Origin of the sequence: Helcococcus sueciensis DSM 17243 (assembly GCF_000423145.1) — a bacterium.
GTDB classification, from domain to species: Bacteria; Bacillota; Clostridia; order Tissierellales; family Peptoniphilaceae; genus Helcococcus; species Helcococcus sueciensis.
The window spans coordinates 1-57,671 of the sequence record NZ_AUHK01000004.1; the positions used below are offsets into that span (position 1 = coordinate 1).

The window sequence follows — 57,671 nt, forward strand, 5'->3', positions numbered from 1 at the left end:
TTGCTGCGCACTCATTTCGCTGGACCTTTTTTGCATAAGCTCGACCTACATTTCGTCTTCGTCTTTCGACTCGACTCAATGGGTCATGCGCTTACCTTAACCATTGCAGCTCTTATAACTTTACCGTTTAACATATATCCTTTTTGGAAAGTTTCAATTATGTGACCAGATTCTATCTCGTCTGACTCTTCCATAAATACTGCATGATGTTTATTTGCATCAAACAATTCTCCGTCTGATTTTATTTCTTCCAATCCTTCTTGTTTTAATATATTTAAAAACTCTTCTCTAACTAATTCGATACCTTCTGTAAAAGCATTTTTCTCTTCAACTTCATTTAGAGCTCTGTCTAAATTATCTATCACCGATAATAGTTTAGTGACTAATTTTTCAGAAGCATATTTATAAATATCTTCTTTCTCTTTTTCTTGTCTATTTCTATAATTTGTAAAATCTGCTTGAAGTCTTAAATACGAGTCCTTTACCTTTTCTATTTCTTTATTTTCTTCTGATACTTCTTCCGTTTCTTCTTGAATTTCTTCTTCTAAAACATCTTTAGTATCTTCTAAATCTTTTTCTTTTTCATCCATTTCTACCTTCTTTCTATATGTCCATTAATATATTCGTTTATTAATACAATGTCTGCAATAACCTTGTCATAACGCATATTGTTTGGACCAAGTACACCTATCTTACCTTTTATACCTTCGTGATTTCTAAAAGTCATTGTAATAATGCTAAAGTTATCAAATTCTTCTATTCCGATTTCATCTCCTATGTATACCTGTAAATCAGAATCCATATTGTCCGCTAATAAATCCATTAAAGAATCTTCAGTTTTAAGATAATTTATTAAGTTCTGGTTGTTTTCTATAGTATCATCGTTGTATAAAAACATATTTGAAAGACCTTCAAATACTATTTTCGCTTTAGAATTTTCTTTAGTTGTATTAGCAATTACAGATACTATTTCATTTAACGCATGATGCTTTTGTCTTAATATATCATATACATTTGAATTTAAAGCTTCTAAAATACCACCATAATTTTTATCTAATAATGTTGAATTAAGTAAGCTATTAATTAAATCAACAGTTCCATTATCAACTGGATTTCTTAATCTTATACTATCATTTATAACTTCTTTAGAATTATAAATATATATAATAACTAAATCTCTTGGAGTCAAAGCTACTATATTTATATATTTTAGATAAATTTTATTCATTTCAGGTATCATTGCTAATCCAGTATAACCTGTATTGTAAGCAAGCATCTTAGTAGCATTTCTTATAACATTATCCAATTCACTGGTATCCTTGAAATTATCCATATTGAATAATCTCTTAGGGCCAATTTCAAACGGTATTTCATTTGATAATAGAGCATCAACATATAATCTGTACCCTCTATTAGAAGGTATTCGACCTGATGAACTATGTAATTTTTCTAAATAACCTAATTCTTCTAAGTCACTCATTTCATTTCTTATAGTTGCGGCACTTACGCCTATATCACTATCTTTCGAAAGAGACCTTGAACCAACAGGCTCTTTAGATTCTATATATGATTTAATTATTGAATTTAATATTTTAACCTTACGTTGATCCATAATCATCCTTTCTCTTATCTTTTTATTGTTGTCACTCAATCTCTTCGAGTGCTAATAATAGTATATCATTATTTTGATAAATGTCAACAAGTTTAAATAAAAAAATAAATAATTCTAATTTAGTAGTTTCTATTACAGTTTAAATTAAAAAAAAGATGATATATTTTATACCATCTTTTACTTATTATATTATCTCCATATAAAATCTATTCGAGTAATATACTCCTTTTCTAGTAAATTTTACTCTATCACCTTTTATTTCAATAACATTTTCTTTTATAAATTTATCAAGTTCAGATTTATATTTTGTTAAAAAATCTATTCCAAACTTTTTATTGAATTCTTGAATACTTACCCCTTCTATCATTCCCATTTTTGATATTATATAGTTTTTTTCATAATCTTCTTTTGTCCATTTTTCAATTATTCGATAAGGCAATTCCCCCTCTTTTATTGAATAAAAATATTTATCGAATTCAATTTCATTTTTATAAAATACACCATCTATAAAACTACCAGAGCCTAAACCAACTCCTATAAAATTATTTAAATTCCAATATTTTATATTATGATAAGATCTATAACCCGTTTTTGCAAAATGATTTATTTCATAATGAAGATATCCTATATTAGTTAATTCCTCTGAAACTGTTTCTAAAATTTCAAACTCTAGCTTATCTTCTTTATCTTGTTGTTCAATTTTAGGAATTAATTCTTCATCTGTTCTTAATGTATATAACGAAACATGAGGGATGTTTAACTTTTCAATATATTTCAAATCCGACTTTACCAAATCTACAGTTTGTCCAGTATAAGGGAAATACATATCAAAATTGATATTGTTAATATTGTTTCTTCTTAAAATTTTTACAATTTGTATTATATCGAATTTATCATGTTCTATATCTAAATTTTCAAGTCCTACTTTATCAAAAGTAATTGCTTTTATTGAAAATCTATTTATACCAGCGCGAATATATGCTTTTATCATATATTCAGGTGTAGTCGGAATTATTTCAATAGTCTTTTCACAATTATCAAGGACGTTAAAATTATCATAAATATAATTCAAAACATCCACAATATATGTTTCATCCGCATATGAAGGGTCTCCTCCCCCAATATAGATAGAGTCTATAATATAGTTTTTGTGTTTATATAGTTTTAATTCATTTATTAGAGCTCTAAAATATGGCCTTATTTTAAAATCCATATTAAAGTGAGAAAGTGTCCCGCTATAATTATGTTTATATATCCTGAATGGAACATGAATATATAAACCAAAACTATCTATCATAAATTTATTTTGTCTCACTTTCATCATATTTTAACACTGATAAGAATGCTTCTTGTGGAACTTGTACCTTTCCTACTGAACGCATACGTTTTTTACCTTCTTTTTGTTTTTCTAATAATTTTCTCTTACGTGAAATATCACCACCATAACATTTAGCAATTACGTCTTTTCTATATGCACTTACAGTTTCTCGAGCAATAATTTTAGCTCCAATAGCTGCTTGTATAGGAATAGTAAATTGATGTTTTGGTATTTCTTCTTTTAATTTAGAAGCTATTTTTCTTCCTCTTTCATACGCTTTATCTTTATGAACTATAATAGCTAAAGCGTCTACAGACTCTCCATTTAACAATATATCAAGCTTTACTAACTCTGATCTGGAGTATTCATAAAAATCATAGTCAAATGAAGCATAACCTCTAGTTCTAGATTTTAACGCATCAAAGAAGTCATATATAACCTCATTAAGCGGTAAAATATACTTTATAGTTACTCTATGCTTATCTAAATAGCTCATATCAGTAAATATACCTCTTCTATCTTGACATAGTTCCATAATTGTTCCTATATATTCCTCAGGAGTCATGATAGATGCCATTACAAGTGGTTCTTCAACATAATCTATTTCTGTTTGATCTGGAAAATCTGTTGGATTTTGAATATCTACAACTTCTCCACTATTCAAATGAACTTTATAAATAACTGACGGCGCTGTAGCTATGATATCTAAATTAAATTCTCTATCAAGCCTTTCTTCTATAATTTCCATGTGAAGCAGACCTAAGAATCCCGTTCTAAAACCATAACCTAAAGCCGCTGATGTTTCTGCTTCAAAATCTAAAGCAGCATCATTTACTTTAAGCTTTTCAAGCGCTTCTCTTATATTTGCGTAAGACTCACCTTCCGCTGGATATAAACCAGAATAAACCATTGGTAAAGCCTTCTTATAACCTGGAAGCGGTTCTTTAGCAGGATTATCCGCTGATGTAACTGTATCCCCTACTTGTGCTTGTTTAATGTCTTTAATTGAAGCTACTACATAACCTACATCACCTGCAACAATTTCTTTTGTAGGATATTCACCTTTCATAGAATAACCTACTTGTGTTACTTCAAACTCTGCTCCTGTCGACATCATTTTGATATCCATTCCAGGAGTTATCTTACCTTCTTTAACTCTTACATACATCACAACACCTCTGTACGAATCATAATATGAGTCAAAAATCAAAGCTTGTAGAGGAGCATCATCATCTCCTGTTGGAGCAGGTATTTTATTTACTATAGCTTCTAATACATCTCTAATATTAATTCCTTCTTTAGCTGATACTTCAGGTACTCCATCAGTATCCATAGCTAAAATTTCTTCAATCTCTTCCTTTACTTCGTCTATTCTAGCTGAAGGAAGATCTATTTTATTTATTACCGGAATTATTTCTAAATCTTGATCTATTGCTAAATAAGTATTTGCAAGAGTTTGAGCTTCAACACCTTGAGTCGCATCAACTATCAATAAAGCTCCTTCACAAGCTGCTAAAGATCTTGAAACTTCATAATTAAAGTCGACATGACCTGGAGTATCGATTAGATTAAGAATATATCTCTCTCCATCTAAAGCATCGTAAAATATTTTTACAGCTTTAAGTTTTATAGTAATTCCTCTCTCTTTCTCTAAATCCATACTGTCTAATAGTCTATCACTCATTTCTCTTTGAGTTATAGACCCCGTTTCCTCTATTAACCTATCTGCAAGTGTAGATTTACCATGATCTATATGCGCTATTATAGAAAAATTTCTTATATTATCTTTTTTAATGTCCATAATTACCTTTCACTAATATTCGTTATATATATACCTTTTATTTGATTAATATTTATTGTCCCAAATAATCTTGAATCTTTTGATAAATCTCTATATCTATTATCTCCTAGTACAAAAAACTCATCTTCTCCAACAAACCATTTATTTTGATCATAAACTTGAGTTTCATCTCCTCTAGTGTAATCTTCTATTTTTTGTTTTCCGTTTATAAATATTTTATCATTTATAACTTCAACAATATCTCCAGGAAGACCAATAACTCGCTTTACATAAAATCTATTGTCATCCCCTTCAAAATAAATGATATCATCTTGTTTAACATCCTTAGTATCTATATTAAATTTCTTAACCAATACTTTATCACCTTCATAAAATGTTCTTTGCATAGAATTTCCTTCAATTGTAACTATCGAAATAAAATATCTATCCACTGTTAAGGCTGTCAAAATTATTATTATCATTATAAGAATTATATAAGTAAATACTCTTTTTATCTTTTTTACTTTATTAGATTGTCTCTTTCTTCTTTTTTTTAAAATTCTCTCATCCACTACTTTATCAATCCTATGCTATCTAATGGCCAAAATCTAAACTTAGCCACACCTTGAATCTTATCTAAATTAATAGGCCCAAAAACTCTTGAATCAGTACTTCCGCCTGGTTGCCTATTATCTCCCATTACAAAATATTCATCTTCTTCTAAATACCACTCAAAACCATTTATTGTCTCAGTATATTCTCCATAAGCATAAGGCTCATCAAATATTTCTCCATTTATATATACATTACCATCAATTATTTGTATAGTTTCACCTGGAAGTCCAACTATTCTTTTAATATAATCATGATCTGTATCATATTCCATCACAATTATATCACCTCTTTTAATTTCTCTGAATTTCATTCCTATTTTGTCAACAATAACTCTATCTTCTGTTTGTAATGTCATATTCATAGAACTTCCTTCTATTCTGGTAGGCTCAAAAATATATGTTTTGATTAAAAGCGCAATCACTACAGCTATTACAATAGAGATTAACCAATCTAAAGTTGCACTCATTTGTTTTTTATTTCCATCTTGCTTATCATAATTGTTTTCATATAATTCTTCACTATCTTTTTTTTCTAAACTATCGTCTTTCATAACAACTCCATTCCTTTTAACAATAATAGTATTATATCATTTATATAGCATTTATTAAACAAGATATTAAAAAAAATCCTTGCTTTTTTCATCTCACTTTGATATACTTATCGTTGTTATTTATACGATTAATTACAGGAGGTGAGTTCATGGCAAATATAAAATCTGCAATCAAAAGAATTGATGTTACAAAAAGACAAACTTTAAAAAATAAATCAAAGAAAAGTGAATTAAAAACACTTACTAAGAAATTTGACTTAGCTATTGAAGAAAATAGATTAGATGATGCAAGCGAATTATTAAAATTATTAGATAAAAAATTAAAAAAAGCTGCTACACAAAGTGTTATTCATGATAATGCAGCTTCAAGAAAGTTAAGTAAATTAACTGTTAAACTAAACGAAGCTAGAGCATAATAAAGATTATAAAATAGAAGGTGTATCGTACGATACACCTTCTATTAATTTAAACTAAACTTCAAACAAAACTCATATATTATTCTTTCGATTAATTCTTCTATTGTTCGTTTTGACGTTTTAAGCATTATTTCACTTTCATAACATAGTCTATGAATTTGAAGAAGCTCTTCAATAGTAAATTTTCTTACTAAATTTTCAAGTTTTCCATATTCAAAATTAGATATACCAACATATTCTCTTGATGTTTGTAGATTCAATCTTCTATTTAAACAATCTTTAACGCTTATCATATTTCTAATTTGTCTTATAATCATATAATAAATCATAAATTGATCTTCGTTTTTCATAGTATTGTATGCGAGAATTGATTTTTTTACATCTTTTGCAGACATAAAATCTAATAACCCAAATATTTTCTCTTCAAATGTGTCGATAATACTTTCTTCAATTTCATCGAAAGATGGAACCTTACTTTTTATATTATTTCTTAGTTTTGAAAGTTCATTTTCTACTTCAAAAAGATTTTTAGTTGCATCTTTATCTAAATATCTAAGTCTATCAGATATAAACTTCGCAGATTTTGTATCTAATCTTATATTATGGGATTGAAAATATTTCTTTATGAAATTAATAAATCTATCTCTATTTAATCTATCAAATGTATAAATATCTCCATTTTTTTCAATAGATTTTACAAATTTCCCTTTGAATAAACTTTCTCCTCTGTATATCAAAAATAGATAAGTTCTGTCATTGAAGTCTTCAAAAGACTTTTGTATTTCTTCAAGTATATTTTCATGTTTCTTTAATGAATCTTTTTCAATTTCAATATAATCAATTACTATAATCCTTTTATCTGACATAAACGGTAAAGTTTCGATATTATTTTGATATATTTCTATATCAAGTTTTTTAAAATCTATTTTTTCATAATTTAAATCTAAAAAGTCATTCCCTAAAAAATCATTCATTAAGGATTTTACAGCTAAATCAACAAAGTATTCTTCTTTAACGTGAATTAGGTTTATATTATTTATTCTATTGTTATCAATATTATTTATTAAATCTATATAGTCCATATACATATTTTATCATAATATACTAATTATATTCATTATTTCTCTTTGGTATTTTTTTATTGCGTCAATTATTTAAAATACAAATTTCCACAATTTCTTTATGAAATGTGGAAATTTCTTTTAATCTAAAATTTTTAATCTATTGATAGCACGTTTTAAATCCAACTCTGCTCTATCCATCTCAAATTCATTTTTAGCCTTTTTAATTCTAGCTTCCGCTCTTTTTTGAGCTTCTAAAGCACGATTCTTGTCGATTTCTTCTCTCCATTCAACCGCGTCGGATATTATGGTTATCTGATTATCTTTAAATGTCAAATACCCACCTGCTATTGCTGCATATCTAAATTCACCGTTTTTTTTAATACGTAAATATCTTATATCGAGTGCAGCAATCATAGGAATATGATTTTTCATAATTGCAAAATCACCTTCATTAGATTTAGCTATCAACATATCTATCTCATCATCAAAAAACAAACGATCAGGAGTAACTATTTTTAACATTAACTTATCCATTACTCCTCCTAGTTCATTTTTTCAGCTTTTTCTACCGCTTCCTCAATAGTTCCTACAAATAGGAATGCTGATTCTGGTAAATCATCATGTTTACCATCAAGGATTTCTTCAAACCCTCTTATCGTATCATCAAGTTGAACGTATTTACCTTCAAATCCTGTAAATTGTTCAGCTACTGTAAATGGTTGAGATAAGAATCTTTGAATTTTTCTTGCTCTTGCAACAATTATTTTATCTTCTTCAGATAGCTCATCCATACCTAAAATAGATATAATATCTTGAAGATCTTTATATTTTTGAAGAGTTTCTTGAACTCTTCTCGCTACTTCATAATGTCTTTTTCCTACTATATCTTCTGATAAAATTCTTGAAGAAGATTCTAGAGGATCTACGGCTGGATAAATTCCAAGCTCTGAAATAGATCTTGATAATACAGTAGTTGCATCTAAATGCGAAAATGTAGTTGCTGGAGCTGGGTCTGTCAAGTCATCCGCTGGTACATATACCGCTTGAACTGAAGTTATAGAACCGTTCTTAGTCGAAGTTATTCTTTCTTGCAAAGCTCCCATTTCTGTAGCTAGTGTAGGTTGATACCCTACAGCTGAAGGCATACGTCCTAAAAGCGCAGAAACTTCAGAACCCGCTTGAGTAAATCTAAATATATTGTCTATAAATAAAAGAACGTCTTGTTTTTGAACATCTCTAAAGTATTCAGCCATTGTGAGCCCTGTTAAACCTACACGCATACGTGCTCCTGGAGGCTCATTCATTTGACCGAAAACTAGTGCTGTTTTATCTATAACACCTGACTCTTTCATTTCATAATACAAGTCATTACCTTCTCTTGTACGTTCTCCAACACCCGCAAACACAGATAGTCCACCATGTTCTGTAGCAATATTATTAATTAACTCTTGTATTAACACCGTCTTTCCTACACCTGCACCACCAAATAAACCAATTTTACCACCTTTTGAATAAGGTGCCATTAAGTCTATTACTTTGATTCCAGTTTCAAAAATTTCGGTTGCTGGTATTAAATCTTCAAGTACAGGAGCTTTTCTATGTATAGGTGACATCTCTTTAGCCTCTATTTTTTCATCTAAATCGATAGTTTCTCCCAAAACATTGAAAAGTCTACCTAATGTTTGTTCGCCAACAGGCACTTTAATTGGTGATCCTGTATCTACAGCTTCATCTCCTCTCATGAGACCTTCTGTAGCTGTCATAGATATACATCTTACAATATCATCTCCAATATGAGAAGATACTTCAGCTATAACTTTAAAATCTTCTTTTTCTATGACAATAGCGTTTAATAAATTAGGCAAATTACCTTTTGAAAATTTAATATCAAGTACTGGTCCAATTACCTGAACCACTTTCCCAATATTTTTATTTGCCATTTTCATTTCCTTTCTAAAAAACCACTCGTTAAATATATTAACTAAGGACCTCGGCACCGCCGACTATCTCTGAAATTTCTTGAGTGATTGCCGCTTGTCTTGCTCTATTATATTCAAGTCTTAATTCATCTACTAATTCTTCACCATTTGAAGTAGCATTTTCCATAGCTTGACTACGTGATGCTTGTTCAGAAACTGAAGATTCTAATAAAGAACTAAACACAGTTACATTAACATATTGTTTAATCATTTGAGTTAATACTGTGTGTACAGATGGCTCATAATCATAATCAATATGCTTTACATTTTCCTTTTTATCATTTGTAAACCCTGAAGCTGGTAGTAATTTTATAGTTTCAGGTTTAAATGAAATCATAGAATTAAACTTCGTATATATTATATATACTTCATCAAATTTACCTTCCAAGAATTTTCTAGAAAAATATGATCCCATCGCTACTGCATCTTCTAATAAAGGATCATTTGAAATATGTGTAAAATCTGTATTTACATCAAAGCCTCTTCTTCTTATCAAATCAATCGAACGGATACCTGTAGTGTAAATTATATTATTAGCTTCTTTATTTAAATTCACAACTTCAATCGCCTTATTTACAGCATTGTTATTGTATCCTCCTGCAAGTCCTTTATCTGAAGCTACAATGATTATCGCTCTATTTTTAACTTCTCTAATTTTCATAAGAGGAGTTACTTCAGTAGTCGTTGCAAGGACTTCATTGATATTTTCATATACAGTATCAAAATAAGGTCTAGTTTTTTCTAACCTTTGTCGAAGTTTTCTAAGTTTAGCGGCAGAAACCAATTGCATCGCGTTGGTAATTTGCATAATGCTGTCGATACCTTGAATACGTCTCTTAATATCCTTTGTATTTGCCATTATTACCTCTTTCTACGCAAAAGTCTTCTTAAATTCTTCAATAGCTTTCTTTATTTCATCTTGTAATTCTTCAGTGTAATCTTCATTTACAATTTTATCCCTTAATTCACTATAATTGTTTTGAATATACTCAATCAATCCAGATTCAAACTCTTTAATCTTATCAAGCTCAACATCTTCAAGCATTCCATTTGTAGTTGCATACAAAATTATAACCTGATCTCTAACGTCTACTGGAGAGTTTTGTGGTTGTTTCATAATTTCCATTACTCTCTTACCATGATCAAGTTTTGCTTGAGTTTGTTTATCAAGTTCTGAACCAAATTGTGAAAATGCTGCTAACTCTCTATATTGTGCTAATTCAAGCTTGATACCACCTGAAACTTTTTTCATAGCTTTGATTTGAGCAGATCCCCCAACTCTTGAAACAGAAAGTCCTGAGTTTACAGCAGGCCTTTGACCTGCGAAAAATAGTTCAGATTCTAAAAATATTTGTCCATCTGTAATCGAAATTACATTTGTAGGAATATATGCTGAAATATCTCCCGCTTGTGTTTCAATAATAGGTAATGCAGTAATTGATCCACCACCTAATTCATCACTAAGTTTTGCAGCTCTTTCAAGAAGTCTTGAATGTAGATAAAATACATCCCCTGGATACGCTTCACGTCCTGGCGGTCTTCTTAAAAGTAAAGACATAGATCTATAAGCTACAGCGTGTTTTGATAAATCATCATACACTATAAGCACATCTTTACCTTGATGCATAAATTCTTCACCCATTGCAACCCCTGCATATGGTGCTAAATATTGTAACGGTGCAAGTCTTGATGCTGATTCTGATACTACAATTGTGTAGTCCATAGCACCTTTCTTCTCAAATAAATCTACAATTCCTGCAACTGTAGACTCTTTTTGACCAATAGCAACATATATACATATAACATCCTTACCTTTTTGATTAAGGATTGTATCTGTGGCAATAGTAGTTTTTCCTGTTTGTCTATCCCCTATTATAAGCTCTCTTTGACCTCTACCTATAGGTATAAGTGAGTCAATAGCTTTAATACCTGTTTGTAACGGTTCATCAACTGATTTTCTTTCAATTACCCCTGGAGCAGGAGACTCTACCGGTCTAGACTTTGTTGTTTTTATAGGTCCTTTTCCATCAATCGGTTGCCCTATAGCATTCACAACCCTACCAATTAAAGCATCTCCTACTGGAACTTCTACTATTTTTCCTGTTCTTTTTACAGTACTTCCTTCTTTTAGATTTATATCATCTCCAAGTAATACAGCTCCAACATTATGTTCTTCAAGGTTTAGAGCCATTCCATAAACTCCACCTTCAAACTCTAACAATTCTCCAGCCATTGCATTTTCTAGTCCATGAACGCGTGAAATTCCATCCCCAACTTCAATAATTGTACCTTCGTCAACTATCTCAGTTTTTTGATCATACTTATCAATCATTGATTTAATGACTGAACTGATCTCTTCTGGTTTTAGTCTCATTTATTCACCTTCCTTTAATAAGTGAGCTTTTAAGCTATCTAGTCTATTTTTAATGCTATTATCTATTCTCTTGCCTTCTACATAAATAGATAGGCCACCTATTAAAGATTCATCGATAATATTTGTTAGCTCAACTTTTTTATCAAACTTTTTATTTAATGCATTTTCTAAATTCTTGAAATCTTCAGAGTCCAACTTTCTAGTTGAATAAACTATTCCTTCAAGAATATTATTTACATAATTATATTTCCTATTAAAATCCCTTACTAAATCTCCAAACACCATAAATCTTTTATTGTCTATTAAAACATTTAATAAATTCTTAGAATCTGAATCTATATCTACAAAGATTTCGGATATAAGATATTTTTTATCTTCTATTGATACATTTGGATTGTCCATTAAACTATTAAGTTCTTTATTTTTATCAAAAACATCTAAAATATATTTCAAATCCTCTTTATGCATCTCTAATTTATTTTTATCAGAAGATAAATCGAAAAACGCTTCGGAATATACTTTAATCACTGCATCATTCATAAGATTTCTCCAAGTCATTTATCATGTCCTGAACCATCTTTTTATCTTTTTCTGAATCAGTTTTTTCTCTTAAAACTTTTTCTGCAGCTTCTAAAGCTATATAAACTATTTCATCATTTAATGATTTCATAGCTTTTTGTCTTTCATTTTCTAATTGTTTAATACCTTTATCATACTCTTGTTTAGCAAGTAGTTTTGATTCTTCTACGGCTTTAGATTTTATTTCTTCACCATAGTTTCTAGCTCCAGAAATGATTGCTGTTGATTCTTTCTTTGCTTCAAGCATTTTTTCATCATACTCTTTATCAATCATCATAATTTTTTCTTCAGCTTCTTCAGTTTTTCTTACTCCTTCTTCGATATAAGCTTTTCTTTTAGCTAAATATTCCGTAACTGGTTTAAAAAGAAAATGTCTTAAAAAGAAATAAAGTATAGTACTTGCCACAAGTTGCGCAATTAGTTCTGGAAGATTCGGGATTACATGAATATCTAAGCCCATATTAACCTTCTCTTTCTTATTATGTTAATGGTTGAATAATAACTAATATAATTGCTATAACTAATGCGTAAATACCTGTTGTTTCAGCTACAGCACAACCTGTAAGCATAACTTGAATAATATCACTTTTTGCTTCTGGTTGTCTTCCTACTGCTTCTACAGCCTTACCAGCTGCAAAACCTTGTCCAATACCAGGTCCTATACCTGCTACCATAGCAATACCTGCTCCTAACGCTGACATACCTAAAATGAATGCTTCACTTGAAATATTTCCCATTTTTTCCTCCTAAAATTATTCTCTATCCCCAATTGCTTGAGATATATTAATCATGGTTAACATCATGAATACAAATGTTTGAATCAGTCCTGCAAACACATCAAAATATGCGTGAAATATTGGCGTCAAGAATGGCGCCACATAGACTGAAATACTATTAACAGCTGAATATAGTAAAGTTGTAATAATTACACCACTTATTATATTTCCGAATAAACGGAATGATAATGAAATTGGAGTTGCTAGTTCTCCTAATAAATTAATTGGAGATAAAAATGCAACTGGTTCAAAATAACCTTTAACATAATTTTTAACACCATTAAATCTAATATTATTAACATGTGTCAAAGTTACAGTTATTAATGCTAGCCCCAAAGTAACATTGTAGTTTGAAGTTGGTGGTAATAAACCAACAAGTCCTAGTAGATTCGAGAACGCTAGAAACAATGCAAGACTCCCAATATATGGTACAAACCCTTGATTTCCCTTTCCCATAGTTTGGCTAACTAGACCTTGTATAAACTCCACAAATATTTCGCCCCATAACAGGATTCCCTTTGGATTTTTCTTAAAATCAGCTTTTTTCGCTTTTCTTCCAATAATAAATCCTATAATACATAGAACAAAAACTACAATGAAGGAATTCACTATTTCCGGTGTAAATGTATACGTTTTACCCCCTAATGCCATATCAATACTAATTTTCATGATACTTTTTCCTTCCTTTTATTAAACTGATGAAATTATTAATATACAAAACTAGCTTAATAGTAATCAATCCTATAGCCGTCGTAAATATATTATAAAATCCAGTTTTGTGCCCGAGATACAATACGCCTCCATAAATAAGATATCTTAATCCATAGCTTAAAACCATGAATCTTTTCGCTTTAGATTCATCTTTTCCAATTGCCATTAAAATTGATAAATAAATCATTCTAAATGATACAATTGCAAGTCCACCACCAATTATAAGGCCTAGAACAAGTGGTAATCTTTCTTTGAAAAATAGCGAAACAATTATTGATTCAAAAATAATAAGTACTATAGACTTTTTAATGATGTCTTGTACATATTTATCATTATCTTCCATTTGCATTACCTTTCTTATCTTCTTCATCAAAATTAATCTCATATAGATGTCTTTTATTTTTTTTAATATTTTCGTCCATATTAGATTTTGATTTTTTATCTTTTGTTGCCTTAATTATAAGTTTATAGGCTTGTAGAAAACCTGCTGCTATACCTAAGATAAGCATTATTATAGAGAAAATATATTTTGTACCAAGCCAATCATTGAGTTTTGAACCAATCCATAATCCCAATAATATTGGTGAAATGATTGATATCCCGACTTGTGTTATCAAAACAATATTTTTCATAATTACACCTCTAATGTATAATTCTATATGAATTTATCTACAATTACAACAAATCAATTTAAGTAATTGTGGATTTTCTATGTAAAAATTTTCTATTTATAAAAAGAAATAAAATCCTAAAAAATGAATTACAGCCGCCATTAGCACAAATACATGCCATATCACATGATTATATTTATATCTATTTGATTTATAAAAAATGGTTCCTATAGTATAAATTACTCCACCTAATATGATAAACAATAATAATTGCCATCCTGTATTTTGTATTATTGGTCTTATTAAAAATACACCCATCCAACCCATTGCAATATACAAAAGAGTTGACAAGGATTTAAATCTATCTAAATTCTTGTGGGTCGCAATCTTAAATACTGTACCTATCACAGCAAATGTCCACATAAGTACGAAAAATACTATTCTCCATGCCCCACTCATAAGCATTAAAATTATAGGTGTAAAACTACCCGCTATAAAATAATAAATGGATATATGGTCAAATATTCTAAGTACTTTTTTTGCCTTTTCGTTTACAATTGCATGATATATAGTGCTCATTAAAAATAGTAGAATAAATGTCGCACCATAAATAGAATACGAAACTATTCCTACAACATTGCCACTACTTGCTCTTGTAACAATTAACATAACTAAAAAGACTATACCTATCAAAACCCCAATTCCATGAGTAATTGAATTAAGTAATTCATAGATAAAATAGTCTCTTTTACTCATATTTGTTGACATAATATACCTTCTTTCTATAAATATATTATAACAAGTTTAAGTTAAAAATATAATAATTTTAATTTAACTAAATATAATATATTTCTGGTATAATTTTATTAAATAAATGAGGAGGAATTATGAATAATAAATATGTATGGCAAGATAGAAAACACATACTAGGATTCTTACCATGGTCATTTACAAAATACAGATTAACAAAAGATAGACTCTTAGTCGAAACAGGACTTTTTAGTAGCAAATACGAAGAAACTTATTTATATAGATTATTTGACGTTAAATTAAACAGATCATTTTGGCAAAAAATCTGCGGTACAGGAACAATAACTTTATATGGAAGTGATGTATCATCTCCTAGCATTCAACTAATAAGCGTTAAAAATCCAATTGATGTGAAAGAAATGTTTTCACAGATGATTTTACAACAAAGGAGAGAACATCGTGTACTTGAAACTTCTGGATCATATATAGATTTAGAAGATAGAGATGGTGACGGATTCCCTGATTTCTTAAATAGATAATTATTTTATTTAATATTTAGTAAAATAAGATTGAAAAATATTTTGAACTGACCAAAGTAACTAGGATAAAACCAAGTTTAATAAGGTCAGTTTTTTTCTATAAATAGTGCAAAAATTGAAACTAGATGATTAAATCTTATTTAAATAACTAACATAAAAATTAAATGTAAAGTAATCATTATTTCTTCCGAGGTATTTATTAGAAATAAAAAAATCGGAGCGAACTCCGATTTTTTTATTTCTATTTTACAAAATCTTTGTAAACATATGCTCTTTGGCCTTTGTATTGGATTTCTATCCAGTTTGGATTTCCAGCATATACTTTACCTGTTAACTTAACACCTTTTCTGTATGATCCTAATACTTTGCCATTTGGTGTTTGTCTTACATTTAATGTAGCTGTTACTGTTCCACTTACTGAAACTGCATCTACTATTAAACTTCTATATACATATCCATCTCTGTTTTGGTATCTTATTCTTACCCAGTTTGGATTTGTTATATTTAATGTTCCTTCTACATATTCAGCTTTTCCAAGTGTTCCAATTAAAGTTCCATTTGGTGTCATTCTTACATTTGTTGTACCTGACATTAGACCTCTTACTTTTATAGTGTCTACTACTAATGGTCTATAGATATATCCTTTATCTGTCTTAATCCAGTTTGGATTGTCTATTGATACAACACCTTCTACTATTTCTTCACGTTTTGCTACAGCTGTTACTTCACCATTTGGAGTTTTTCTTATATTTGAATTTCCACTTGTGAATCCCTTTACTTCAATTGTATCTGAAAGAAGTGGTTTGTATACATACGCTTCTTGTCCATTATAATTGAATTTAACCCAATTTGAACCTTCTTCATATTCGCCTTCTACTATAGCTTCACGTTCAAGTGTTCCTATTACTGGACCATTTGGACTTATTCTAACATTTGTTGTTCCAGTTATAAATCCTTTTGCTTCATGAAGTTTTGGTTCTTCTGGTTGTTCTGGTTGTTCTGGTTCTTCTGGTAATTTACATAACAAAGCAACTTTTTCTAAATCTTCTGATTCAGTATTTCTTAAATCTTTTTTAATATTTTGAATTTTATCAGAATTTAAGAATTCAAGTAAAACTTCGTTATTAACAGATCTTTTTTCTAAAACTTTTATTAATGATCTTATTACATTTCTCTTAGAAGGAGCTGCTCCATTATAGTCGCCCTCTATTTCTGCATTAATAATATTCATAAGAACTTCATCTACTGATGTACCATCAGCTAATCCTAATCCTCTGTAAATTAATTCAGATACTAATCCATAAGATGAAACATTACTATTTTTAGTATAGAAACTATCTGCATTTCCCATCATAGGTGTATTTCTAGCATTTGTATTTAATGATAAAGTTATTTTATTTTCTTTATCAATCATTGTATTAGTTCCTGTCCATCCTGTATGACCTATTGTACCAGCTGGCGCAAATTTTGAATACCAAACTGCTGCTCCACCTTCTTCAGATTTTCTTCTCCAACCACCTTTAGCTTGAGTAGCTAAATTATCGGACTTTTCAGTAAACTGATCTATAGTTTCTTTGTTAAACAATTCAACTCCATTTAGATTTCCATCATATAGCATAGCTTGAGCTAGATAAGCTATTTGTTGAGCTGAACCGAATAATCCTGCGTGTCCAGATGAACCACCCATTGAGTAGTATGCTTTTTCATCATGAACTTCACCAGATACTATTTCTGTTCTTACATTATTAAACTTAATTCTTCCACCTCTAGTATTACCATTTAATTCAGATGAGGATAATTCATCTTTATTAAATCCATTTTGTAATGGATTATAAGTTATTCTATTTAATCCTAAAGGTTCATATATATTTTCTTTAACGTATTGATCAAGTGGAACTCCAGTTAATTTTTCAACTATAAATCCTGCTAACATAAAATCTGCATCTGAATATGCCCAATCTGTATCAGGTTCTGTTTGAAGAGGAGTTCTCATTATCATATCAAATGTTGTAGATTTTTCTTGAGAATACAAATCATTTTTTCCATTTGGAATTTGGTCTACTCTGTCGAAGTTTTCATTATGATATTGTGGGTCAGGAGCAAATCCAGCCACATGACTTAGAACCATTCTTAAATCAATATTATCTTTCCAATTATTATCATTTGTATATTCTAAAAATTCTGGGAATATTTCAGAAATTTTTGTATCAAGAGAAACTTTACCTTCTGATACTAATTTTTGTAAAGCAAACACTGTTGAATACATCTTTGTATTACTTGCTAAATCAAATAATGTATCAGTAGTAACAGGTGTTCTTTCGTCTTTAGGTAAAACTTCATATTTATCAAATATCACATTCCCATTTTCATCATAAAGATTTTTATAGTTATTTGTATATCCATAACCATCATTTTTAATTAAATTACCATCTTTATAAACTGCTAATTGAGCACCACTTAAACCAAAATTATTTTCAGATTTTATTATATCATCAAGTAAATCTATATATTCTGGATGTGGGAATTTACTATTGTCTCTTACAGAATCATCTATAACTTGATGTTCACATTCATCTTCTGTATCAGTTTCATTTTCTGTTTCGTCTACAATAGGTCCTTCATCTTCAGTTTCTTCTACCTTATCTTCAACTATTCTTAAAGCTATATATTGTCTTGAAGATTCTTCACCAGTTATTTCGAATGTAAATTCATTGTCATTTTCACCAGCTACTCCGATTTGAGTGCTTACAGTATCATTTAATATAACTTTAGTATCATCTGGTAATTCAGATATCACAACTTTATATTTACCACCAGATAATCTATTCGCTTTCCATTGACCACTTTCATTGAAAGCACCTTCTATTTCTTTGTCATTAGAGTCAAATAACTTAACTGTAACATCAGTAGTTCTTTTATTATCTAAATCTCTAATTTCAACTCCAATATTCGCTCTTTTTTGAGCTTCTTCTCCATATAAAAGATATTTTTTACGTAATTCCTTAAATTCATTTAATTCATTTTCCCATTTAGCAATTATATCTTTTACTTCAACACCATTTTTAATATCTTCTTCAATGTATGTTTTACCAGTTAATTTTGCTAACCAGCCATCTTTTCTCCATACAATCTTATCACCATATAAATCATGTAAAGTTTTGATCATACTTAAACCTGTATATATAGGATCATATGAATCAGCATCTGTAATATATACTTCTACACCTTGTACTAATTTTCCAGCAAGTTTTTGATTAGGAGCTGGAGTAAATGCAGCAGCTCTAAATCTTACACCAGGTAAGTTTAATTCATTTAAAACTCTAGCATATTCTGTACTATTTACAAATTCAGCACCAACTAATTGGAAAGGTTTTGTAGTACCTCTACCTTCAGAAATATTAGAAAATGTTTCAAAAAATCCTGTAATTGGATATACATTTACTGAATCTGTAGTTGGTAGGTTTGGTGATGGTAATACAAATGGAATATTAAGTTCATCATATCTTTTAGAACGATCATAATTTCTCATTTTTACAACTTTAACATCAGCGCCTACATTAAATTCTTCATTTAAGTAATGAGCTAACTCACCAAATGTCATACCATGTCTCAAGGCTAAATCTTTCAATCCAACAAATGTTGATTGACCTTCTTCAATAGTTACAGGACCTTCTACACGATCTCCACCTAGAGGATTTGGTCTATCTAAAATAATTACTTCTTTATCATTCTCTGCTGCAGCTTGTAATACATAAAACATACTCCAAATGTATGTATAGTAAGTCACACCCGCATCTTGAATGTCAAATAGAATAGCATCTACATCTTTTAGCATTTCCGCACTTGGTTTTCTTGTCTTTCCGTAAAGACTGTATACTGGAAGACCAGTTTCTGGATCAGTATATGATTCAACATAACCACCAGCTTGTTCATTCCCTCTTACACCATGTTCTGGTCCATACAACGCTGTTAAGTTAATGTCAGGATCATTATATAAAATATCTACGATACTTCTTAAATTTTGATCTACACCAGTAGGATTTGTCACAAGACCTACTCTTTTACCTTTAATAATATTTTTTTCTTCGCTTATTAAAGCTTCTGCTCCAAACTTAAACTCTTCTTGAGCATAAACTTTAGAAGTGCTAAGTGACGTTATCATCGTAGGTAAAACCATAATCATAGCTATTAAAATAGAAATGGTCTTTATATAAGTTCTTTTTTTCATTCATTTCCCCTTTCTTTAATTGACTTATATTTCCTAAATATTATTTTAGAAAGATTTATTACCTCTCTTATAAATATAATAAATGTAAACGCAATCATATTCAATACATTTCACTTACAATTAAACAAATTTTCACATTTTGTAATTTTATAACAATTATGGACTTAAGTTATCGTTTGTTACGAAAACGTATTCAATAAGGAGAATGTATACTTAGCATTTCTTATTTCATTTTTTTAACTTTTAAACAAATTCTAAATATTCAAGTAATTTAACTATCTTAAAATATAATTTAATATATATTAAATATTAAAACGAGGATAGGAGAAGTAAAATCTGAGTATTTAAGTATAATTTAGTATAAAAAATGTAACTTAATGCTATCCAATTTAGAGAAATATTAATAATATAAAAACCAGAGACAAATATTACTAAATGTCTCTGGTATAAAAGCTAACTTTTTGTGTTCCCTTATATTTCCATTCTTTATTTTATAAAATTATCTTCATAATAATCAGAGTTCTTTTTCAATTCTTCATTTAATTCATCTAATCCATATTTAACCACAATCGAGTCTTTATCTGAGAATAAATTTGTTCCAAGACCAAGTCTATCGCCTTCTATCTTCACCCCTAATGAGCCTAATGTTGAAGGAAACATATCAAGTATAATTGATTCTTTAGAAGTGTTAACTGGTTTAACCGCAGAATTTATAAACACATTATATATAGACTCTAACTCTTCTTGATTTTCTAAAAATTCCGCATTCATAGTTTTGTGATCTCCTACCACAACTATAGTTGTGTTTTCATAGAAGTCTTGTTTTTTTATCCATTCAATAAACTCATGTATTTCTTTATCTGAATAATAGTATGCATCACGATAACCGCCATATTTTTTAGGATTAGTTTTGTCAACATGTCCTTCCATAAAATGGGTGTTTACGGTAAGCATTGTATAATTAAATGGTTCGTCTTTTTTCGCAATTTCCGTTAATTCTTCTTTGGCAAATTCAAATAATTTTGAATCTTCATATCCCCAAAACACCATATAATCTTTAGGTAATTTCCCCATTTTTTTCTGATATTTAAGATCATGAATTTCATAATTACCATGGTCTTCAAAAAAAACATCTCTTGAACCAAAAGACGCATCTGATCCCATTATAAAATAATTTTTATAACCTTGATCCGCTAGTATTTCACCCAAACTAGTAATACCAGGTAAAAAGTTTCCTTTTTGCATAACTTGATTTGCTTCATATATATCTGATAATGGTACTCCTGTTACTTGACCAACTAATGAAGATGCTGTCCATGTAGTATTTGTAACAGAATTCATCCCATTGGCTTTATTTTCATTGTAGAAATACACATTATTTTTTTCTAAATCAGTTAATTTTGGTATTAAATTTATACTTTCACCATTTTCTAAATTATATTTATTTAAATTTCTATCCATAGATTCTAAGACTATATATATTAAATTTCTTTTCTTCTCTGGAAATGTAATTTCAACTTTCTTTGGATCTTTATATTCTTCATCGTAAATTGTTGTACTTTTAAATGAAGAGAATATATAGTCAAAGAAGCCTATTCCATATAGTCCATATATAAAGGAAGCTATAAATATAACTCCCACGGTGAATGCTCTTGCCCATTTAATTTTTTTCAAATATTTTTCTACAATATATATAATCAGTGTAATAATTACACCTAACAATATATAAAATATAAAAGTTTCTCTAACATACTGCCAAAGTATATCCAAATTTCCTTTTGTAGCATTTGTAAATATATTAAATATTAGCTGCTCAAAAGTAGTTCTACCAATCGCGTTTATCTCCCATGTTGGATATATGATAAATGTTATCGCTAAAAACATTAATATAAATTCTATAATTTTAGATATTTTTATCTTTGATTTTTTCATTTACTTTCCTGTCTAATTAAGTATTTTAAAAATAAGTAATTAAGTATTGTAATATTTGTTTTAATAACTAAAATACATTCTACTACTTTTTTATTCTTCAAGCAAACCTCTACAATGTAAACTTATGTGCTTTATTGGATCATTTTCGCAATCAGGATTTCTAGCTTTAGAAATTCTTCTACCATATAAAATTAATACATGATGCGCTTTAAACCAATCTTCCTTTGGTATAAGTTCCATCAGTTGTTGTTCTGTTTCCCATACATTTTTACTTTTAACTAGCCCTATGCGATTTGCAGTACGATGTACGTGAGTATCTACTGCAATTGCTGGTATTCCAAAAGCAACAGATAATACAACATTGGCTGTTTTCCTTCCAACTCCAGGCAATGATTCTAATTCTTCTCTTGTATTTGGGACTTTTCCATCAAACTTTTCCACCAAAATTTCGGCTGTTTTCTTTAAATTTTTCGCTTTATTTTTGTAGAGACCAATAGATTTTATCAGATCTTCAATCTCTTTAATATCTGCATCTAAATAATCATATGGTGTTTTAAATTTCTTAAATAATTCTTCTGTAACTATATTGACTCTAACATCAGTGGTTTGTGCAGATAGCATAACTGCACCCAATAATTCAAATTCATTATTGTAATTTAACTCTGGCCCCGCATCTGGAAAATATTCATAAAGTATTCTTAGAGCCTCTAATTTCTCTTCTTTTGTCAGAGAGTATATCTTTTTCATAAATATCTCCTACTTTTAAAATCTTTTTAAATGTTCTATAATAAATTATAACACAATAAAACTTAGAGATAATCTCGAAGGAGATAGAATGTTTAATTTATCAAAAAAAATATTTAAAAAGATGGATTTTGTTCTTCTTTTTACAGTAATGACATTAGTTATATTTGGACTTTTTGTGCTAAATTCTGCTATTAATCCACTAGGTGAGGGCATTAAAACTCAAGTATTTGCAACTATTATTGGATTTATAATAATTTTATTTATTTGGCTTTTAGATCTAGACTTTTTAAGAAAAATGAAGTGGTTTATTTATATATTATCAGTTGGACTACTAATTTCTGTAATGATTTTTGGACAAGGTGGCGAAAGATGGGGTGCGAATCTTTGGATTAGAATAGGTTCTTTTTCTTTACAACCATCTGAGATTTCTAAATTTCTACATATACTCTTTTTATCATTTTATATTGGAGACAATAAAAATGTAACAGATACATGGGGATTTGTTATAAAATTTATAATTTTAGGATATTTCCCTGCTTTCTTAGTTATATACCAACAAGACTTAGGAACAGCAATGGTATATATTTTCTTTACAACTGTAATGTTCTTCGTATCAGGAATTAGTTGGAAAAAAATAAGCGTGCTTTTGATTATTATCCTAGTACTTGCAATAATACTTCTTCCTTTTGTTTGGAAAAATTTAGAAGGTTATGTACTAGATAGATTTAAAGATTTTGGTGATAAAGGAAGAAATTTAGAAACAACAACCCATCAAACGGATAGAGGTCTGATAGCATTGGGCTCAGGACAACTCACGGGACGAGGATATATGAATGGTCCTTTCTCACAAAATAGCTATATACCAGAACAGCATACCGATTTTATATTCCCTGTATTAGTCGAAGACTTTGGATTTATAGGTGGTGCTATAACTTTGATACTATATGCATTAATGTTTGTTAGATTTATAAAAATAGCGCTTGAAGCTGAAGATATAGCTTACACAGCTTTTTCAATGGGAACATTCGCAATGTTCTTCGCTCATATATTTGAGAATATAGGGATGACAATGAAACTATTACCCGTTACAGGGATACCATTACCTTTCTTTTCAAATGGTGGAACTTTCCAATTAATGAACCTAATTTTAATTGGATTTATACTATCAATAAGTATGCAGAGAAAGAGTTTAGATTTTTAACATTTAAACACAAAAATAGTGATGAATCAGTTTATATTCATCACTATTTTTCATTTTATTAAATTTGTTTTATAAATCTTTAACTATCTCTTTGAGATATGATTTGAATCCATCTTTTAACTCTTCATTTCTTAAAGCATACTCTACTGTTGCTTCTAAAAAACCTAATTTATCCCCTACATCATATCTTTTACCCTCATATATATATCCATATACTCCTTCTTTTGATGCAAGCATATCTATGGAATCGGTAATTTGTATTTCATCACCTACTCCAGGTTTTGTTTTTTCAATATGTTCAAAAATTTCCTTCGTAAATACATATCTTCCAAGCATAGCAATATCTGATGGAGCTTCCTCTATATTCGGCTTTTCTACACATTTTAATATTTTAAAAGTTTTATCATCTACTTTTTCATATTCTATAGATCCATATTTATTAATTTCTGTAATAGGAACTCTTTTACATCCAATGATATCGTGTTTAAGTTCATAGAATTTTTTTATAAGTTGACCAATTGCTGGATTACCTGGATTATAAACAATATCGTCTCCTAAAACTACAACAAATGGATCATCACCTACAAATTCTTTTCCTTGTAAAATAGCGTGACCTAAACCTTTAGTTTCTTTTTGTCTCTTAAAATAGAAGTTTGCTTTATCAGCAATTTTTCTAACTTTTTCATATTCTTCAAATTTGTTTTTTTCAAGAAGTGTTTTTTCAAGCTCAATTGAGTAATCGAAATAATCTTCGATTTCATGTTTATTTCTATTTGTGATAAATAAAATATCTGTGATACCTGATTCTACTAATTCTTCTACTATCAGTTGTATTGTAGGAACATCAACTATTGGCAACATTTCTTTCGGAACAGCTTTAGTAAATGGTAGAAATCTTGTTCCATGTCCAGCCACAGGTACTATAGCTTTTCTAATTTTGTTCATCTCCACTATCCTCATCTTCTTGATTTTGTTTTGTTTCATCAACTATGTTTACTATAGCATATAAAATACGTTTATCTTTAACTTCCGTTACTTGTATTTCTAAATCTTCTAGTTTTATAAAAGGCTTTTCTCCATCTTCTGGAATATATCCTAATTGATATATAATAAATCCACCCATAGTGTCATATTCATCAACTTCTTCATCAATTTTAGTGCCTGTTTCAGAATTAAAGTCCTTTATTGAAATAGAAGCTTTTACTAAATACTTATTATGATCTAACTTTTGTAGTTCTGGATCATCAATATCATATTCATCATCTATATCACCCACTATTTCTTCCAATAAATCTTCCATAGTTACAATACCAGTAAATCCACCATATTCATCTATAAGTAATGCCATATGACGATTTTGTGTTTGAAGTTCTGTAAGTAATTCATTAACATTTTTTCTTTCAGGTATAAAATACGCAGGTTTGATAATAGATCTTATGTCTACATTTTCAAACCCTTTATTATACGCTTCTAATAAATAGTCCTTAATATATAACAATCCTAATATATTATCTACTTCTTCATCATAAACAGGAATTCTCGAATACTGAAGTTTTAACATCTCATCTTTATATTCGCTAAAATCATCATTAATATCAATCATGAAAACTTCAGTTCTAGGAGTCATAATTTCTTCAGCATAAGTTTCATCAAAGCTTATTACCGAATTAATCATCTCACTTTCTACCGTATCTATTACTCCCTGAGAATGACCAAGCTGAACCAAAGATTTAATATCATTAATAGTAATTCTTCCCTCCATACCATCGGAGTGAATTCTTAATAATTTAAGAACTAAATTTGTATTTTTTGTTAATAGCCATACAAAAGGTTTAAACATCTTGTTAAAGAAAGTGATTGACCCAATAGAAAATCTTGCAAACTCTTCACTCTTAATAATAGCTATTCTTTTAGGCACTAGTTCACCAAAAACTATAGTTAAAAATGATAGTAAAAATGTAATCAAAACTTGAGACACAGTTATATAATATGGTATATTCCATCCTTTTAATAAATATGCCAATTTGTATGATATTCCTGTTGCAGCAAATGCTGAGTTTAAGAAACCAGCCAATGTGATAACTACTTGTATAACAGATAATAAATTAGATTGATCATCCAATAAATCAAGTATTTTACCTGCTTTTTTATCACCATCTTCATAATCACGTTTAAGTTTGTTTTGATCGACTGAAACCATTGCCATTTCTGCAGCTGAGAAAAAAGCATTAATTAATGTCAATACAATTATAATTATTATTTGTCCTACTATATTTCCGTTTCCGAGATCAACCTCTTGCGCGGCCTGCGGTATTTCCATATATCCTCCATAATTTTCATCTAGCCGTATATTACCATATTTCCGCAGTTTTTACAATAAATCAAGTATTATTATATATTGTTTTACACTAATTTTACTGGGTATAAATCTATACAAGATGGAGGTAAATATGGAATTAAACAAAGATTATCTAGATAACCAAGAATTCGCAGAAAGTAAAACTGAAGCTCAACAAAAAATAAGTGATGAAACTGCTAAGACAAAACGTGAATTAGAAGACAAAATTAAAGAAGATAAAAAAGAGAAATCTAAGAATAATTAATTTTTTAAAATAACTAAATTTTGATTTATTAAATATTAAAACTTTATAAAAAAGCGATAAACTTATTATATAATGTTTATTGCTTTTTTTGTGAATAATGTTAATCTTATGTATTAACTTTACTTATATTTTTTGCTATAATCTTATAGATATAAACGTTTAGGAGGAATAATTTGTACAATATTGAAGAATTAATTAAAGAAAATCCCATATTAGATAAGGTTAAAAACTTAGAACCTACTGTTTGGATTAATCCAGATAGAAAAACCGGAGATGAAGCGTGGGATAATGTTGAATTTACAATCGATGATATAAAGGAAGCTGACCAAAGATTTAGAAAATTCGCTCCTCTCATGATAAAACTTTTTGGTGAAGAATTTCCTGAATTATATGAAAGTAAAGGAATATTGGAATCACCACTTGTTAGACTTGAAAATCTAGAAAAAAAATATCGTCAAGAAAAAGATTTTAAAGGTAAATTATATTTAAAAATGGATTCACATTTACCTGTAGTTGGATCAATTAAAGCTAGAGGTGGACTATATGAAGTGCTTGTATTCGCTGAAATACTAGCAAAAGAAAATAATCTTTTAGATGAAAATAGAGATTACTCACAATTCGCAGATGAAGATTTTCGTAATCTATTTTCAAAATATACTATTCAAGTAGCTTCAACAGGTAATCTTGGAATTTCAGTTGGAGTTATGGCTTCTGCTCTAGGGTTTAATGCAATTGTCCATATGTCAAACGATGCTAAAGATTGGAAGAAAAAACATTTACGTGATAGAGGCGCGACTGTTATAGAATATGATGGTGACTTTTCTACAGCTATAACAAAAGCAAGAGAATTATCTCTACAAGATGAATTCTCATATTTTGTTGATGATGAAGACTCTACAACTTTATTTAAGGGATATTCGGTAGCAGCTCTACGTACAAAAGAACAAATTGAAAAAATGGGAATTAAAGTTGATAAAGATCATCCTATATTTCTTTATGCACCTTGTGGTGTAGGTGGCTCTTCAGGTGGGGTATCATTTGGTTTTAGGAGAGTTTTAGGTGATAATGTACATGCTTTCTTTGTAGAAACTACTCATATACCAAGTTTTTTAATCGGTGCATCCACAAAATTACATTCAAATATTTCTGTATATGATTTAGGAATTGATGGTAAAACTGAAGCTGATGGACTATCTGTTGCTAGACCTTCTAAATTCTCTGGACATACTATGGAATCGCTATTAAGCGGTGTAATAACAATTGAAGATTATACTTTATTTGAAACACTTAGAGAACTTAACGATTTAGAAGATATTAGAATCGAACCTTCTTCTACATCATCTATCGTGGCTAGTGAATCTTTATTTAATTATGAACAAGTTAAAGAATATCTAGAAAAATATGATTTATTAGATAAATTAGATAATGTTACTCATATTTGTTGGGCAACTGGTGGAAATCTAGTACCTAAAGAAATTATGGATAATTATCTTAAAAAATAAAAAATTTATATATAATGTATAAACTTATTGATTAGCACTAAATTTTGTTGAAACTATTGGAGTTTTAAATATTAAATTAATGTAATAATGTTGGCGTTTTTTTTCATTCAATATTTGTTATTATATAAATATGGAAATGGACATTTTTTAGTATTTGATATCCTCTCTTCAAATGCTAATTACCTATATGTAATCGCCGACAATATTAGGTACCATGCTATTTAGAGCTGTCAATAGCATTAATAAATTTTAGAAATTATCTCTATGGTTCTCTCACCCATATTCTAAAATTTATAGGTGAAATCGATCGAAAAAAAAGACACGTTTGAGTATGAATCTATTCATATTCAAACGTGTTTTATTATTTTCTTTCAAGATACCATTTATTTTCTTGTTCATTATACATCTTGGTAAATTCATGTAAATTATATTCTATTGAATTAAATGTATGAACTAACTTTCCCAATTCAAAATTATATCTTCTATCAAAATTATTCTCAATTTCTCCTATTATATAAGAAGTATTTAAATCTCCTTTAAAATATACTAATAATTCCTCATAAATTTTCTTAGTAATTATAGGATTTTCGTCTAAATCATTTAATTCTATTATTAAACTTAGTGCCGATCTAAATAGATTATTTAGCTTAGATACGGTTACAGTATTAATATTCTCATTCATTCTTAATCTAATATCTTTTCTAAGTCTCTTAGAGATGTAATTTATCTGTGATAATTCATCTATAAGTTTTACTTCATCAACAGAGATATCATTTTCCAAAAGATTTTTAAGTGCAGATCTTAAACTCAAATATGAAGTTCTATACGCATTTAATAATACTTTTTCTTGTCTTGGTCGCAATACATATGTATTTATTAGTAACCCAATAACTGAACCTATTAATGTATCTATAATTCTATTTAGTGCATATATTTCAAGATTTTTGTTCGCATAAGGAACATCAAGTACAAATACAAAAAATATAAAAGCAGATCCTAATGTATATTGCCAATTGAAAAAGTAACAAATTATTATAATAACTGCCATACCTAATGTTACACCATATTGATTAACTTGATTTATCGATTGCAACATAAAAGCAACTAATATCGCTACTATATTTGACATCACTCTATCAAAAGATGATTTAAGCGAATCAAATATACTAGAGCTAATAGCTGTAATGGCTGCCGCTGCCATCATTGCTGGATTTAACTCTGGAAAAATTTCGGCAATAATATATATTAAAAATACCGCTAAAATTGTCTTTAATGATCTTAATCCTATAACTTTTTTCATTTATCCCCTCGTAATAACTATATAACATAATAGCATATTACTTATATTTTTTTAATTAATATAATACGTTTTTCAATACTGAATAACCTTCAGTAGTTTTTTCAATAATTATTTGCTTATCTATTTGCTCTTTTAATGTTTCAACATGAGATATTATTCCTATTAATTTATTTGAATTACTTATTTTATATAAAGTTGACATAACTTTTGATAAAGTTTCTTTGTCAAGAGTTCCAAAACCTTCGTCAACAAACATTGAGTCTAATTGTATACCACCAGCATTTTTTTGTATTAAATCGGAAAGCCCAAGGGCCAAAGATAAAGCCGCTTGAAAAGATTCACCACCAGAAAGTGTATTTATATTTCTAACTGTTTTATTATGATGATCAAAAACTTCAAAATCAAGTCCCATTTGTTCATTCATATTGTCCGCGTCTTCTTTTCTCTTCAAAGAGTATTTCCCTTCAGTCATCTCAATAAATCTACTATTTGCAGCTATTAATATATTATTGAAATATCTAAATTGAATAAATGTTTCAAACTTTAAGTTTTGTAAACCTCTTATCTTCCCTCTTATTATATCGCTTAACTCTTTTAAATCTTTATATCTTTTTTCTGAAAGAACTAATTCTTTTTGGAGACTTTCTAATTTCTTTACTTGATTATTATTAATCTTCATATTTGATTCTAAAACACTTGATTTAGACCTTAGATTCTTCAGCTTTATATCTATTTCTTTTATTTCTTTTTCTAATAGCTCAATATCTAAATTGTGTTTTTCATCAATTTGCTCACTAAGAGTATTAATAGCCGAGTTTAGCTTATTAAATTCACTTGAGTAGTTTTGATAATTATCTCTTACATAAGTAATTTCAGAATTAATTTCATCAATAGATTTTTCTACATCTGCCTTTTTTATTAAAGTAGACTCTTTATCTTTGTTTTCTAAATTTTCTAATTCTTCAGATTCTCTTTTTTCTAAATTTTTTATATTTTCCTTAGCAATATTAAAAAGATTATTTTCATTTTCTCTTTTTATATCTTTTTCTTTTAACGATAATTCTAAATCCTCTAAAGCTTTATTATAAATATCAATATTTGAAATAATCGTATTTATTTCATTTAATTTAGTTTCTATTTCTAATATTTCTGAATTCAAATCATCTTCAAAACTTTCAATATTGTTTATTGATATATTTAGAAATTCTATATTTTCATTTCTATTTTTTTCATTTTGTTTTATATAAATTTCTATTTCAGAAATCTCTTTTTGTAATTTTTCTTTTTTACTTCTAAGATACTCTAACTCTTCCTTTTCTTTATCCAATTCTTCTTTTGATAAAATTTCATAATTTATTTTCGCTGGATTTGGATGATGAGTAGACCCACATACTGGACATGGGCTATCGTCTTCGAGAGATTCAGCTAATATCCCCGCTTGAGATTCAAAATATAAATCACTATTATTATTATATTTATTAAGATTTATACTATATTTTTCCTTTGTTTCCATATATAAAAGCTTTTTCAACTCTTTTTCTTGAGTTAGTTTATCAATATTTTTTATATATTCTTTTGTATCTTTAACTTTTTCTTTGTTTAATTTTAATAAACTTTCTTTATTTAAAATATCAACTTTTATATCTTTGGCATCTTTATTTTCTTTAATATATTTCTTTTTATTTTCTATATCCAAAGATATCTCTTTTATTTCAGATGTTAGTTTGTTTTTATTATCTTCATTTAATTTCGCTTTATTAATTAATTCAAATTTTTCATTTTGAATATTTTCAAGAGTTTCAAATAATTTTATTTCATTTTCTAATTTATTTAATTGATTATTCAATGAATCCTTATTTTTTTCTTTAAATGGAATTTCCTTAAATTTATTTTCTAAATCTTCATATATTGGTGAAACTCTTTCTAATTCATTTTTATATTCTTCAATTTTTTTACTTATATTAATATAATCTAAATATTTTTCTTTTAATAATTTCTTTTCATCATATATTTTAGAATATTTTCTTATTTCTTTACTTATATCTTTATTCTCATTTTTAAATTTATTATTTATTTCTTTTACAAAAATAATTACATTATCTATACCTATCGCCTTTGATTTTACAAAATCATCTTCATCAGAGTCATCTATACTAATATTGTTATAAATTTCATTATTTTGTATTTCAAGAGATTTTAATACAGATTCTGCTTCTTTTAAATTTGAGAATATTTCACGGTCCAACAAATCGTATTTTTTAGTATTAAATATATCTCTAAACAATTCTTTTTTCTTTTCAGTAGAAGCTTTAAGCAATTTCATGAAATTACCTTGAGCAAGCATTGCTATTTGACTATATTGATCTTTGTTTATACCTAATAGTGAGACTACTTTATTAGTCGTATCTGTGATTCCCTCTATCATTTCACCATCGGGCATTTTTATCCACGCATATTTATTTACTCTGGTTTTCTTTGTCTTTTCACTATATCTTAATGTAAATTCACGATATATAATATATGTCTTCCTTTTATATTCAAAGGTCAGTTCTACAAATGTAGTAGTTTTATCTTCTGATGCTGTAAATTGCATCATTCTTTCATCTTTTTCTCCACCACTAGAACTACCATAAAGAGCATAAGTAATCGCATCAAAAATACTAGTTTTCCCTGCTCCAGTTTGGCCAGAAATTAAAAATAGTCCTTCTTTTCCAAACTTATCAAATTCTATATTTATTTCATCCTTAAAAGGTCCAAAGGCTTTTAATCTCAAATTAATCGCTCTCATTTTCTCTCCATATTTTATCTATAGCTTCTTTTATGATATCCTCTTTAGAAGATGAAATTTCTTCACCTATTCTTAAATAATAAAAATCTTTAAAAAGTTCTAAAGGACTTTTTTCATTATTTTCAAAATCAATTTCTTCTAAGTCATTATCTCCTATTTTTAAATTTACATATCTCATAGTCATGATATTAGGATAAAATTCTCTTAATCTCTGTAGCCCTTCAGATATCTCATTATCATCTAAAAGTTCTATATGTATATAATCATTAAAATTGGAGTCTTCACTAGCTGAGTTTATAATCTCACTAAAATATCCACGAATTTTTCTCATTTCATGAAGATATTCTATTTTTCTTTCAGATATTACAAGATTATTTTTTTCTTTTATCTCAACTATTGTAATTGATTTTTCATAATTTGATTCACTTGAGGCATATTTTAATAAAGCTCCAGGATATCTTATTTTCCCATTCATAAATGATTGCTTTTTATGAATATGACCAAGCGCTACATAATCAAAATCTTTATATAGATTCATTGATACAGCCTCTGCTTCTCCTGCATATATTTCTTCTGATTCAGAAAGTTCAGCATTTAAGATAAATTGATGAGATATCATTATATTTCTTTCATCAGTATCTAAATCTATCGATTCTATTACAGCTTTTACCGCATCTTGATAAGTATATATTTCTAAATCTTCAAAATATCTCTTTACATTTGAAGGCTTAATATATGGGAATAAGTAAAAATTAATCTTCCCATAATTATCCTCAAATGATATTTTTTCAATTTTTCCACTATATGAATTTGATATATATATTTTTGACTCTCTGAAAAATTCATTTGCATATGAAAGTCTATCACTCGAATCATGATTTCCAGAAATAATAAGTGTAGTAATATTCAAATTATTTAATTTAATTAAAAATCTCTCAAAAACTCTAATAGCTTCAACTGAAGGAACCGAATTTTGATATATATCTCCAGCAATCAAAAGCATTTCTATATTTTCTTCTTCTAGCAATTTTACTATTTGATCTAAAGCGTAAACTTGATCATCAATCATCGAGTATCCATTTACACTCTTTCCAATATGTAAATCTGCTAAATGCATAAATTTCATACTTTCCTCTTCTTATTCATTATCTTCTTTATATGCTAAACTCTTTTTAACTCTATCATAGGCTATATAATCAACCTCTGTTTTAAGCTTTTCAAATAAATGATTAATTTCATTTTTAGACTTATCAAAATAATTACAAGGAAGCATAGCTCTAATGCATACCATTGCGTGATATAATCCGTCTAATTTATTATTTTTTTTAATTCCATATTTTAAATGAATAGGTTCAAAATATTCTATATCTTCATATCTATAATCTAATATCAAATTATCATGTGCTGCTATATTTCTTATATCTTTGGCACTTGATAAAAATGATTTCAATATAGAAGGTGTCAGAAATTCATTTAATTTTTCACCTAAGTTTTCTTCAATTATTTTTTGAAATTCATCTGCAATACTTTCTTGCAAATCAAGATCCAATGTTTCATATATATTTATAAGTTTTCCAAATGTAACAAAATTAATCACAAACCAAAATGGAACTGAATCATATTTATTAAAGTAATAATTTATAGACCTTTTATAATTTTCTTCATTTCTGTATCTATCGATTGTTTCTGTAATACTATCAATATTTACTAAAACTAAATCTTTTTCACTTTTATTAAAATTGTTAGGATTTAAATACGAGTTCTTTTCAGGATATTTTTCAACAAATTTATATGAAATTATAGATCTTGCAATTCTTTCTAATTCCAAAGTCTCACTCAATAAATACTTCTTCAAGTCTTTATCAAAGTTATGAATATCTATTAAATCGCTAAACTCTGTTCCTTCACGATATCTATTGTTTTTTTCATCTATTATAAATATATCTCTAGTTCCATTAATTATTTTATAATAGTTGTATCTGAGCAATGTATCCTTAGCGAATTTTTTATCCGGAATATATAACCCTCTTTTTTCTAATATATTTATTTGTTCTTCAATGCTTGTAAAATATCTTTTCATAGTTTCTCCTACACTTATATTAACATATTATACTTTATCTAAATAAAAGTTTTATTATTATCCCTGATAAAGGAAATCTTTTTCCGAATTAATTTTTTTGAATATATTTATAAAAGCATGTATAATTAGTTTAGAATAATTAAGGAGGTCTTTATGTATAACGTAAGACAAATTGCAGATGATACTTGGTATATCGGTGTAAACGATAACAAAACAGCTCAATTCGAAAATTTACATCCTCTACCAGAAGGAGTTACCTATAATTCATATTTAATATTAGATGAAAAAACTTGTCTATTAGATACAGTAGACTGGGGATTTGCAGAACAATTTATAGAAAACTTAGAACATCTATTAGAAGATCGTGATTTAGATGTTGTAATTGTAAATCATATGGAACCAGACCATGCAGGTGCGCTAGGTGAAATTATGTACAGATATCCAAATGCACATTACTATATGACTCCAAAAGCAGTAGAATTTTGTAGAAGTTTCGGTTTCCCAATTGATGATGTTCCTCATACAGAAGTTCGTGAAGGTGATACATTAGATCTTGGAAAACATGTATTAACTTTCGTTGAAGCACCAATGGTTCATTGGCCAGAAGTTATGTTCACTTATGACACAACTACAAAAGTACTATTCTCTGCGGATGCATTTGGTACATTTGGACTTTTAGATGGTAGATTATTTGATGACGAATTAGATTTTGAAAGAGAATTTATGGACCATGCTAGAAGATACTTTACAAATATAGTTGGTAAATATGGTAAACCAACAATGAATGCTTTAGAAAAAGCTTCTAAGATTGAAATTAAAATGATTGCTCCACTACATGGACCAATTTGGAGAAAAAATCTTGGAACTTTAATAGAAAAATATCAAAAATGGGCAACATATACTCCTGAAGAAAAAGGTGTATTAATAGTATATGGTTCAATGTATGGTCATACTGAAGAAGTTGCATATTTAATGGCTTCAATGCTTGTACAAAGAGGAATAACAAATGTTAAAGTTTATGATGCTTCAAAGACACATCTTTCATATATAATTGCTGATGGTTTCAGATTATCTCACTGGGTATTCACATCAGTAACATACAATATGACTCTTTATCCAACAGTAAATGCAGTACTTGAAGATATGAAGATGTTAAATCTACAAAATAGAACTGTTGCAATAGTTGAAAATGGCTCATGGGCATCAAGAGCTGGAAAATTAATGCTTGATCACTTCAATTCAATGAGAAATATGAATGTACTAAATCCTGAAGCACTTTCATTCCAATCATCATTAGACGAAGAAAAAAGACCAGAACTTATTGAATTAGTTGATAAGATTGTAGAAGATTATAATAATACAGAACTTTAATCATTTTATCTATTAAAATTCTTAATTATATAATCATTAATAGCGTAAAATTAATAAAAATAATTTTAAACTCTGTAGGAATAAATTTCTTACAGAGTTTTTTATAATTTAAGATTATTACTTAAAATATAAAAGATGTTATAAATAATAAAAATTTTATAACATCTTTTCATATTTAAAAGTTTAATTTATTATATTTCTTCCATTTCTTTTGAGATTTCTTCAATTTCGTCGATTAATGATCCTATATATGCAATAGTTTCTTTAAGCGGATTATCAGTTGAAACATCTACACCTGCAGCCTTGGCAAGCTCTTCTGGAGATTTTGTTCCACCCATTTTAAGAACTTCTATCCATTTAGAAGCTGCTTCTTCTCCATTTTGTTTAATCATTCTTGAAACTTGTGTACCTATAGTAAGGCCTGCTGAATAAGTATATGGATATAAACCCATATAATAATGTGGTTGTCTCATCCAGGTTAGTTCTGCACCTTTAGTAAGTTCAACTGAATCACCCCAAAACTTTTCAAGTGTTTCTTTGAAAAGTTTTGATAAAATTTTTGCGTTTACTTGACCACCTTTATCTATAATTTTATAAACTTCTCTTTGATAATGAGCTTCTAATAAATGAGTTACAAAATTATGATAATATGTTTTTGAAATCATTTGTGAAAGAACCCATCTTTTCATTCTTTTATCATTTTTCTTTTCAGCAACTTCTAAAAGATAATTTTCAACTAAAAGTTCATTTGTTGTAGAAGGAGCTTCAACAAAATACATAGAAGGTTCAGAATTTAATACAGATTGATTTTCGTGAGTTAATTGGAAATGTCCAGCATGTCCTAATTCGTGAGCTAAAGTCATAACATCTGACATGATCCCATTAAAAGTCATACATATATATGATGGTGTTCCATAAGGTGATGCACAAAAAGCTCCTGTAGATTTACCTTCATTATTTGCATAGTCAATCCATCTATTATTAAATGCTTCTTTCATTATTTCAAGATAATCCTCTCCTAATATATTCAGACCATCGAGAACATATTTTTGTGCTTCATCAAATGAAATCTTATTTGAATATGACGGATCTATCTCTACTTTTAAATCTGCATAAGTCATTTTATCTAATTTATATATTGATTTAATAATATTTGCATATTTTCTCAAATGTGGGGCTAGCTCTTCCATTATAAGATCAATTTGTCTATTATATAAATCTCTTGAAACTTTTTGTCCACTTAATAAGTAGTCAATCACTGACTCAAATCCTCTTAGAGTAGAAATAGTTTTTTCTTTCTGAACTTGCGCATTATATGCTGAAGCTGTTGTATTTTGATATTTTGCAATTTCGTCTGAAAATGCTCTAAATCCTTTTCTTCTAATTTCAGTGTTTTTTTCGTATTCTATCTCACCTTCAAAAATATTATATGAAAGCTTATTATCTTTTCCATCAGCTTTAAAATCAGGAAAGTCTATATCTTTTGCTTTTGTTTCATTATAAAGTGTATATGGAAATCTTAATGTTGCAGAAAGACTTGCAAAAGCTTTTTCAACTTCAGGATGTAATGCATGAGCTTTTTGTTCTAAAACTTCATCTATAAATACTTCCGCATTTTTATTGCTTTTAGCTTCTTTCAATAAGTTTTCATCCAATAGAATTAATTCGCTTGTATAAAAACTAAGTTTTGATAAATATTCTGATACTAATGAATAAAATTGAAACTCCCTTTCACTATATTCCTCATCAAATGCATCTACATTTGTAGGTAATGTTGCATATGAATTAATTTTGGAAAGTATTTCATATATAGATATAAAATCTTCTAAAGATTTATCTAATAAATTTTTATCATCTAATTTACCTTGATAATCATTAACAAAATTATCAACCAATTCCTTAAATTTTTCTAATGCATTATTATAATCTTCTTCTGTCTTATATATATGAGCTATATCCCATGTTTGATTTAATGCTACTTCATTTCTTTTCATAATACCTCCTATTATATTTAATAAAATTTATTGAAAATATTATAACATATAAAAAAATAAAAAATGTATAAACTCAAGTTTTATATAGCTTGAGTTTATACATTTTGATTTTAATTATCTATCATTATTGTCAAGATTTGTATTATATCCTCTATTTGTACTAGGTCTATATTCATTTGGAAATTGTTGATCTGTTACTACATCCAACATATTCTTTTTCAATAATTTATATACTTCATATGGTCTATCTATACCTATTAGTCTATGCCCATATTCTACATATCTAGAATCTCCTGAATTATAACTTCTATCAGGTGTTAGTTGTATAGTTCCTTTATTTCTCATTTTTTCTAATAAGCCAACATTTACATTTAATTTATCTATTTCTCTATATTCTATACTTTGGACATCTGTACCTATTATACCTGAAATTATATAAACTCTTTTATCCGTAATTATATATCTAATCCTACTTGATTGGAATAGTCTTACAATTGGACTTATTATGAAAAATCCAATTGGGAACAATAACATCAGTCTTGGTATGAGACTGAAAAAATTAAATGGTTGAAATGGAACATCACCAAAGCTATTAAAACCTCTTGATATTGTAACTACAATCCCCGTCCACACCAAAACAAATAAAACGACGAAAATGTTTCTCAAATGCCAAAGTGTGTATACAACAGTATCTGGTTTTAATTCCTCTAAAATTTTTTCATTATCTTCTACAAATTCTCTATACATATATATCTCCTTATTATATATTGTCTATATTTGTCCTTTTTTGTTTCGATATTTTTCTATAAAATCCATATTTACATTTGAATTTATTTCTTCTAATAATTCAATTACAGCGCTATCATCATTTGAACCAATTTGATATTTAGCTATTTTTAATAATTCATCAGATGAATCCTTCATTGCAATTGAATATTTTGCTTCTTGCATCATAGAAATGTCATTGTTGCTATCCCCAAATGTAACAGTTTCGTCTTCATCTACATTATATTTTTCTTGAAGATATTTTAATCCAATATGCTTTCCACCATCTTTAGAAAATATATCCATCCACTGTACTCCACTTTTACAAACCTGTAAATTTGGATATTTATCTTGTAATTCTACAGATATATTATAAACATCATCAATTCTTTTTAAAGTTGAAAGTCCCACAAGTAATATTTTTTCATCTTTTGGAATATCTTCAAAACTTTCCATTTCAATTAAATTTTTAAATAATTTTGAAAATTCTTCAAAAATATAATCTTCACTTTTCAGTAAATACATTCCTTTATCAGTGTTTACTTGCACATAAAAATCATCTAATTTAGATACATAATCAAATACTTCTTTAGCTTCTTCTCTATCTATTGAATTTATATGAAAAATTTCACGACCTTTTGAAATTGTATTTCCATTGTCCGTAGCAAAATATAGATATGGTATAGTTTCATCATCAATGTAATGTAAGGATTGTGAAAAACTATTCCCCGTTGCTATAGCTACAATTATTCCTTTTTCATATAAATTTTTAACTACATTTCTAAATCTTACTTTATCATATTGTTGATCGTTTCTTAGAAGAGTTCCATCTAAGTCTATTGCGATTAACTTTACCATAAAAGATCCTTTCTAAAAATAATTATTTCATTGTTTCGAATTAATTATTATTAATTATACCCTCTATTTATATAATTCTATCATTTTTATTTTATTAAAATCAAAATTGCAATATATAATTTAACTTATTTTTTACAAAAGATTTTTACTTTATATATAAAAAAGGCTAGAAATTAATATTTCTAGCCTTTTAATCAAAACTTCTTACTAAACTCTCTTTAAAACAAATTTTACTTTTCTATCATTCAATTCTTGTTCATCAACATCTAATTTTTCTCTAATAAGTTTTGTAGCAAGTGTTTCTTCCATAATTTCATCTTTGAAGTTCTCAAATGATTTGAATGTTTCATCATCAGTATCTACTGAGATTTCTATTTCATCTGTTACTTCATACCCATTTTGTTTTCTTTGTTGTTGAACTTTTGATACTAATTCTCTCATATATCCTTCGTCACGAAGCTCTGGTGTTAATTCCGTATCAAGAATTACAAAGATATTTTTATCCATGGTTATATCAAAACCTTCTTTACTTGATATACGAACTTCGATGTATTCTTTCTTGATTTCTACATCTTCACCATTTAATTTCATAACTACTGGACTTTCTTCTAATCTATCCAATAAATCTTTAGAATCTAATGATTTTAGCTCTTTTGCTAAAGCTCCAACATTTTTCCCTAAAATTGACCCAGCTACTTTGAAATTTGGTTTTAATTCAAAGTTCATATATTTTGATAAATCATCACTAAATACAACTTCTTTAACGTTTAACTCATCTTTTATTAATGATAATACATCTTGTAATAAAGTTTCATGTGATTTATCTAGAAGTATTTCTGATAATGGTTGTCTTACTTTTATACCTGCATCTTCTCTTGATGATCTCCCAAGAGTAACAATCTTTCTAACTAAGTCCATTTTTTCTTCTAATTTTTCGTCTATTAAAGACTCATCAAGTTCTGGAAGTATTTCTAAATGAACAGATTCTCCATCTGTTAGATTGTGATACATTTCTTCTGTTGTAAATGGTATAATTGGCGCTAAAAGTTTTGTAACCCCCAGTAATACTTCATAAGTTGTATTATATACTGATTTTTTATCTTCATTTATTTCGGATTGCCAAAATCTTCTTCTATTTCTTCTTATATACCAGTTTGAAAAATCTTCTACTAGGAATTCAGAAATTGCTCTTGCAACATTTGTATATTCAAACATTGCCATTTCTTTGTTGTAGTAGTCAATCAATGAATTGTATTTTGAAATTAACCATCTATCAATTTCTTGTCTATCTTCATAGTCAACAAAGAATGATGTAGGATCTATACCGTCTGTTTCAGCATATAGCTGGAAGAATGAATAGATATTTCTATAAGTTCTAAATAGTTTTGCTTCAACTTCTCTAACACCATCTTCATCGAATTTTGTTGGTATCCATGCTGGAGAAACATATATTGAATAGAATCTTACAGCATCTGCTCCGTATTTATCAAACATTTCAAATGGATCTAATGTATTTCCTTTTGATTTAGACATTTTTTTGCCTTCTTTATCTAAAACAAGATCATTTGAAAGTACATTTTTGTATGGAGCAACACCTTTATACATTGTAGATATAGCCATCAAAGTGTAGAACCATCCTCTTGTTTGATCTATACCTTCAGAAATAAAATCTGCTGGGAATAGATTTTTGAATTTTTCTTGATTTTCAAATGGATAGTGGTTTTGTGCAAATGGCATAGCACCAGAATCAAACCAAACGTCCATTACATCTGGAACTCTGGTATAAATTGATCCATCTTCCCCTCTAAGATGAATATTATCCACAAATGGTCTGTGTAAATCTAAAGTTTCGATATCGATATCTTCTACAGCCTTTTCTTTAAGCTCTTGTCTTGAACCTACTGTCATAAAATCACCTTTATCATTTACCCAAACAGGTAGTGGTGTTCCCCAGTATCTTGAACGTGATATCGCCCAGTCTTTTATGTTTTCTAACCAGTTTCCAAATCTCTTTTCACCTGTATAAGAAGGATACCAATTCACAGTATTATTATTTGCAATCATTTGATCTTTTACTTTAGTTGTAGCTAAATACCATGATGGTTTTGAATAATAAATTAATGGAGTACCACATCTCCAACAATGTGGATAATTATGTTCCATTTTTTGTTTACTATATACTTTTCCTTGTTCACCCAAATATATAATAATATCAAGGTCAGCATCCATTACTGCTCTTCCTTCCCAAGGTGTTGTTGTGAATTTACCTTCGTCATTTACTGGGTTTACAAGTGGTAAATTATATTTTAACCCTACTTGATAGTCATCTTCACCAAATGCTGGTGCTGAGTGAACTATACCTGTACCATCATCAATAGATACATAATCTGCAAGAGTTACAAAGAAGGCTTTTTTATTTACTTCAACAAATGGTAATAATTGCTCATATTCAAGATATTCTAAATCTCTACCTTTCATTTCTTCTACAATTGTAAAATCATCGCCTAAAACTTTGTTTGCTAAAGATTTTGCAAGATAATAATATTCTTCATTTTGTTTTACTTTTACATAATCAATATCTGGACCAACTGTAAGCGCTACGTTTGAAGGTAAAGTCCATGGAGTTGTTGTCCATGCTAAGAAATATTCATTATCGACATCTTTTCTCTTAAATTTCACAGTAGCTGTTTGTGATTTTATCATTTTATATCCAAGAGCTACTTCATGGGAAGCAAGTCCTGTACCACATCTTGGACAATATGGTAAAATCTTCGCTCCTTCATATAAAAGACCTTTTTTATTGAAATCATCAAGAAGATGCCACACAGTTTCAATATAATCATTATCAAGTGTTATATATGGATTATCCATATCAGCTAAAAACGCCATTCTATCTGACATATCCTTCCACATATCACTATATGTAAATACTGACTCTCTACACACTTTGTTAAACTTTTCTATACCATATTCTTCAATTTCTTTTTTGCTGTTTAATTTCAATTTCTTTTCAGCTTCAATTTCTACAGGAAGTCCATGTGTATCCCAACCAGCTTTTCTTTCTACATAATACCCTTGCATAGTTTTGTGTCTAACTGTCATATCTTTTAAAGTACGAGAAATTACATGGTGAATACCTGGTTTACCATTTGCTGTAGGTGGCCCATCAAAGAATACGTATCTTTCTCCATTTTTTCGTGTGTCTGTAGATAGTTTTAAAAGATTTATCTCTTTCCAATATTCGGAAATAGATTGTTCTCTCTCTTTAACCGACTTATCGTTTAATGCCTTAAATTTCATAATTCCTCCAATATGTTTTTTCCCATTTGAATGTGACCCATGTATTTAATTCAAAATGAATATTAAAAAACCCTATATATACAAAAGTATATATAGGGACGTCAATAACGTGGTACCACCCAAATTCATCAAAATTTGATCTCATAAATGCTTAACGCGCATACACGTATTTTCCTACTATATTCAGAAAATCTTCTCATAAGTGATCTTCACACATATTTCACGAGCTTTTTTCACCAACCAAAGCCTCTCTGTCGATTCATATATGCTACTGTCTTAATCATCGAATTTCACAATTAAAATAATTATATATTAATTATTAAAAATTTTCAATATTTTATAAATAATCATTTATTTTATTTTTAAAAATTCTCTAGTTCTATTATGTTCTGGATTTGTAAATATCTTTTCTGGTGACGCATCTTCGAGTATTATTCCATTATTCATAAATATTACTCTATCAGATACTTGTCTTGCAAAATCCATTTCATGAGTTACAACAATCATAGTAAATCCTAACTCTGCCAAATGTTTCATAGTTGATAATACTTCAGAAACCATTTCTGGATCAAGCGCAGATGTCGGCTCATCAAATAGCATCACTTTTGGCTCCATTGCTAAAGCTCTGGCAATAGCTACTCTTTGCTTTTGCCCACCAGATAGTTGAGATGGCATTGCATTTTGATATTCATCCATTCCTACTAATTTTAAATAGTGAAGAGCTTTTTGTACAGATAAATCTTTAGATCTATTCAAAACTTTTTCTTGAGCTATTGTTGCATTTTTTAGTGCCGTCATATTGTTGAAAAGATTGAATTGTTGAAATACCATTCCTAAATCTTTTCTATATTTATTATGATCAATATTTGTGTCTAAAACATTTTTGCCTTCAAATATTATTTCACCAGAATCTGGTTCCTCTAAGAGATTAATACATCTTAAAAGTGTTGATTTTCCAGATCCTGAAGAACCGATTATTGTAATTACCTCTCCCTCATTAACAGAAAAATCTACCCCCTTTAAAACTTCGTTATTTCCAAATGATTTTTTTAAATTTTTAATTTCTAATAAAACTCCCATAGTTGCTCCTAACTATTTAACGAATGATTAATAATCACTTTTTCATAAGAACCACTTCCATTTAATTTCTTTTCTAATAATCGTAATAGTCCTGTTATACTTAATGTCAGTGTTAAATAAATTACAGATGTAATGAAATATGTTTCAAAAAATCTAAAGTTCGCACCTGCAATAGATCTCGTTGTGAAGAATAATTCATTCACTGAAATAACATTCAGTACTGATGTGTCTTTTATATTTACTATAAATTCATTACCTATATTAGGAATGATATTTTTAAATACTTGTGGCAATATTACAAATCTCATCATTTGAATATGGCTCATACCTAAAGCTTTTGCTGCTTCTTCTTGACCAGTATCAATAGAGTTTATACCTGCTCTAACAATTTCTGCCATATATGCACCAGTATTTATAGATACTATTATAAACGCTGCTGTCATTGGTGCCATATCTATATCGAAGAATAGTTGAAGTCCATAATAGAATAGTACAGCCTGTACCATCATTGGTGTTCCTCTTATAACTTGAACATAAACATTTGATAAAATTTTTAAAAGAGATAGTAATAGATTCATAAAAGCATTTTTTACTTTTTGAGCAGATTTAATCATACCAATTATAAATCCAATTAAAAGCCCTACTATTGTACCTATAAGTGAAATAATTATAGTATACAATGTACCTCTTAAGAACATTGGAGCATTATTTGTAAAAATATCCCAAACAGTGGTGTTTTTTATACCTAATTGAATTTCTATTACATTATTCATCATTTCTTTTTGTTGTTCAACACTTATATTTGAAAGTATGGCATTTATTGGTTCTAATAAATCTGAACCTTTATTTAATCCAATAGCTATCTGTGTGTCTTCCGGATTTGTTTTAAATCCATCTTCAAGTTCAATCATTTTGAATATATCATTTGCCATTTCTGCTGAAATAGCTTCTGGTTTTTCTGCTACATATGCATCTACTTTACCTGTTTGCAATGCAACTCTTATTGTTGGAAAATCAGGCATTGGTGTCACATGATTTACTTCTGGAATTTGTTCAACTAGAGGAACATATATGGTATTTAATTGAGCTACAACCCTAGCTCCAGTAAAATCAGAAAGTGTCTTTGCATCTTTATATTTAGAATCACTTCTTGTTACTAAAACAATATCCGTTTCGTAATAATTTATAGTAAAGTCTAAAACTTTTTTTCTGTCAGGAGTTGGTGACATACCTGCAATAATTGCATCAATTTTACCTGATTGAACAGCTGGTAATAAACCATCCCATTCTATCTTGACAATTTCTAAATCCATCCCCAACTCATCAGCAATTTTCTTTGCTATTTGAACATCATAACCATTTGCATATTCTTGTGTACCTACTACTGGAACTGCACCATTTGAATTGTTTGTCTGCGACCAGTTGAATGGTGCATTCGCAACTTCCATCCCAACTCTTAATACTTTTCTATTATTACTCGCTTTTGACTCCTCAATAGGAATTAATGAAATGATAAGTATTAACGCTAGTAATAGAATACTAACTCTTTTTTTCATAATTTCTCCTCTTATAATCTATTAGTTTGCATTTATAATTATGTTTCTTATTTCTTCTAAAACAAATCTATCAGAGTATTGTGCATATATTAGATAAATATATGGTTTTTCTTTCAGAACATATCCACTTTCAATGCTATATTCATATATTACAGCACCTTCCATACCTATAAATTCTTTTTCTCTTACATTATTTAGATCTGATCTTATTTTAGTTGCATCTTTCATATAAGAAAGTGTATCTTTATACTTGTACTCATCTTTTTCCTTAGTTATTAATAATTGAAGCATTTTTGATATATCTTTAATATTCATGGTATTTTCATCATCGATATTTATAGAAAATCTTCCATTCGCATATGTTTTCCACTCCATATTAACTATATTTTTAACCTCTTGGGTCAGAGCCAATACACCTTCTTCTTCAGGTTTAATTATCATTTCTTTTACCAATAAGCTTAGAGGTTTATCTTCTACTTTTTCTTCATAGAATTCACTCAAATCCACTGATTTATTTAAATCGATTTTACCTTGTTCTTTCAAATCTTCTAAAATCATAGAGATAATATAAATATTATAATTTCTCATCGGAATTCTCATATTTTCATCTTTAATATATATATCATCTTTTGATGCATATACTACATTTACTTTATCTTTTATGATTTTATTTGAATCTATAAATTCTTCTATATTTTTCTTTATTACTTGAGATGGCATTAATTTGTTATCAATAATATTTTGAATACTTTTATTTGTATTTTCAACGCTATCTTCTATAGAAGTTTCAACTATATTTTCATTTTTTGTTTCTTGTATTTTTTTATCTTTTGAATAATTTCTATTTGCAGATATAGATTTTATTAAATTAATAGAAATATAGATAAGTACTATTGAAATAATAGTCGCAAATAAAATAATTATTTTTGTATTTAATTGTAATTCGTTTCGCTTTCTTCTAGCTCTTCTTCTTTTTCGTGAACGTCTTCTTCTATTGTCTCTATCCATTTTTACCTCTCATATATTATAGCATATGTGTAGATGATTTGATTAATACGGAATTGTTTTCTATAATTAAAAATATATAGCTAAAATTTAGTTATTACTAATATTTTAAATAAGGAAAAGTAATGAGAAAAATTGAAAATTTTATTAGATATTTCATAATTAAAATGACAAAAAGTGAATCTGATGTAGCTTCAGCTTATTTAGCATTCTATATTATTTTAGCTTTTATTCCACTTGTGTCATTTTTGTCAAATATGATTGTATTTGTTGTACCAAATTTTGTAGAATTCGTTTATGAAATCACTGAAAACTTACCTAAAGATGTCCAAAACATTTTGAATCCACTTTTTGATAGTTTATTTGGAGGAAGTTCTTCTTCATTATCAATAGTGTCCATTATATCTGCATTGTGGTTAGGATCTAGAGGTTTTCAAGGATTAATTACCGCTTTGAATAAAATATTTGATGTAAATTCAAATTCAAAAATACCTTTTTACACAAAGATATTTTCAGTAATCTATACTATAGCATTTATGATTGTCTTAGCTTCAATACTACTATTCAATGTGTTTAACGAAAAAATTCTACTAATCATTAAATCTATAGCTGAACGTTTTGATTTAATTGATGGATTTGGAGATTTCTTAGTAAATGGAATAACAACAATTTTACCTTTAATATTTACTATTTTAGTTCTTGCTTTCTTTTATAGATTTGCTCCTAGCTTTGAAATATATAAAGCTCCTGAATTTAAATCAATTATTCTAGGATCAATAGTAGGAACTTTAGGTGTAGCATTTATGACTTTCTTTTATAGATATACAAATGATGTACTGACAAAGAAACCATCTGTTTATGGATCACTTGGTAGTATATTGGTAACTTTAGTTTGGCTTTTAGCAATTTGTAATATGATAATTATAGGGGCAGTATTTATAAAAACTTTTGAAGATGTTGTTATAAACAAAAAAACAATTAAAGATTTAGATCCTGATGCTAAGTATTTTACTAAGATTAAATAATGTATGGTGGATTTGTTATTTATTGTATGGGACTTTTGCTGCGGAATCTGCAAAGATTGGTTTGAGATTTATTGTATGGGACTTTTGCTGCGGAATCTGCAAAGATTGGTTTGAGATTTATTTAGTATGGGACTTTTTCGAGAAATCTGCAAAGATTGGTTTGAGATTTATTTAGTATGGCACTTTTTCGAGGAATCTGCAAAGATTGGTTTGAGATTTATTTAGTATGGCACTTTTTCGAGAAATCTGCAAAGATTGGTTTGTTGTGTTCATTTGTTACTGAGAAAAATATACCACTTAGATAACATTTCTGAAAAATGAAAATTTTATCTCAAAAAACCGAAAGAAAACTGCTATTTTTCTGAGAATTAGAAAATAATATTTAAAAAACCGAAAAATCTTCATCAAACGTTACGTAAATGTAATATTTTAGTGGTGATGTCGTTAAATATCGAGTTAATATTGAATATTTTCTGCAGAATTGAAAAAATTTTTCTAAAAATCGAAAAATAGCTGAATTTGTTCTGAGAATTGAAAATATTTTTCTAAAAATCGGAAAACAGCTGAATTTGTTCTGAGAATTGAAATAAATCTGTGAAAAACCGGAAAACAGCTGAATTTGTTCTGAGAATTGAAATAAATCTGTGAAAAACCGAAATGATATTTCTTTAAATATACCATTTGAAAAAGATACAATTTAAATTCTTTAAAAATTAAAAATGGTAGCGTTTCAGAATCTATTCATTCTGATTTACTACCATTTTCTAGTATTTAATTATTAAATCTATACTATTCTTTATCACTCTTCAAAGCTTTAAATATATTCATTTTATTTCCGTAATTAAGAGTTCCTGCCCTATAAATTTTAGTTGCTAATATGCTTAGAAGTATTACAGAAATTAATAATATTCCTATACTTATTAATAATTGTAATCCTGTTACATCAGCCATTTCATATCGTACAAACATCGCAAGTGGTGATGTGAATGGTACATATGATATTATTTTCATAAGTTGAGGATTAGGAGCTGACAAACTCATCATTGGTAGCATAAACGCAACAATTATTGGAATTGTAACCGGTGTTAGAGCTTGATTCAATTCATCTAATTTTGATACAAGTGATCCAATCGCAGCATAAAGTAAATAATATAATGTAACCCCTAATAATAGGAATATTGTAAATACTGCTAAATCCATAAAACCAATATTAAAGTTCATAGATTTTAAGAAATTTAGTAAATTAGGATTTTTCATTAATGTTATGCTAAATCCTATTAATCCAGATACTACTATAGCTAAAAAAGTTATTAAACTAGTTACAACTCCCGCTAAAACTTTACCCCATATTAATGACTTTGGTTTAACTGCTGTAATTAGAAGTTCCATAGTTCTATTATCTTTTTCTCTTGCAACAGATGTTGCAATTAATTGACCTTGTATCAATATCATGAAATACATAAACATAATAGATGCATATGACAGTATATATGATGCTATATTACTTTTCCCTAAGGATTCATAATTAATATTTGGAGTAAAACTATCTATTTTTTCTAAGTCCTCTCTTGAAATATTATAATCTTTCAACTCAATATTATATTTATAGTTATTCTTCATTAGAGTATCAAAATCAGAATTTACATCTCCAAGTGCATTTGAATTTTTATTATAAACTGTAGCTTCTATATCATTTTTTATAACCGCACCTTCATCTATTTTCTCAGATTCTACAGCTTCTTTTAACTCATCAAGGTTTTTATATTCTATTACTTGATATCCTTTTTCTAACTCTGGTATAAGAGTATCGCTTATTTCTCCATCAATAACTACACCTAATTTATTTAAAGGAATAGTTTCTCCTTCTGAAGATTCTTTATCTATTTCACTTTCTTCAACATATGAATTATTAGAATCATCACCTTTAAAAGTGTCTATTATTGCAGGTAAAGCAGTTAATAGTAAAACTATTAATGAAATTATAATCATCGTAATATAGAACGATTTTTCTTTAAGTTTTTGGATAAGTTCAAATCTAAATACTTTTAATATTTCTCTCATATTACGCCTCCTTATCCATAGAAATAAATAACTCTTCAAGAGAAGGTCTAAAAGGTTTGAATACATCTACTTGAATATCTTCTCTTAGTAAATCTTTTAAAAATTCATTACTTGATTTATTATCGGATAGTTCTACAAAAATTTCATCTTTTCTTTCTTCAGCATTTACGACATATGGTAAAGCTTGTATCTTTGATAAAGTATCTAATGATTCGCTGTGTATTAAATATTTATCTTTACCTCTTTTAGCCTTTTCTTCATCTAAGTTTCCAGAAAGTTTAATTCTACCATCTTTAATAAATGTAATATCATTACAAAACTCTTCAACAACTGTCATTTGATGAGATGAGAAAATTACTATTTTGTCTTTATTTATATATTCAACTAAAATATCTTTCAAGACTCTTGCATTAACAGGATCTAAACCAGAAAAAGGCTCATCAAATACAACTATATCTGGTTCATTGATAATAGCTTCAAGTATTTGAACTTTTTGTTGATTACCTTTAGATAATGTTTCTAATTTTTTATTGGCATATTCTGATAGATCTAATTTTTCAAGTCCTTCTAATGCTTTTTCTTTGGCTTTTTCTCTATCCATTCCTTTTAATTCACCAAAATAAACTAGCTGATCAAGAATTTTAATTCTTTGATACATACCTCGCTCTTCTGGTAAATATCCAATAGATACCTCTTCTATATTTAATGGCCTCCCATCTAAAAGGAACTCCCCACTATCCGGCTTAAATACATCCATTAATGTTCTGATAGTAGTAGTCTTTCCAGCTCCGTTTCTTCCTAAAAAGCCCATAGCTTTTCCACTTTCTACAGTAAATGAAATATCATGAAGTATTTGTTTATCTCCAAAACTCTTATTGATATTTTTTATTTCAAGTTTCATAATTACTCCTCTCGATTTATGACTACTAGTTATAAACCATTTTAACATATATGAAAATTTTCATACAAATATTTTATTCATCATTTTCATAAATTTTAGAAGAAGCTATTGCAAGAAATGTAATTTCACAATCATATTTCTTTTTAATTTCTTTTGAAATTAAATTTAATGTTGACCCCGTAGTTACTATATCATCTATAAATAATATTCTTTTATTATCTAAATTTAAACCTTCAAAAACTTTAAAACTATCTTTTAAATTTTTTAGTCTCATTTTTCTATCTAATTTATTTTGATGATTCGTAGGTTTTACTTTTTCTATTATTTGAATCATTTCTTTTTTTGCTGTTTTTGAATAGTATTCACAAAGTATTTTTGATTGATTATATCCCCTTTCATATTCATCCTTATAATACATAGGAATATATGAAATATAGTCGAAATCTAGATTTTTAAATTTTATAAATTTATAAATTATTTCAACAAATGGTTTTACAAGATAAGTACAATCTTCATATTTGAATTTTTTAATAAGAGATTTTAAAAAATTATTATAAAAAAGAGGATATATACATATCCTCTCATCTAATTCTCTAATTCCATCTATAAATTCTAGCCTCTCAATACAATCTTTACAGATATAATTTTTAGTTTTATTTTTTAAACACATATAACAATAATCTTTAGAATAGAATATAAAATTATTCATAATTTCTCCTTAAACTATAATATTTATTAAGATTATAAGCTAAAGTAGATTTTCTTCTATCAATTGTCTCTGTATTAATCATCTTATTTAATATATTTTCATTCCCCACTAATACCACAAGACTTTTTCCTCTTGTAATTCCTGTATATAAAATATTTCTTGTAAGCAACATATAAGGTGCATTGGCCATAGGAATAACAACTATTGGAAACTCTGATCCTTGCGACTTATGTATAGTGATACAATATGACAAAACAATGTCCTGAAATTCTTTAGTATCTAATGTGGCCATTTTATCGTAAAAAACAGTTTCAACAGTTTTATTTTCTAAAAATATATTTCTAATATATCCTATATCACCATTGTATAAACCTTTAGTAATATCAAAAAAATCACCTTTGAACTCTATATCATAATTATTTTTAGTTTGCATTATTTTATCATTTTCTCTAAAAATATATTCCCCAAGTTTTATTTCACTTTTATTAAATATTGGTGGGTTTAGTCTAGCTTGTAATCTTTGATTAATACTATCTACACCACATATTCCTCTCCTAGTCGGCGTAAGAACTTGTATATCTTCTAAAGGGTCTACATTATAAAACTTCGGAAGTCTCTCAACTACAAGATCACAAATAGTATCCAATGTATGTTTATCATCTCTAGTATTTATAAAGAAAAAATCTTTATTTTCTTCATTTAATACAGGCTTCTTGCCATGATTAATTAAATGAGCATTTTTTATAATATTACTTCCCTCACCCTGTCTAAATATTGTTTCTAATTTAATAGTAGGAATAATTTTTGAGTTTATCATATCATTTAAAATATTACCCGGGCCTACAGATGGTAATTGATCGCTATCTCCTACAAACACCACCATGGTACTTTCTTTTATAGCTTTCAATAAATTATTCATAAGAAAAATATCTACCATAGACATTTCGTCTATTATAATTAAATCCGTATCTAATGGATTTTCCTCATTATATTCAAGTTGTGTAATATCTTCAATAGATTTATATCCCAATAATCTATGTATAGTAGAAGCTTCTTTTCCTGTTGATTCTTCCATTCTTTTAGCTGCTCTTCCCGTAGGAGCTGCTAATAGATATCTTAGTCTTAAATTATGAATTATAGAAATAATGGCTTTTATAATCGTAGTTTTACCAGTTCCTGGTCCACCTGTAATTATCATGACCTTCTCTTCAAGAGCTGTTTTAATAGCTTCTTTTTGAGTGTCTGAATATTCTATTTTCTCTATTTTTTCTATATATTCTATTTCTTCATCCATGTCAATATCCTGTATTTTACTATTTTCTCTCATCAATTTAAGTAAATTTTCAGTTATTGATAATTCCATATCATAAATACTTCTTAAATATATAATATCTTTTCCCTCAAAATTAATTATTTTGATTTTATTATAAATTACCATTTCTTGAATAGTATTTATTATTGGATCTATGCCTATTGATAAAAGATTTGATAATCCTTTAATAAAATATTCATAATCCATATAGCAATTACCATTTTTATTCGCTTCTTCATAGAGTAGATATTCCGCACCTGCTATAATTCTAAAATTAGAATCTTTTTTTATTCCTATTTGTAATGCTATTTTATCAGCTATATTAAATCCTACACCTTTTATATCATCTATTAATTTATATGGATTTTTCTCAATTATAGATTTTGTATTTTCTTTATATTTAGCATATATCTGATATGATAATTTATTTCCTATATTAAATTTTTGCAAATAAATTGATACTTCTCTAGATTTTTGTGACTTTATAAAAGAATCATTAATTTTTTCTAATGTTTTTTTTCCAATTCCTTTTATATTTAATAGCTTTTCAGGTTCTTCAGTCATAACTCTTAGAGTGTCTTCACCAAATCTTTTCACTATTTCTTTAGCACGACTTTCCCCTATATTGGAAATTATGCCAGAGCTTAAATATCTCTCTATTTGAGATAATGAGCTTGGCATAATTTTTTTATAAGTATTCAATTTAATTTGTTCCCCATAATCTTTATGGAATACTAAATCTCCAGTTATGGACAGGCTATCCCCTTTATTTAAATCAAATACCTGTCCAACAACTGTTACTAAACCTTCATCAGTATCAAGTAAAAAAACACTATATAAATTTTCTTCATTTCTGTATATAATATCTTCTACTGTACCTTTGGTTTCAATCATTTTAGCCCTCAACTTTAACTACTTCTATATCAGCCCCAATATTTTTAAATTTATTTTCAAAATCATTATATCCACGATAGATATGATAAATATCATGAACTCTAGTTTCGCCTTCAGCTACTAGCCCTGCTAAAATACAAGAAGCTCCCGCTCTAAGATCCGTAGCTTTTACATCTGTTCCCACTAAATTAGGTACACCTTTTATACGAGCTTCATTTCCTTCTGTAATTATCAACGCTTTCATTTTTTGTAATTCTTCTACATGCATAAATCTATTTTCAAATACAGTTTCTTCTACTTTTGAATCACCATCACAAACAGTTAACAATGTCATAAATTGTGATTGAACATCTGTTGCAAGTCCTGGATATGGTAAAGTTTTAATATTTGTAGCTACAGGATGTTCTGCACCAATTACTCTAATCTTATCTTCATCCTCATTTACAATAACTTCACATCCTATTTCTTTTAATTTTGCTATTACTGGGATTAAATGAGCTTCAACTACATCAGTAACTGTTACATCACCCTTAGTAATCGCTCCAGCTATCATATATGTAGCCGCTTCAATTCTATCTGGCATTACAGAATGTTCTCCACCCTTTAATTCTTTAACCCCTACAATTTCAATAGTTTTTGTACCAGCTCCTCTTATTTTAGCTCCTATTTTATTTAAAAAATTCGCTAAATCTGTAATTTCTGGTTCTTGTGCTGCATTATCTATTGTAGTTGTGCCATTTGCAAGTACGGCTGCCATCATAATATTCTCTGTTGCTCCAACTGAAGGGAAGTCAAGATAAATATTATTACCAACCAATCCATTTTCAGCACTTACATCAATTGCATCAATTCCTGTATGAACTTTTGCTCCTAATGCTTCAAATCCCTTCAAATGTAAATCAACTGGTCTAGCACCTATACTACATCCACCAGGCATATATGTTATTGCTCTACCACATCTTGAAAGTAATGGTCCTGTAACCACAAATGATGCTCTCATTTTATTCATAAGGTCAAGTGGTGTAATATAATCTTTTATATTATCATTAAGTATTTTCACACTTGTATCGTCAAGTCTTTCTATTTTGGAGCCCAAATACTCTAGAACATCTAACATAACTTCTACATCTCGTAATTTAGGTAAGTTTCTTATAATAACTTCTTCTTTTGTAAGTAAAGTAGCTGCTAGTAATTTCAGTCCAGAATTTTTTGCACCATCTATTTTGACCTCTCCCTTTAATGGACCATTTGGTCTAACCCTTATAAATTTCTTCATCTTATCTCCTAAACAAAATTTGTATTAATATTTTAAATATTAAATCTAATCTAATAGACTATTTTTCAGACAGTATATATTGTTCTACATCTGAATTTAATTTATATATTACATCTTTTCTTTCAACAATGATATCTGTTCTTTTTGCAAGTTCTTCATCTGAATTTATTTTTTCTAAAAATCTTTTTGATGGATTTATTGCTGTAGCATGTTTCATCATTTTAAGCATTGAATAATCCCCATTTGTATCACCATAAGCATAAGACTCATCAATATCAATATCATGCTTAGTTACAAGTCTTGTAATCTCTCTTTGTTTAGACTTGCTATCCCACATTTGAGTAATTTCACCAGTAAATATTTCATCCTTGAATATATATTCTGTTCCTTGAGTATCATCTACATTATACATTTCACCAAGTAGCTCAACTAAATAATCAGGAGACCCAGACACAAAAAACACCTTATGTCCCTTAGATTTATGATATTTTATCCTATCTCTAGTATATGCATATACTAAATCTCCACCTTCTCTAATAACTTGTTTTGCTGTTTCCATTATTAAAGATTTATGTATACCTTTTAATTTATCTTTATATACATTTCCCATTTCACTTATAAAATCATCATAATCACCGTATCTTCTTTCATACGCTTCATATTTTGCTTTAAGATTTTTCAAGTATGCTTCTTCATCTATTATTCCATATTTTACAAGCTTATTGAAATGTTTAAGCATTATTGATTCTCTCATAACTGTGCCATCAATATCGAAAAAAGCTCCTATCATTTGGCCTCCATACTAAATATATTTATTATTATCCTATTTATAATTCTTATTTTTTATTTTCATCAATTAAAAAATCTGTAGTTTCTTCTATTTCACTATTATCTATGATCTTTGTATCGTCTCCTATTAAACTAATATCTGGAATTATTGTAGTTTCATCCATAAGAGATTCTCTTGATACCTCAGTAGTTTCTTCATTAATTTTATTTTTAATAAGCTTTGTTTCCTCTTTGTCTATATCTAAATCTTTTTCTTTTTTATCTTTTTTTTTATTTTTATCTTTTTTGTCACTTTCATTTTTTTTAAATAATACAGCTAGTGAATCTAATATATCCATTATTAAAGAAAAAGAAAGTGCTACAATACCAAATACTAAAAATTTTGTGCCCGCTATAATTAAACTTAACCCTGCAGGTTCTAGCATTGTTTTATATCCTCTAAAAAAGATTGTTAATCCAATTACCAAAGAAATAGCTGATACAAGATATTTTACCCATTTAGGTTTTACAAATGAATAAATTAGTATTATTACAATAACTGCTACTATAGCTATCAATGGTACTACTGCATTCGCATCTGAATGTTGTGAAATTAATTCTAGTAACGATCTCATACTTACTCCTAAAACTTATAATTTTTTATCCAATTTAAATCTTCATCGTCTAATTTATAATCATCTTGATTTGTTAATATATCTGCTTTTCCTTTTTTAACAACCAAGGTATGTTCAAATTGACATGAATTCTTTCCATCTCTTGTTCTAGCGACCCAATTATTATCTTCTAATCTCATTTTCCACGTACCTATATTAACCATAGGTTCTATAGTAATCACCATATTTTCTATAAGTCTTCTGCCTCGACCTTTAACTCCATAGTGTGGAACTTGAGGATCCTCATGCATTTCTTTTCCGATTCCATGTCCAACAAAATCTCTTACAACAGAAAGACCTTCTGATTCTACATAAGTTTGAATTGCATTTCCTATATCACCAAGTCTATTCCCTTCATATGCTTGTTCTATACCCAAATACAGACTTTTTAATGTCACATCCATTAAATGTTGGTTTTCTTCACTCAATTCCCCTACAGCATATGACCAGCAAGAATCAGATAAATATCCATTGTATTCCACAACATTGTCTACAGATAATATATCTCCTTCTTTAAGAATATCATCCTCTTTAGGAAATCCATGACAAATTACATCATTTAAAGATGTACATAACGCATAAGGAAAACCTTCATATCCTTTTTGCGCAGGCACTGCTCCTTTAAATTTCATATATGCTTCTGCAAAATCATTTACCTGCATTGTAGAAATCCCTGGTCTAATTATTTCTTTTATCGCTAAATGTGTTTTACAAAGAATCTCTCCTGATTTTCTCATTCCTTCTATTTCTTCATTTGTCTTTAATACTATCATCATTAAACTCCAACTATTTCTTTAAACTCTTTACTATTTCTAATTTGTTTAAAATCTTCATCATTTTTTGCATATTCTGATATATCCGGATTTATTTCTACGGATTCATTCAAATCCCTTATTGCAAGATTAATTATTCCCATTTTTATATAAGAACACGCTCTATTATAATATAAATTAGCTAGATTATCTTCCGCTTTTTTTATTCCCTTATTTAATATGTCAACAGATCTTTGATACATATTTCTTTCAATATACAATGCTGATAAATTTAAATAATTAAAACTGTATCTCGGATTTCTCTTTATGGATTCATTATATTGTTCTATGGCCTTGTCGTACTCTTTTAATCTTCCATAAACTACACCTTTATTAAAATACGATCTAAAGTAATTTGGTTCAATCTCAATAGATTTGTTGAGAGCCTTTAAAGCCTCTTCAAATCTGTCTGTATTCTCATAGATTGCGCCTAAATTATTATAAGCCATGAAATCATCATCTACTAATTTTAACACATCATTATAATATTTTATTGCTTTTTCATAATGATTTAAATTATCATATAGATTTGCAAGAAAGAATATGGCCCTATCATATGAAGGGTTTAACTCTATACTTCTTTTATAATATTTAATAGCATTATCATAATCCTCTAACTTTTCAAATTCCATAGCCATTCCATAATATGCTCCTGGTTCGTAGGGATCTATTTTTGCTACACTCTTAAATTTATCTAAAGCTTTATCATATTGTTCAATTTCATCATTCATTAATGCTTGAGCAAATAAAATATCTATTTTTTCGGCATCATTCGAATACTTCAAAGCTGTATCAAATAGTTCATCTGCTTTGTCATACTTTCCCATCTCATAAAATTGCTCAGCTTTTTTCTTGTAATCAATAAGTCTAATTTTCATTTTAACCTCTATGAATAATTATATCAAAAAGATAAAAGATATCACAATATAATTGTAAAACAGCTAATAATTTGATATTCTAAAATTTCATGGAGGAATTATGATTAAAAATAAAGATAAGATAATGTATATACTATTAGTATATGCAATTATATGTATGATAATTGGTAGTTTCTTTGATTTATCAATAAATCAAAGACTATATGCACATGGTGATATATTTCCTAATTTTTTCAAAATAACAGCTGAAGTTCCTATGGTAATACTCATGAGCAGTTCATCATTAATATATTTAAAAAACAAGAAAAATTTAAATAATATATTTAAAGTTTTATTGTTAATAATTAGTATAGCTTTCCCTATAGTGTCTTCTACCA

At 28.1% G+C, this 57,671-nt stretch carries 51 protein-coding genes and 1 other annotated feature (1 of these 52 running past the window's edge); of the genes, 8 read left to right on the forward strand and 43 right to left on the reverse strand.

All coding sequences use genetic code 11. The annotated features are described in order from the left end of the window. Positions 1–83 precede the first annotated feature (83 nt). The 6 genes from grpE to lepB (G534_RS0101795) form a co-directional block, all read right to left on the reverse strand. Positions 84–590 carry a nucleotide exchange factor GrpE gene (gene grpE, locus G534_RS0101770; RefSeq protein WP_027347586.1) on the reverse strand — a complete coding sequence of 169 codons (507 nt, stop codon included), beginning with the start codon at positions 588–590 and terminating at the stop codon, positions 84–86. A 2-nt stretch (positions 591–592) separates the two neighbouring features. Next, positions 593–1,612 (reverse strand): heat-inducible transcriptional repressor HrcA, encoded by a 1,020-nt coding sequence (hrcA, locus tag G534_RS0101775; protein WP_169513542.1) that lies wholly within the window; start codon positions 1,610–1,612, stop codon positions 593–595. A 184-nt stretch (positions 1,613–1,796) separates the two neighbouring features. Continuing rightward, positions 1,797–2,936, reverse strand: a complete 1,140-nt coding sequence (locus G534_RS0101780; protein WP_027347588.1) for a coproporphyrinogen-III oxidase family protein — start codon at positions 2,934–2,936, stop codon at positions 1,797–1,799. Next, complete coding sequence (gene lepA / locus G534_RS0101785) at positions 2,914–4,731, reverse strand: translation elongation factor 4 (protein WP_027347589.1); 1,818 nt, start codon at positions 4,729–4,731, stop codon at positions 2,914–2,916. Before lepA ends, G534_RS0101780 begins: the two co-directional genes overlap by 23 nt. A gap of 2 nt (positions 4,732–4,733) precedes the next feature. Continuing rightward, positions 4,734–5,192 carry a signal peptidase I gene (lepB, locus tag G534_RS07645; protein WP_169513543.1) on the reverse strand — a complete coding sequence of 153 codons (459 nt, stop codon included), beginning with the start codon at positions 5,190–5,192 and terminating at the stop codon, positions 4,734–4,736. An 89-nt stretch (positions 5,193–5,281) separates the two neighbouring features. After that, complete coding sequence (gene lepB / locus G534_RS0101795; RefSeq protein ID WP_051177379.1) at positions 5,282–5,875, reverse strand: signal peptidase I; 594 nt, start codon at positions 5,873–5,875, stop codon at positions 5,282–5,284. 149 nt (positions 5,876–6,024) lie between these two features. Between lepB (G534_RS0101795) and rpsT the strand changes: the two genes are divergently transcribed. Then, a complete protein-coding gene (gene rpsT / locus G534_RS0101800) occupies positions 6,025–6,291 on the forward strand; it encodes a 30S ribosomal protein S20 (protein WP_027347591.1) in 267 nt (88 codons plus the stop codon). Between the two features lie 44 nt (positions 6,292–6,335). On the opposite strand, the gene holA is transcribed toward rpsT, so the two are convergent. The 12 genes from holA to trhA form a co-directional block, all read right to left on the reverse strand. Next, positions 6,336–7,373, reverse strand: a complete 1,038-nt coding sequence (gene holA / locus G534_RS0101805) for a DNA polymerase III subunit delta (protein WP_169513544.1) — start codon at positions 7,371–7,373, stop codon at positions 6,336–6,338. 120 nt (positions 7,374–7,493) lie between these two features. After that, the gene (locus G534_RS0101810; RefSeq protein ID WP_027347593.1) at positions 7,494–7,889 is read right to left on the reverse strand and encodes a F0F1 ATP synthase subunit epsilon; all 396 of its coding nucleotides are present in this window, start codon (positions 7,887–7,889) and stop codon (positions 7,494–7,496) included. 8 nt (positions 7,890–7,897) lie between these two features. Then, entirely contained in the window at positions 7,898–9,295 is a 1,398-nt protein-coding gene (gene atpD, locus G534_RS0101815) for a F0F1 ATP synthase subunit beta (protein ID WP_027347594.1), read from the reverse strand. A gap of 37 nt (positions 9,296–9,332) precedes the next feature. Next, on the reverse strand, positions 9,333–10,193 hold the full coding sequence (gene atpG, locus G534_RS0101820) for an ATP synthase F1 subunit gamma (protein ID WP_027347595.1): 861 nt from the start codon (positions 10,191–10,193) through the stop codon (positions 9,333–9,335). A 12-nt stretch (positions 10,194–10,205) separates the two neighbouring features. After that, complete coding sequence (gene atpA / locus G534_RS0101825) at positions 10,206–11,708, reverse strand: F0F1 ATP synthase subunit alpha (protein WP_027347596.1); 1,503 nt, start codon at positions 11,706–11,708, stop codon at positions 10,206–10,208. Then, positions 11,709–12,248 (reverse strand): ATP synthase F1 subunit delta, encoded by a 540-nt coding sequence (gene atpH, locus G534_RS0101830; protein WP_027347597.1) that lies wholly within the window; start codon positions 12,246–12,248, stop codon positions 11,709–11,711. Continuing rightward, positions 12,241–12,747 (reverse strand): F0F1 ATP synthase subunit B, encoded by a 507-nt coding sequence (atpF, locus tag G534_RS0101835; RefSeq protein WP_027347598.1) that lies wholly within the window; start codon positions 12,745–12,747, stop codon positions 12,241–12,243. The genes atpH and atpF overlap by 8 nt, the downstream gene beginning before the upstream one ends. Positions 12,748–12,766: 19 nt before the next feature. Then, entirely contained in the window at positions 12,767–13,024 is a 258-nt protein-coding gene (gene atpE, locus G534_RS0101840; RefSeq protein ID WP_027347599.1) for an ATP synthase F0 subunit C, read from the reverse strand. A 15-nt stretch (positions 13,025–13,039) separates the two neighbouring features. Further along, positions 13,040–13,732 (reverse strand): F0F1 ATP synthase subunit A, encoded by a 693-nt coding sequence (atpB, locus tag G534_RS0101845; protein WP_027347600.1) that lies wholly within the window; start codon positions 13,730–13,732, stop codon positions 13,040–13,042. After that, on the reverse strand, positions 13,722–14,144 hold the full coding sequence (locus tag G534_RS0101850; RefSeq protein ID WP_169513545.1) for an ATP synthase subunit I: 423 nt from the start codon (positions 14,142–14,144) through the stop codon (positions 13,722–13,724). The genes atpB and G534_RS0101850 overlap by 11 nt, the downstream gene beginning before the upstream one ends. Continuing rightward, a complete protein-coding gene (locus tag G534_RS07650) occupies positions 14,107–14,406 on the reverse strand; it encodes an AtpZ/AtpI family protein (protein ID WP_051177380.1) in 300 nt (99 codons plus the stop codon). Before G534_RS07650 ends, G534_RS0101850 begins: the two co-directional genes overlap by 38 nt. Positions 14,407–14,502: 96 nt before the next feature. Beyond that, entirely contained in the window at positions 14,503–15,153 is a 651-nt protein-coding gene (trhA, locus tag G534_RS0101860) for a PAQR family membrane homeostasis protein TrhA (RefSeq protein WP_051177381.1), read from the reverse strand. Between the two features lie 119 nt (positions 15,154–15,272). Between trhA and G534_RS07655 the strand changes: the two genes are divergently transcribed. After that, positions 15,273–15,674 (forward strand): PH domain-containing protein, encoded by a 402-nt coding sequence (locus G534_RS07655; RefSeq protein WP_034595854.1) that lies wholly within the window; start codon positions 15,273–15,275, stop codon positions 15,672–15,674. A gap of 241 nt (positions 15,675–15,915) precedes the next feature. On the opposite strand, the gene G534_RS08485 is transcribed toward G534_RS07655, so the two are convergent. The 3 genes from G534_RS08485 to nth form a co-directional block, all read right to left on the reverse strand. After that, positions 15,916–19,902 (reverse strand): exo-beta-N-acetylmuramidase NamZ domain-containing protein, encoded by a 3,987-nt coding sequence (locus tag G534_RS08485; protein ID WP_084509991.1) that lies wholly within the window; start codon positions 19,900–19,902, stop codon positions 15,916–15,918. Positions 19,903–20,388: 486 nt separating this feature from the next. Then, a complete protein-coding gene (locus G534_RS07665) occupies positions 20,389–21,834 on the reverse strand; it encodes an LTA synthase family protein (protein ID WP_051177382.1) in 1,446 nt (481 codons plus the stop codon). Positions 21,835–21,924: 90 nt separating this feature from the next. Next, the gene (nth, locus tag G534_RS0101885; protein ID WP_027347603.1) at positions 21,925–22,581 is read right to left on the reverse strand and encodes an endonuclease III; all 657 of its coding nucleotides are present in this window, start codon (positions 22,579–22,581) and stop codon (positions 21,925–21,927) included. Between the two features lie 88 nt (positions 22,582–22,669). Here nth and G534_RS0101890 point away from each other — a divergent pair, with 88 nt between their 5' ends. Beyond that, positions 22,670–23,782, forward strand: a complete 1,113-nt coding sequence (locus G534_RS0101890) for an FtsW/RodA/SpoVE family cell cycle protein (RefSeq protein ID WP_027347604.1) — start codon at positions 22,670–22,672, stop codon at positions 23,780–23,782. Positions 23,783–23,851: 69 nt separating this feature from the next. On the opposite strand, the gene galU is transcribed toward G534_RS0101890, so the two are convergent. Both galU and G534_RS0101900 read right to left on the reverse strand, forming a co-directional pair. Next, positions 23,852–24,727, reverse strand: coding sequence for a UTP--glucose-1-phosphate uridylyltransferase GalU (galU, locus tag G534_RS0101895; protein ID WP_027347605.1), 876 nt, complete (start codon positions 24,725–24,727; stop codon positions 23,852–23,854). Further along, on the reverse strand, positions 24,714–26,102 hold the full coding sequence (locus tag G534_RS0101900) for a hemolysin family protein (protein WP_034595856.1): 1,389 nt from the start codon (positions 26,100–26,102) through the stop codon (positions 24,714–24,716). The genes galU and G534_RS0101900 overlap by 14 nt, the downstream gene beginning before the upstream one ends. 130 nt (positions 26,103–26,232) lie before the next feature. On the opposite strand from G534_RS0101900, the gene G534_RS08670 reads away from it, so the two are divergent. Continuing rightward, the gene (locus G534_RS08670; protein ID WP_156896562.1) at positions 26,233–26,385 is read left to right on the forward strand and encodes a hypothetical protein; all 153 of its coding nucleotides are present in this window, start codon (positions 26,233–26,235) and stop codon (positions 26,383–26,385) included. Positions 26,386–26,558: 173 nt separating this feature from the next. Next, the gene (locus G534_RS0101910) at positions 26,559–27,887 is read left to right on the forward strand and encodes a D-serine ammonia-lyase (RefSeq protein WP_027347607.1); all 1,329 of its coding nucleotides are present in this window, start codon (positions 26,559–26,561) and stop codon (positions 27,885–27,887) included. Positions 27,888–28,248: 361 nt separating this feature from the next. Here G534_RS0101910 and G534_RS0101915 read toward each other — a convergent pair whose 3' ends face one another. Genes G534_RS0101915 through G534_RS0101930 form a run of 4 tightly spaced genes read right to left on the reverse strand, consistent with a single transcriptional unit; the run spans position 28,249 to position 34,055 of the window. Then, a complete protein-coding gene (locus tag G534_RS0101915) occupies positions 28,249–29,187 on the reverse strand; it encodes an FUSC family protein (protein WP_027347608.1) in 939 nt (312 codons plus the stop codon). A 55-nt stretch (positions 29,188–29,242) separates the two neighbouring features. Continuing rightward, positions 29,243–31,975, reverse strand: coding sequence for an AAA family ATPase (locus G534_RS0101920; RefSeq protein WP_027347609.1), 2,733 nt, complete (start codon positions 31,973–31,975; stop codon positions 29,243–29,245). Next, a complete protein-coding gene (locus tag G534_RS0101925; protein ID WP_027347610.1) occupies positions 31,962–33,101 on the reverse strand; it encodes an exonuclease SbcCD subunit D in 1,140 nt (379 codons plus the stop codon). Before G534_RS0101925 ends, G534_RS0101920 begins: the two co-directional genes overlap by 14 nt. 12 nt (positions 33,102–33,113) lie before the next feature. After that, entirely contained in the window at positions 33,114–34,055 is a 942-nt protein-coding gene (locus G534_RS0101930; protein ID WP_027347611.1) for an Abi family protein, read from the reverse strand. A 153-nt stretch (positions 34,056–34,208) separates the two neighbouring features. Here G534_RS0101930 and G534_RS0101935 point away from each other — a divergent pair, with 153 nt between their 5' ends. Further along, complete coding sequence (locus G534_RS0101935; RefSeq protein ID WP_027347612.1) at positions 34,209–35,426, forward strand: FprA family A-type flavoprotein; 1,218 nt, start codon at positions 34,209–34,211, stop codon at positions 35,424–35,426. Between the two features lie 191 nt (positions 35,427–35,617). On the opposite strand, the gene pepF is transcribed toward G534_RS0101935, so the two are convergent. The 7 genes from pepF to G534_RS0101975 form a co-directional block, all read right to left on the reverse strand. Next, positions 35,618–37,420: an oligoendopeptidase F gene (pepF, locus tag G534_RS0101940; RefSeq protein WP_034595858.1), complete on the reverse strand. Its 1,803-nt coding sequence runs from the start codon at positions 37,418–37,420 to the stop codon at positions 35,618–35,620. 114 nt (positions 37,421–37,534) lie between these two features. Next, positions 37,535–38,167 (reverse strand): PH domain-containing protein, encoded by a 633-nt coding sequence (locus G534_RS07670; RefSeq protein ID WP_051177383.1) that lies wholly within the window; start codon positions 38,165–38,167, stop codon positions 37,535–37,537. A gap of 24 nt (positions 38,168–38,191) precedes the next feature. Then, complete coding sequence (locus G534_RS0101950; protein WP_027347614.1) at positions 38,192–39,043, reverse strand: HAD family hydrolase; 852 nt, start codon at positions 39,041–39,043, stop codon at positions 38,192–38,194. 207 nt (positions 39,044–39,250) lie between these two features. After that, positions 39,251–42,346 (reverse strand): isoleucine--tRNA ligase, encoded by a 3,096-nt coding sequence (gene ileS, locus G534_RS0101955; RefSeq protein ID WP_027347615.1) that lies wholly within the window; start codon positions 42,344–42,346, stop codon positions 39,251–39,253. 88 nt (positions 42,347–42,434) lie between these two features. Next, positions 42,435–42,636: a binding site (T-box leader), on the reverse strand. Between the two features lie 58 nt (positions 42,637–42,694). Further along, positions 42,695–43,423, reverse strand: a complete 729-nt coding sequence (locus G534_RS0101965; protein WP_027347616.1) for an amino acid ABC transporter ATP-binding protein — start codon at positions 43,421–43,423, stop codon at positions 42,695–42,697. An 8-nt stretch (positions 43,424–43,431) separates the two neighbouring features. After that, positions 43,432–44,979 (reverse strand): ABC transporter substrate-binding protein/permease, encoded by a 1,548-nt coding sequence (locus G534_RS0101970; protein ID WP_027347617.1) that lies wholly within the window; start codon positions 44,977–44,979, stop codon positions 43,432–43,434. A gap of 21 nt (positions 44,980–45,000) precedes the next feature. Then, a complete protein-coding gene (locus G534_RS0101975; RefSeq protein WP_027347618.1) occupies positions 45,001–45,987 on the reverse strand; it encodes a hypothetical protein in 987 nt (328 codons plus the stop codon). 122 nt (positions 45,988–46,109) lie between these two features. Between G534_RS0101975 and G534_RS0101980 the strand changes: the two genes are divergently transcribed. Next, positions 46,110–47,009 carry a YihY/virulence factor BrkB family protein gene (locus G534_RS0101980; protein WP_027347619.1) on the forward strand — a complete coding sequence of 300 codons (900 nt, stop codon included), beginning with the start codon at positions 46,110–46,112 and terminating at the stop codon, positions 47,007–47,009. Positions 47,010–47,798: 789 nt separating this feature from the next. Here the strand turns inward: G534_RS0101980 and G534_RS0101985 are convergent. From G534_RS0101985 to G534_RS07680, 9 genes are all read right to left on the reverse strand, one after another. Further along, entirely contained in the window at positions 47,799–49,070 is a 1,272-nt protein-coding gene (locus tag G534_RS0101985; protein ID WP_027347620.1) for an ABC transporter permease, read from the reverse strand. 1 nt (position 49,071) lies between these two features. Further along, on the reverse strand, positions 49,072–49,971 hold the full coding sequence (locus G534_RS0101990; protein WP_027347621.1) for an ABC transporter ATP-binding protein: 900 nt from the start codon (positions 49,969–49,971) through the stop codon (positions 49,072–49,074). A 73-nt stretch (positions 49,972–50,044) separates the two neighbouring features. After that, positions 50,045–50,680, reverse strand: a complete 636-nt coding sequence (locus G534_RS0101995; protein ID WP_027347622.1) for a ComF family protein — start codon at positions 50,678–50,680, stop codon at positions 50,045–50,047. After that, the gene (gene recD2 / locus G534_RS0102000) at positions 50,673–52,886 is read right to left on the reverse strand and encodes an SF1B family DNA helicase RecD2 (protein ID WP_027347623.1); all 2,214 of its coding nucleotides are present in this window, start codon (positions 52,884–52,886) and stop codon (positions 50,673–50,675) included. Before recD2 ends, G534_RS0101995 begins: the two co-directional genes overlap by 8 nt. 1 nt (position 52,887) lies before the next feature. Further along, the gene (gene murA, locus G534_RS0102005) at positions 52,888–54,162 is read right to left on the reverse strand and encodes a UDP-N-acetylglucosamine 1-carboxyvinyltransferase (RefSeq protein WP_027347624.1); all 1,275 of its coding nucleotides are present in this window, start codon (positions 54,160–54,162) and stop codon (positions 52,888–52,890) included. A gap of 58 nt (positions 54,163–54,220) precedes the next feature. Further along, positions 54,221–54,952 (reverse strand): HAD family hydrolase, encoded by a 732-nt coding sequence (locus G534_RS0102010; RefSeq protein ID WP_027347625.1) that lies wholly within the window; start codon positions 54,950–54,952, stop codon positions 54,221–54,223. Positions 54,953–54,998: 46 nt separating this feature from the next. Then, complete coding sequence (locus tag G534_RS0102015; protein ID WP_027347626.1) at positions 54,999–55,565, reverse strand: hypothetical protein; 567 nt, start codon at positions 55,563–55,565, stop codon at positions 54,999–55,001. Between the two features lie 8 nt (positions 55,566–55,573). Further along, a complete protein-coding gene (map, locus tag G534_RS0102020) occupies positions 55,574–56,377 on the reverse strand; it encodes a type I methionyl aminopeptidase (RefSeq protein WP_027347627.1) in 804 nt (267 codons plus the stop codon). A gap of 2 nt (positions 56,378–56,379) precedes the next feature. After that, a complete protein-coding gene (locus G534_RS07680) occupies positions 56,380–57,294 on the reverse strand; it encodes a tetratricopeptide repeat protein (protein ID WP_051177384.1) in 915 nt (304 codons plus the stop codon). Positions 57,295–57,394: 100 nt separating this feature from the next. Between G534_RS07680 and G534_RS0102030 the strand changes: the two genes are divergently transcribed. Then, positions 57,395–57,671, forward strand: the 5' portion of a protein-coding gene (locus G534_RS0102030) for a phosphatase PAP2 family protein (protein WP_027347628.1). The gene runs 545 nt beyond the window's last position; the window shows 277 of its 822 coding nt (coding positions 1–277); it begins with the start codon at positions 57,395–57,397; its stop codon lies off the right edge, out of view.

Coding starts and splice junctions, on each gene's coding strand:
- G534_RS0101970 (WP_027347617.1), bottom strand. CDS start 44,979: ATGAAAAAAAGAGTTAGTATTCTATTACTAGCGTTAATACTTATCATT.
- G534_RS07670 (WP_051177383.1), bottom strand. CDS start 38,167: ATGTATAGAGAATTTGTAGAAGATAATGAAAAAATTTTAGAGGAATTA.
- atpA (WP_027347596.1), bottom strand. CDS start 11,708: ATGAGACTAAAACCAGAAGAGATCAGTTCAGTCATTAAATCAATGATT.
- nth (WP_027347603.1), bottom strand. CDS start 22,581: ATGAAAAAGATATACTCTCTGACAAAAGAAGAGAAATTAGAGGCTCTA.
- G534_RS0101920 (WP_027347609.1), bottom strand. CDS start 31,975: ATGAGAGCGATTAATTTGAGATTAAAAGCCTTTGGACCTTTTAAGGAT.
- G534_RS0101780 (WP_027347588.1), bottom strand. CDS start 2,936: ATGATGAAAGTGAGACAAAATAAATTTATGATAGATAGTTTTGGTTTA.
- G534_RS0101990 (WP_027347621.1), bottom strand. CDS start 49,971: ATGAAACTTGAAATAAAAAATATCAATAAGAGTTTTGGAGATAAACAA.
- pepF (WP_034595858.1), bottom strand. CDS start 37,420: ATGAAAAGAAATGAAGTAGCATTAAATCAAACATGGGATATAGCTCAT.
- trhA (WP_051177381.1), bottom strand. CDS start 15,153: ATGTCAACAAATATGAGTAAAAGAGACTATTTTATCTATGAATTACTT.
- map (WP_027347627.1), bottom strand. CDS start 56,377: ATGATAGTATTAAAGACAAATGAAGAAATAGAAGGAATGAGAAAATCA.
- G534_RS0101995 (WP_027347622.1), bottom strand. CDS start 50,680: ATGAATAATTTTATATTCTATTCTAAAGATTATTGTTATATGTGTTTA.
- lepA (WP_027347589.1), bottom strand. CDS start 4,731: ATGGACATTAAAAAAGATAATATAAGAAATTTTTCTATAATAGCGCAT.
- lepB (WP_051177379.1), bottom strand. CDS start 5,875: ATGAAAGACGATAGTTTAGAAAAAAAAGATAGTGAAGAATTATATGAA.
- G534_RS0101975 (WP_027347618.1), bottom strand. CDS start 45,987: ATGGATAGAGACAATAGAAGAAGACGTTCACGAAAAAGAAGAAGAGCT.
- recD2 (WP_027347623.1), bottom strand. CDS start 52,886: ATGATTGAAACCAAAGGTACAGTAGAAGATATTATATACAGAAATGAA.
- G534_RS0101950 (WP_027347614.1), bottom strand. CDS start 39,043: ATGGTAAAGTTAATCGCAATAGACTTAGATGGAACTCTTCTAAGAAAC.
- rpsT (WP_027347591.1), top strand. CDS start 6,025: ATGGCAAATATAAAATCTGCAATCAAAAGAATTGATGTTACAAAAAGA.
- G534_RS0102010 (WP_027347625.1), bottom strand. CDS start 54,952: ATGATAGGAGCTTTTTTCGATATTGATGGCACAGTTATGAGAGAATCA.
- lepB (WP_169513543.1), bottom strand. CDS start 5,192: ATGATAATAATAATTTTGACAGCCTTAACAGTGGATAGATATTTTATT.
- G534_RS07655 (WP_034595854.1), top strand. CDS start 15,273: ATGAATAATAAATATGTATGGCAAGATAGAAAACACATACTAGGATTC.
- G534_RS07665 (WP_051177382.1), bottom strand. CDS start 21,834: ATGAAAAAATCAAAGATAAAAATATCTAAAATTATAGAATTTATATTA.
- galU (WP_027347605.1), bottom strand. CDS start 24,727: ATGAACAAAATTAGAAAAGCTATAGTACCTGTGGCTGGACATGGAACA.
- G534_RS0101965 (WP_027347616.1), bottom strand. CDS start 43,423: ATGGGAGTTTTATTAGAAATTAAAAATTTAAAAAAATCATTTGGAAAT.
- atpF (WP_027347598.1), bottom strand. CDS start 12,747: ATGGGCTTAGATATTCATGTAATCCCGAATCTTCCAGAACTAATTGCG.
- atpE (WP_027347599.1), bottom strand. CDS start 13,024: ATGGGAAATATTTCAAGTGAAGCATTCATTTTAGGTATGTCAGCGTTA.
- hrcA (WP_169513542.1), bottom strand. CDS start 1,612: ATGGATCAACGTAAGGTTAAAATATTAAATTCAATAATTAAATCATAT.
- G534_RS0101900 (WP_034595856.1), bottom strand. CDS start 26,102: ATGGAAATACCGCAGGCCGCGCAAGAGGTTGATCTCGGAAACGGAAAT.
- atpB (WP_027347600.1), bottom strand. CDS start 13,732: ATGAAAATTAGTATTGATATGGCATTAGGGGGTAAAACGTATACATTT.
- G534_RS08670 (WP_156896562.1), top strand. CDS start 26,233: ATGGAATTAAACAAAGATTATCTAGATAACCAAGAATTCGCAGAAAGT.
- G534_RS0101810 (WP_027347593.1), bottom strand. CDS start 7,889: ATGGATAAGTTAATGTTAAAAATAGTTACTCCTGATCGTTTGTTTTTT.
- G534_RS0101935 (WP_027347612.1), top strand. CDS start 34,209: ATGTATAACGTAAGACAAATTGCAGATGATACTTGGTATATCGGTGTA.
- G534_RS0101850 (WP_169513545.1), bottom strand. CDS start 14,144: ATGAAGAAGATAAGAAAGGTAATGCAAATGGAAGATAATGATAAATAT.
- G534_RS0101890 (WP_027347604.1), top strand. CDS start 22,670: ATGTTTAATTTATCAAAAAAAATATTTAAAAAGATGGATTTTGTTCTT.
- G534_RS0102015 (WP_027347626.1), bottom strand. CDS start 55,565: ATGAGATCGTTACTAGAATTAATTTCACAACATTCAGATGCGAATGCA.
- murA (WP_027347624.1), bottom strand. CDS start 54,162: ATGAAGAAATTTATAAGGGTTAGACCAAATGGTCCATTAAAGGGAGAG.
- G534_RS0101980 (WP_027347619.1), top strand. CDS start 46,110: ATGAGAAAAATTGAAAATTTTATTAGATATTTCATAATTAAAATGACA.
- atpH (WP_027347597.1), bottom strand. CDS start 12,248: ATGAATGATGCAGTGATTAAAGTATATTCCGAAGCGTTTTTCGATTTA.
- holA (WP_169513544.1), bottom strand. CDS start 7,373: ATGGACTATATAGATTTAATAAATAATATTGATAACAATAGAATAAAT.
- G534_RS0101915 (WP_027347608.1), bottom strand. CDS start 29,187: ATGAAAAAAGTTATAGGATTAAGATCATTAAAGACAATTTTAGCGGTA.
- G534_RS0101985 (WP_027347620.1), bottom strand. CDS start 49,070: ATGAGAGAAATATTAAAAGTATTTAGATTTGAACTTATCCAAAAACTT.
- grpE (WP_027347586.1), bottom strand. CDS start 590: ATGGATGAAAAAGAAAAAGATTTAGAAGATACTAAAGATGTTTTAGAA.
- G534_RS0101930 (WP_027347611.1), bottom strand. CDS start 34,055: ATGAAAAGATATTTTACAAGCATTGAAGAACAAATAAATATATTAGAA.
- G534_RS07650 (WP_051177380.1), bottom strand. CDS start 14,406: ATGAAAAATATTGTTTTGATAACACAAGTCGGGATATCAATCATTTCA.
- G534_RS07680 (WP_051177384.1), bottom strand. CDS start 57,294: ATGAAAATTAGACTTATTGATTACAAGAAAAAAGCTGAGCAATTTTAT.
- G534_RS0101925 (WP_027347610.1), bottom strand. CDS start 33,101: ATGAAATTTATGCATTTAGCAGATTTACATATTGGAAAGAGTGTAAAT.
- G534_RS08485 (WP_084509991.1), bottom strand. CDS start 19,902: ATGAAAAAAAGAACTTATATAAAGACCATTTCTATTTTAATAGCTATG.
- atpG (WP_027347595.1), bottom strand. CDS start 10,193: ATGGCAAATACAAAGGATATTAAGAGACGTATTCAAGGTATCGACAGC.
- atpD (WP_027347594.1), bottom strand. CDS start 9,295: ATGGCAAATAAAAATATTGGGAAAGTGGTTCAGGTAATTGGACCAGTA.